Below are 57,671 nucleotides of genomic sequence, written 5' to 3'. Positions count from 1 at the left end.
GAATTTATCTTAGAAAAAGAAAAAGAAATAGTTGAAGAATATGGGGAATTAAATCTCTTTGAATTTTTGACAATAATGGCGATAATTTACTTTGAAAGAGAAAAAGTTGATTTGGCAGTTTTGGAAGTTGGCATGGGAGGTCGTGCCGACTCCACAAATATCTTCACAAGTCGTGAAAAATTAATTTCTATTATCACATCTATTTCCATGGATCACATGGAATATCTTGGCAATACAATAGAAGAAATTGCAGATGCCAAGGCAGGCATTATCCAAGAAGATGGTCTTGTCGTGACTACAAATAAAGATGAAAAAATCCTTAAAGTTATAAATAAGGAAACAGTAGAAAAATCTGCAGAAATTTTTTACACTAAGGATCTTGAAAGTGAAATTATAAAATCTGACTTAAAGGGAATTGATTTTAGAGTAAAATTAGATGGAAAAGAAGAAAAATTTCATCTCACACAAATTGGTGATTACCAAGCTGAAAATGCCCTTGGAGCAATTTATGCCCTTTATATTTTAAATAAGAGGGGTATTTTAAAAATTTCTATTGATGAAATAAGAGATAGGATAAAAAATTCAACATGGGCTGGCAGAATGGAAATTGTGTCAAGAGATCCACTTATTATACTAGATGGAGCTCACAATTTTGATGGAATAAAAAAATTAGTAGAGTCCATTGATAACTTTAAGTTCAAAAAACTTTACCTAATCATGTCCATTTTATCAGACAAAGAACACAAGAAGATGCTAGAAGAAATTTCATCTTTCACTGACGAAGTCGTCTTTGTAAATTTGGACTACAAGAGGGGAACAAGCCCTGAAGAATTAAAAAAAGAGGCAGCTTCTTATGGACTTAGGGCCCAAGTGATGAAGCTGGAAGATGCCATAGACCACTACAAGGAAAAATACGATGATGGCGATTTGATTTTAATAACTGGTTCCCTTTATTTTGTAAGTGAAGCGAGGGCAAAGATTTTAAATTACGAGTACAGCATATAAACATTTTAAAATTTAGATAACTTGTAAGAAATTTGGAATAAAGTCTTAAAAATAATTTTATATAATGATTGCGGTGATAATATGAAAAAGATTAGATTCGCAGTCATTATTTTTTTAATAATTTTTCTTGCAAGGGGATTTTCCATCCACAGAAATAGAATTTCAAGTGAGATAAGTTTAAAAGACAGTGAAAATTTTACAAGAGGGGAGGATTTGTCAGACAAAATAAAAATAATAAAGGAAAAGGCAAAAAAAGATGAGGGCTATGAATTTGTCTACGAAAATATTGACAAGCTCCCAGACAAAATGATAAAGCTTGCCGCAAAAAGGGAAGAGGCCCTGGGTTTTATACTTGGATACATAAAAGATGATAAAAGTCTTGCTAAAAAGAGTGAAAGTTTTGCTGTAAATAATCCAGTGAAATTTTATCTACAATTTGATCCTCGTTGGGGTTACGAAAAATATGCAGGCGGACTAATTGGCACGGGAGGTTGCATGCCAACGACTCTCTCCATGGCTTTAAGCGGCTACGGGATAAATAGGAGTCCAAAAGAAATTGCAAAGTTTGCAGAAAAAAATGGCTATGTTGAAGGGGGCATGAGTTCATGGAATCTCATAGAAGATTATTTAATAAAAGAGGGTTTAGGAGTTCGCGGAATCATGAAAAGTGAAATGATGAGTGAACTTGAAAAGGGAAATCTTGTAATTTTATCTTTCAAACCAGGAATTTTTACAGATACAGGACACATAGCTTTGGCATGCGGGCTTGATAATGAGGGGAGAATTATTTTAAACGACCCAAACTCTGTTTATAATTCAAAAAACAGGTGGCAGTACGATAAAATAAAAAAAGAAATAAAAGCAGCTTGGGCAGTTGAAAAGATAAATGACATATAGTAATAGTTAATATCCTATTAGGAAGACTTCATACACAGAATTTTTCACATATTTAAAAACTACACACAAACTCGCATCCACAAAAAACTTCACAAAATCAAAAAAAGACCATGGATTTTTTCCATGGTCTTTTAAAATTCAAGTTAAATTATTTTGCTTCTTTAGCAGTTTCTTTAACTTCTTCTTTTGCTTCTTTAGCGTCTTTTTTGATTTCTTTTTTGCCTTCTTCAGCTTTTTCTTCTATTTTAGCGTCAGCTTTGAAACCAATTTTTTCTCCAGCTTCAACTAGAGCTTTAAGTTCGTTTTCGAATTGTTCAGCAGTAGCTTTTTCATCATTTAGAAGTGATTTTGCAGCTGCAACTGCGTTTTCGTAGTTAGTTTTAACTTCGTCAGTAGCTTTTTTGTATTCTTCAGAAGCACGAACTTCTTTTTCTTTAGCTAATTCTTTGTTGATAGCTTCTTTTACTTCGTCAACTTTAGGAGCAACTTTTTCTTCTTTAGTTTCTTCTTTGTTAACAACAGAAGTTAAAAGAACAGTATCAGTAGCTTTGTCATATCCAACTCCAAATTCAAGAGCTTCGCCAAGATCTCTTAACTTGTAGTAGTTAAGGTCATCAATCTTGTAAGCAGTAGCAGTAAGAGTTTTATCTCCAACTAGAACTTTGTCATTTGTAAGCATACCCTTAGATGTAGCTTTAACTTCTTTTTGGTCAGATTCTACAACTTTGTAGTCTTCTGCCTTAGTTAGAGTAACAACGCCATCTTTGTAGTTAACGCCGAATTTAGCTTCTGAATCTTTAAGAACTGCAGCTAAATCTCTAAGTTTGAAATAGTTGTAACCATCAATATTGTATCCGTAGATAACAACATCTTTGCCGTCAAGTTTAACTTTTTGTTTAGTAGCTTTAACGTCAATAGTTTTTACTTCTTTTTTAACTTCTTTAACTTCTTCTTTAACTTCTTTAGCGTCTTTCTTAACTTCTTCAGCTTTTTCTTTAGCTTCTTCTTTAACTTCAGTCATTTTTTCTGCAGCTTTTTCTTCAACTTTTTTGCCAGTTTCTTTAGTTTCTTCTAGCTTTTTGTTGCCTTCTTCAACAACTTTTTCCATCTTAGTTGGTTCTTTAACGTCTTTAACAGCTTCAGTAACTTCAGCGAAAACTGGGCTTGCAGTAGATAAAAGCATAACTCCTGCTAGTGATAATGATGTTAATTTTTTGTTCATATTTTTTATCCTCCTAAAATATAAGTTAACTTTATTATACAGATTTTCTTCAATAAATCAATTAAAAGGCTAAAATGAGTTACTTAATTTGGCATTCTTAATATTTCTGTAACATTAATAATTAGAATAAGAGTAAACAAAACCGCCACTTGCATCAATTGCTATGAGGCTAGATTTTGTGTAAAAGTTGTAAGTTCCAGCTTCTGGTGTGACTTGTTGATTTGCACCTAGTTCTTTTTCCTTTAAAAATCTTTTCTTATCCCCAACTATGTCCATAAATTCACGAGCCACTTTCTTTGACTCCTCTTCACTTAAATGTTTTTCCAAGAAAGGATACTTTTCGTTAGGAAAGTAGTCAAATTTATAAAATCTTAAATTATTATTTTTATCAAAAGAAAATCTCATAGATAAATTTTTCTTTTCATAATCCTTTAAGTACAATTCATAAACTTTTCCATCTTCCACTTCTTCAACCTTCATCACACCATCTTTTAGATATCCAGCAAGATCAGTTACCTTCCTTATCTTATTAATAGTTTGAAGATCCTTTGCATCCTTAATTAAATCTACATCACGAGTGGAGTCAATTTCATAACCATTGTCGATTGCACAGTAAAACTCTTTTTCATTCCATTCTAATTTTGCATCCATGGCATTGGCAAGAGCCCTTGCTGGCACATAAGTTGTATCATCCATGATGAAAGATGGCGAGTCAATTGTGAAGACCATATCGTCAATCCTATACTCATTAGAATCAACATAAAAGATAATTTTCTTATCTTGGTTTAAAATTTCAACCTTACGCTCATCAGCATTCCAATTGACATCAGCACCTAGATTTTCAGAAACTAGGCGAAGAGGAATGTGAATCCTATCATTTTTAAGGACAAATTCCTTTTCAAAGACAATATTATTAATGACAAGAGTCATCTTTTTCCCGCCATTGGCATAAACGCTAGTAAATAAAAATAAAAAAGATAAAACAAATAAAAGCTTCTTTTTCATAATATCACTCCTTTAATTCATTATACCATTAATAAAAGATTTAAAATTTACAAAAAGATTAAGAATTTAGGCAAAATAAAAAGTCCCCATGGTGGAACTTTTAAGATTTTATTATGAATTTGTTGCCGCAAGATTTGCAAGTGACTCTAATTTTGCCCTTGCCCCTTGGGACTTTCATCTCAAACTTACAAGATGGACATTTGATATACTTGTAAGTTTTTCTTTTTTCATAAGTATTTTTTGATTTCGAAAATTTTCTTTTCAGTGGCTCAACTGTGTCCAAAAATTTTCTATTTTCCTTGTATCTTGCATTGACATCACGAGAAAGGATCCTGTAATAGGAATAAATTATAAGCACTAGTGCAACTGTTGGCAGGGAAGCATTTTTCACAAAGAGATTTATAATTAAAATCACAAGTGCCAGGGATAGGATAAATTTGCCCAATTGATCTTGTCCATATCTGCCAACCATAAATTGTCTCATTTTTTCTTTAAAGTTCAAAAAAATCAACTCTTTCTAAAATTATTCTTTCTAAATATTATAGTATAGGAAGATATAAAAAGAAATAGGAGCAAATAATAGTAGCAGCTAAAATTTATAAAAATTTTGTAAAGAAATCCCATAAATTCTTTCTTTATATAAAAAATAAATAAAATTTGTAAAAAAATATAAAAAATTCTGGATTTTTTAAAAACCACCTGCTATAATAAAGAAGCACCAGAAAAGAGAAGGATAAATCTTCTCTAAATAAAAAGTAAAAAAACTTTAAAAAAAGTGTTGACAAAATATTAAAAGGTGCGTATAATATATTTTGTTGTTAAAACTTCATGCGGGAATGGCGGAATTGGCAGACGCGCTAGACTTAGGATCTAGTTCCAACGGAGTGGGGGTTCAAGTCCTCTTTCCCGCACCAGTATTAAGCCCACAAGATAACTTGTGGGTTTTTTCATGCCTATTTTTATAAAAATCATAAAAAAAATCTCTTGCATTTATTTTACAAGAGATTTACAGAATTATTTATTTAAATTTTCAATATCGTATTGGTATAGGTCCTCATAATAATAAGAATTTTGAATACCACGCATATAGACTTGTCTGCTTTCAATATCACTTGTTAAAGCTGATTTCAACAAATGATTTATCTCCAGTGAGTTGACGGGAGATCTTTCCATAGCACTTAGATATTGAAATTTATCCACTTTAGACCAGTCTACACAGAGTTTTAAATTTTTCTTTAAAATTAAATCTAGCCATATTCTTGTTGCACGGCCGTTTCCTTCTCTAAAAGGGTGGGCGACATTCATTTCTACATACTTTTCGATAATTTCATCAAAATTATTCTCGGGCATTTTTTCTATTATTTTTAAATTTTCTCTCAAAAATAAAATTGGAGCGAATCTAAAATTCCCCTTAGAAATATTTACTTTTCTTATCTCCCCAGCAAAATCAAATATATCTTGGAACAAATATCTGTGAATATCTTGCAAGCCTTTTAGACTTCCCACTTCAAATTCATTTATTAACTTCTTGTCCCAGAGTTCAATTGAACGCATTTTTGATAGTAACTCTTCATCTTTCATTTAATAACCCCTTTGCAAATCCTATTCATTAGATTAATTTTACATACAATTAAGTGAAAAAACAAATAAGACTTACAAATTTATAAATTAAAATATTTACAAATACTTTACATTTAAAAAATCTCACATAAAAACATAAACTTTAGAGTATAATAGTTGAAGGAGGAATTATGAAAAAAGCATTTAAAATAATTTTTGGACTATTATTAGTTTTATTAATTTTCATATATATAATGGGACTTTATTTTTTCAAAGACAGATTTATGCCGAGAACTTTTGTCAATGGCAGAGATTTTGGTCTCACAAAGATTTCTGAATTTGAAAAAAATTACGAGGACCTATCAAGGAACTTTGAACTTGAAATAATATCAAAGGACAAAAATCTAAATGATAAAATTACAGCAAAAGAAATAAATTACATAGACTCCATTGGTTCAAGTTTTGTAGAACAAACTCCTTTCTATTGGCCAGTGGCTTCTCTTATAAATAAAAATTATGCAGTTGACTTTGACCTTCACTATGATGAAAAAGCTTTAGATGAAAAAATTGCAAATCTAAAAGCAGTTAGGGGAGAGTCTACACCTTCTCAAGATGCCAAAGTCGTCTTTGACAAAGATGAATTTAAAATAGAAGATGAAGTTTATGGAAATATTATAAAAAGAGATGAACTAAAAAATGCAATCTTAAATCACTTTGCTGATAAAAAAGAGAAATTGGACCTTGAAAATGAAAATCTATATATGGAACCAAAGATAAAGGCAGATTCAGATTACATTAAAAAACAACTTGCTTCTTATGAGGAATTATTTACTAAGAGAATTACCTTTGACTTTGACGATAGAAAAGAAGAAGTTACAGGTCAGGGCATAATAGCTATGTATTCCAAGTCAGAGGATGGGAGTCTTATCCTTGACGAAGAAAAGGTTGCCCACTTCGTGGAAAAACTTGCTGCAAAATATGACACTTATAGAACATCGAGGATTTTTTATGCAACTGGTGTGGGAACAGTAAAAGTTGACGGTGGAATTTACGGCTGGCTAACAGACAGACCAAAGACGAGAGAAGTTGTTGTTGCTGCCCTAGAAAAAAATGAGCCAGTGACAGTAAAAGCAGTTTACAGACAAGATGCAGTTTCAAGAAAAATTGACGACATTGGAAAAACTTATATAGAAGTTGACTTGGCAAGACAAAAACTTTGGTATTACAACAATGGAATCATTGAACTACAAACAAATGTAGTTACAGGAAATCCAAATCTTGGCAATGGAACTCCAACAGGGACCGACAGAATTTGGTCACGAGAAAGAGATAGATACCTAACTGGCGAAACATATCGTTCAAAAGTTTCCTATTGGGCACCAATAAACTGGTCTGGCATAGGACTTCATGACGCATCATGGAGATCATCCTTTGGAGGAAATATTTATAGATCTTCTGGATCTCATGGCTGCATAAATATTCCACCAGCAGTTATGAAAAATCTTTATCCAAAAACATTTACAGGTATGCCAGTTATAGTTTATAACTCTGCAGCCCAAAAAGTTCAAGATCCAGGTCCAGAAAATACAGTGGGACAAAGACCACAATAAAAATAAAGAAAAAATTTTTCTAAAATAATGAACTAGGCAATTTTGTCTAACTCATCGTTAACTTATAAAAAGAACACCTTTAGCTACAATCGTAGGTTAAAGGGAGTGTATAAAATAATCAAAAAAATCGGTTATGCGTTAAAAATTTTCAACTGTTTGAGCTCGCGAAGCGAGTGAGTTTTGAAAATTTAGCATGATCGATTTTTTTGTACTTTCAGCGCGTGGAGTTCAAAGGGGTGGTTTAAGGAGGGGAAAAAGGGGCCTCGCAATGCCCCTTAATCCCCTCCTTAAAAATATATTAGAAATAAAATCTTTAAAATTAAAATAAAGTTAATAAAGAAAAAATTGTATTTATAATTCTAAAGCGAAGCTTTAATCAATTTAATACAAATTAAGTGCACATAAATCTTGCAAAAATTTTCACAAATGTTATAATTAAATTAAGAAATAAATAATAATTTTAAATCTTCAGGGAAGGGTGCAAATCCCAACCGGCGGTAAAGTCCGCGAGCGAAAGCTGAATTGGTGCAATTCCAATACCGACAGTAAAGTCTGGATGAGAGAATGATTTAAACTTTCATGCCCCGAAGGTTCGGGGTTTTTTTATGCCCCAACAGGAGGTAAAATGAACAAAGTAAATTCAAGTTCTATGATAAGAACAAAAGACATGACAAAAGTAGGAATGCTATCAGTAATTGCATTTATATTGATGTACTTTCAATTGCCAATTACCTTTGTAGCACCACCCTTTATGAAGCTAGACATCTCAGACTTGCCAGTCCTCATGGGGGCTTTCACAATGGGACCAGTCTTTGGAATAATAATAGCTGCCTTAAAAAATATAATGCACATAATATTTAAAGGAACAATGACAGCAGGAATAGGAGAACTATCCAACTTCCTAATCTCAAGTACCTTTGCCTTTGTGTCAGCATATTTTTATAGAAAACACAGGACATATAAAGGAGCCATATTATCATTAACACTGGGAGTTCTTGCTATGACTTGTTTAGCAATGCTATCAAACTATTTCGTAGTTTTCCCACTTTACGCAAAAGTAATGCCAATGGACGCAATAATAGAAATGGGATCAGCTATCACACCAAGAATCACAGGACTATTTTCCATGATGATTTATTCAGTCCTTCCTTTTAACCTAATAAAAGGATTCACAACATCAGCAGTGATGATGCTAGTTTACAAAAAAATTAGTCCAATCTTTAAAGATTAAAGATAAAATTATAAAAGCAAGCTGTCAAGAGGCAGCTTGTTTTTTTGTCTCCATAAAAAATTTGAAAATAACATTTAAACTTTAATTTAATGTGATAAAATACTAGTAATAAATTTAAAGGAGGCAGATTATGAAAAAATTTGTAGTAGTATTATTAGCTCTTTTAACCTTAACAAGTCCAATGACAGCCCTAGCTAACAGCAATGAAGGCAAAGAAGAGAACAAAGCTAAAATATCAAAATTAGAATCAGACGAAAGGTTTGCTGAGACATCAGGAGAAAAAGTTAGATTTGACGGAAAAGACATAAAAATAAATTCCTACCTAATAAACAGGTCTAACTATGTAAGAATTAGAGATGCAGCAGCTCTTCTAAAAGATACACCATCAAAATTTATGGTATCTTACGACAATAAAACTCAAAAGGTAATCATAACAAAGGGTGAAAATCAAAAAGAAGACTTTACTTATGTTGAAAAAACGGAAGAAGAAAAAATAGCAAAAACAAATAAACAAAAAATAGTTGACAGCAAAGGAAATGACATAGAACTCAATGGATATTTCATAGATGGATACAACTATTTTCGCCTAAGAGACCTAGCAAAAATCTTAGACTTTGGAGTAGCTTATGACTTCAAAACAGGAACAGTTTTATTAGATTCCAAAGATGCAAACATAAAAGACATATATGAAGAAGGCTACTTTACAGCGCCTATAAACAAAATCAAAACAAAAACAGGAGAAGAAGACATAAGATTTTTAATCTATGGATTTGAAGAATGTCCTTACTGCCAAAAATTAAAAGCATATTTAGATAACAAAGGCATCAAGTATATATCAAGAGATATTAGAGATAGCGAAGAAAAAAAAGATGAAATATTTGAAAAATATTATTCTGATAGAACAGAGTATAATGATAGAGTTTATTATCCAACTCATATAATAACTCTTGAAAAAGACGGAAAAAGCATAAGCAAATGCGTTGTTGGTTTTGATAAAGAAGAATATGACGAAATATTTAAACAAATAGAAGAAAACACTTACTTTGTAGAAAATAAATAAAAATCAAAAACAAGCTGTCACAAGGCAGCTTGTTTTTTTCTATCTATATTAATATAATTTATTCAAAAGAAATTTACATAAGAGAGGTAAAAAATGAAAATATTATGTGCAGGACCTACATCAATTGACCAAAGAGTAATGGAAGTCATGGGAGAGTCACACACAAACCCAGACATTGATCCAGAGTATGAAAAAAGACACAGACAAGTAGAAAAGAAAATTTCAAAACTATTAAAAACAGATGCCACTTCCTTTATCATGCTTGGCGAAGGCATAATTGGATTAGAAGCAGCAATTATAAACCTAGTAGAAGAAAACGACAGAGTCCTAGTCCTAAATAACGGCGTTTTTGGAGCAGGCTTTGCCGACTATGTAAAATTTTATGGTGGAGAACCTTACATATATGAAGATGACTTTAGAAGAGGATTTGATATAGAAAAATTAAAAAAATTCCTAGAAAAAGATCACGACTTCAAAGTTGCAACTATGGTTCACTGCGAAACACCATCAGGCATAACAAATGACGTAAAAACTATTTGCAATCTCCTAAATTCCTATGGAATCCTAACAGTTGTGGATACAGTATCGGGAATGGGTGGAGAGGAATTTGACTTTGACGAATTCAAAGTTGACATAGCCCTTGGCGGAAGTCAAAAATGCATTTCAGCACCAGCAGGACTAACACTAGTCACAATATCAGAAAGAGCAAAAAAAGCCATAAAAGAAAGAAAAAAACCAGTTCCTTCATATTACATGAATTTCACAAACTACTACGAATACTCTGACGGCTTTGCCTTTCCATACACAATGAATGAAAACTTGACTTATGCCCTTGACTTGGCATTAGACATTTTGATGGAAAAAGATTCCCTTGCCCTTCACCAAAAATACGCAGAAGTAACAAGAGAAATATTTGAAAAAGCAGGATTTGAACTTTATGCCAAAGACTCAAGATCAAATACCCTAACAGCAGTCATGGTTCCAGAAGGATTTATAGCAGAAGACATCCTATCAGCACTTAGAAAAAGGGGAATCCTTATATCAAAGGGAGCAGGAGAAATATTTGAAAAAGTATTTAGAATAGGACACATGGGCAACAACATATCCTATGAAAACTTTTTAGAATTATATGAAAAGTTGGATGAAGTCTTTGAAGAACTTGGGATAAAGACGGAAGTTTCTTTAAAAGAAGAATTTGTAGAACTAATGAAGTGATAAAATTGCTTTTGAAAAGCAAAAAATTTTTAACTGACTTATCAAAAGTTGTGAAAAAGACTTATTGACCAAGATGAAATAAATGTAACAAATTGGGGCAAATTTATATAACGCTTAAGAGAAATAAAATCTTTCTTAGAAGATAAGTTTTAAGGTGGAAAAAATGTTAGAGGAATGGATAAAGTTATTTGAAAAAAAATGTAAAATTGAAGATCTAAAATCTGACTTAAGCAAAACATTCATTGAATTATCGATAAATGACTTAGATATTAACGATCAAGAAAAATTATTATTAACTAAATATGTTGATGGCGAAATAAATTTAGAAGAGTATAAGTTAATTCGTGATAGTGTTATTTTGGATTTGCTCAAAGTGGATAGAAAGAAACTTGAAGAAGATGAAGTTAAGATTAAAGTAAAAGAAGCTTTGGTTTCTTACTTTTTGTTATATTATTTTTATAAAGAAGAAAATAATTTGTATAAATATATTCTTTATAATACTAATTATAAGTATTTCAATTCATTAGTGTTAAAAATTATTGAGCTATTAATTAATAGTAAAGTTGAAAAAACACGATTTAGAGCAGAAATAGAATTTGAAAGCGGAAATAGTTATTCCGGAAGGTCAGGAAGGTTAGTAAGTCATATTACCCACGAAACAAATATTAAGGGTGATGTTGACATCGAATATTCCAAAATCGGCTCAATTGAAAATATATGTTTTGGGATATTAAGAGAGAATGATAATTTTTATGAATTGAATGTAAAAGATATTAGAGTTAGTAATAGATCAGACCAAATTTATGTAGAAGCTACAATTGAAGAAAATTACAACAGTAATATTGTATGGGAAGCTATTGAAGATGAAGCGTACATAGAAGTAGAAATACAATACTTTACAACTATATTTTCATGGGAAGAATACCTTATTGAATCATTAAAACTATATAATCAAAATAATTATAAACTAGCTTTTTTACAATCTATGTTTTCCTTAGATTCTTTCATTGAATCAAGTATATTTCAATTAAAACACATAATGATTAATCAAATAACAGATTGGATTTTTAATAATAGTGTAAAAGAAGAGGTCAAAGATTTAGTTAAATTTCTTGTTTCAGTAGACTTTTCTCGCGGACAGATGATAAATAAAGAAATCATTGACTCAGCTTATTTTATAAAGAAAATAAGTAATGATACAAGAAATCTTGTGAATGAAAAATTTGTTGATTTAATGAATATTAATTATTATCTACATTCAAAGAAAATTAAAAATTTATTTAGTGAGGAAGAAAATAAATTTTTAATTGAACGAAAAAAAAGATTAAATTACATGATGGATATAAGAAATGATTTATCTCATGGGGATGTTATTGAAGAAAATATTGATTTTGAACTTTTGTACAAAGAAATACTTTCGATTTTTATATATATAATAATGGAGTTTAAAAACAAAAATAATCAGAAGCTAATTAATTCCTTTAATTAAGTATTTTAGAACACCGATTGAAAGCTGGTAAGAATATCGTTTTTTTATACTCAAAATTTTTGGTTTAAGTTGGTAAAAATAAGGTTTTTCTCTATAAAGAAATAAATAGTAAAGGTAATTGGCTATTGGAGTAAAACTTCAGTCGCTATTTTAATTAAAATTTATTAAATAAGGATAAAAAATTAATGGATAGATAAATAAAAAATATGAGTGCAAATTTAGTAAAAGATATGAATTTTCTGTGTTTGAAAAAAAAGAAGATCTAGTTGATGTGAGATTTTTCAATTGTTTCACTTGTAATAGGAGAAGTTATAGGTGCAGGATATTATTTTAAAGTAGTTAGAGATAAAGATGAAAAAGAGATATTAAATACAGTACTATAAACTACTTTAAAAATCGATCCTTAACAATAGAATAAACATGGTAAAATTAAGTATAATATTTGCTTGAGAGGAGGGATACTTTGAACTTAAAAGACTATCTTGGAGAAACAAATCTATATGACAAAAAAGAAAAATTAGAAACAAATAAACCTAAGTCTTGGTTAAAATCTGTTTCAGCTTTTGCCAACGGTCGAGGTGGGAAGCTAATATTTGGAGTAAAAGAAGATAACACAATCCTTGGACTTAGTGAATATCAAGAGACTTCTGAAAGTATTTCAGAAATCATAAAATCTAAAATGGATCCTAACCCCGAAATTGATATGGAGATACAAGAGATAGATGAGAAAATAATTTTAATTCTAACAATCTTTGCAGGTAAAAATACTCCTTATTTTGTAGTAGATGGTGGTTCTAGAACAGCCTACAAGAGAGTAGGAAATCAAAGTGTCCCTGCAGGTCGAATTGATCTTTTTAATTTGTCTTTAAAGGGAGAACATATAAGTTATGACTCACTAGAATCAAAGAAAAGATTAGAAAATGTAACTTTTAAAGAACTTAGCATAGAATATAAAAATAGAACAGAAAAAGAATTTGAAGAAAAAGATTTAAAATCTTTTGGGCTTGTAAATGATGAGGGCAACCTAACCATAGCAGGAGCACTCTTTGCAGACGATTATCAAGTTTATCAGTCAAGAGTATTTTGTACTAGATGGAATGGTCTAACTAAAGCGAATGGAAGAATAGATGCCTTAGATGATGCTGAATTTGAAGGTAATATAATTTATCTTTTAAAAGCAAGTTTGGACTTTGTAAAAAGAAACACCAAAAAGATGTGGAAAAAAGGTCCAGTCTATAGAATAGAATATCCAGAATATCCAGAAAGAGCAGTTCAAGAGGCTTTAGTAAATGCACTAATTCACAGGGATTATTCAGTATTTGGAAGTGAAGTTCATGTAGATATCTATGATGACAGATTAGAAATATATTCTCCTGGAGGTATGTATGACGGAACTTTCGTGCAGGATCTCAATCCATTAAATGTATCTTCCACAAGAAGAAATCCAATCATAGCAGATGTATTTGCAAGAATGGATTTAATGGAAAGACGTGGATCAGGACTTAGAAAAATCATAGAAGCCTATAAAGCAGAAGAAAATTATAAAGAAGAATTAAAGCCAGGGTTTAAGTCAACAGAATCTTCTTTTATTACAATTCTGAAGAATTTAAATTATGACATCCAAAATGAAGGTGAAAGTGACACCCAAAATGTCGGTCAAAATGTCGGTCAAAATGTCGGTCAAAATGTCGGTCAAAAATTAAAACCAAATGATAGACGTGAAAAAATTATTGATATAATAAAGGGCAATCCTAAAATTACGGCTTATGATTTATCTAAACAATTTGGTGTAACCGATAGAACTATTGAAAGAGATTTAAAAGTTCTCACAGATGAAAAAACAATAAAGTATGTCGGTAGTGCTAAGGATGGGTATTGGGAAGTTAATCAATAAGGTGTTTTTTCTAAAAACTGAGTGGTTTTTATAATTTTTTATAAAGATATTATCTATATAGTTTTTTGTAAAGCCTGAGGCTTTAAAATTTTTTATCCGGAGGAGGTTAGGACCTTTCGATTGGTCCTTCCCCCTCCGGACCACCCCCAAAACCTTCAACGACCTGGCAGGGGCCTTGGCAAACAACCCCGAGCGGCAGACAGCCTAAAATTCAAAACTCGTTAAGCTTACATTTTTAAGATTAAAAAAATTATCAATCAATTAAGATTACGCCTTAATTACTTATAAACTCAATCGCTTAACTCAAACAGTTGAATTTTTTAACGGATGTCTTGCCTTACGGTGTTACATAAGATTACTAATTGGTTTTACCTCTACATGTTTTCAAACTTATGTAGAGTTATTTAGAAAAACTTAATAACTTATAAAAATTTTTACATCAAAAGAAGCTTAGTTGAATAAAACTAAGCTTTTTCTTTTTATAGTCTTGTATTTAATTGTGAGTTTGGCAAGTGTGTTCCAGCTTATTGAGATTTTATGAGGATGTAGATTTGGTAAATATCTAGCAAGTTTATAAGGCAGTAAGCAAAAAGTTCGAAGGCGTAAAAAAAATTTTGCTGTTTGAGCGAATGAAATGAGCGAGTTCAAAATTTTAGCCGTAGAGCTTTTTGCGTATTAAAGGGACGGGCCCCTGCCAGGGCGAGGGGATAGGAGGGAGGTTTAAGGAGGGGGAAAGGGGCCTCGCCTGCCCCTTGCTCCCCCTCCTTATAGAGTTTTAAAGCCTTAGGCTTTAGAAATAGATTCATAAAGACAGGGTCTTTTCAAATAAATTTCACGATGTCCCTAAGCCCCTCCAATAAGGTTCATAAAAGTGTCAGCTTTTAAAATAATTTTAAAACAATTTTAACAACAATTTTATCGATAAATATACCTATCTTTTTATCCTTGTGTTATAATGACAATGAGGTGATTATATGAACTTTATTAAACAAATTTCTAATAGAACTGTATCTATATCTGATTTTAACAGAGGTCTTGCAGGTAGAATTTTTGATGATGTTAAGTCAAATGGATCAAAAGTTGTATTAAAAAATAATACACCTGAGTGCGTTCTTCTTTCACCAGAGGAGTATTCAAGACTAATGGATGAAGTTGAGGATGCAAGGGACTTAATGCTTGCTAAGTCAAGACTTGAATCCATGAATGAAATTGAAGTTATTTCAAAAGAAGATATTGAAAAAGCATTTAAGATGAACTTCGATGACATTGAACCTCTTAGTGAAGATGAGTTTGAATGATGTACAAGCTATCTTTTATTAAGCAGGCAGCAGAAGATTACGAAGCCTTAGATGGTTCACAAAGAAAAATTGTAGATAAAGCAATAAAAAGAATATTAATAAATCCATTACCCAATACAGAAGGAGGATATGGGAAGCCACTAGGAAACCAAAGCAATTCATCATTAGCAGGACTTATGAAAATAAAATTAAAAAGTTCAGGACTTAGAATCGTCTACAAATTAGAAAAACACGAAGATAATGTCTTGATAATTATAATAGGGGCAAGAGCAGACTCCAAAGTCTATAAAGAAGCAGAGAAAAGAATGAAGGATCTATAAGAAATATTAATGCCATGGGCTTTACAAAGCAATTAAAAAGCTTTAGCTTTTACAAATTTTATAAAAATTTTATAAAAAAATTATATAAATTCCCAAAAATTTCATCTTTCACCCATTTCTTAAATTCTTCCTTCTTTTCTTTATAAAAGAAAAGAAAAACTTTTTCCACCCTTACCCCAAAAATACAATTGCAAAATTGTAACCACTTTGTTATAATTCTAAATACGGTCCAAAAGACCTATTTATATTAGCACAGGAAAGTGCCAGTAGATGCCAATTACAGACAAAAATCTTAATATTTCATGATAATTTCATGGATGAAATTTATGTAATGTAATTGTAATTTTACAAAGCAAATTTCTAGTGTATAATATAAGCACAAGAGGAACATGACAACTAAATAAAACCAAAAGGCGATATTTATTTGTCGACCTCTTAGCCGAGATAGTTCAGTCTTGGCGACAAAAGTTTGAGACTTTTGTAGAATCTACAAAATTTTTAAGGAGGTCGAAAGACAAATGAACAAGAAAATTATTTCTCTAGTACTAGCACTAGTTATGGTACTAGGAACATTCTCAAGTGTCTTCGCCGAAACAGCTAAAAAAGCTGAAGCTAAAAAAGCTGAAGCTGGAGAAAAAGTTGAAAAAGTAGTTGGAAAAGATAACAAAATCCAATACGTAATCGACAAAAAGCTTGTTGAAGGCTATGAAGACGGAAACTACGGACTTGATAAAAACATCAAGAGATCCGAAATTACAAGATTACTTGTACTAGCTAATGGTAACGAAGAATTAGCTAAACAATTACAAGGATCAATGAAAATCTACTCTGACGTAGATACTAAGCACTGGGCAAACGGAGTTATCACAGTAGGTACAACTGTACCATCTGATGCTAACGGAATTGCTATGCTAGCAGGATATCCTGATGGATCATTCAAGCCAGAAAACGATGTAACTTACGCTGAATTAGCTAAAATGCTAGTAGTTCTTGTTAAAGAAGATCTTACTGCAGACATGGTTAAAAACGCTAAATGGGCATCTTCTTGGATGACTTGGGCAGCTGAACTTGGAATTCTTAACGACGTAACTGTTGCAGATTCTAACAAAGCAGCTAACAGAGCAGACGCATTCACTATGGTTTACAATGCTCTTTACAGAATGAAAGAATTCAAGAGAGTACCAGCTAACGAAACAAGAGGTATTGTTTCTAACTTAACAAACTCTAAACTTACTCTTAACCAAGATAGCGAAAAAGAATACACTATCACTGGTGAAACAGTAATCGTTGATGGTATCAACGCTAGAAAACAAATCGTTAAAGTTAACAGCCTTAACAACCTTGACCTTTACAAAGGATCTCTAGTAAGAATTCTTACTAACGACAAGAACGAAGTAACTCACATTATCGAACTTGGTAACCCAGAAGCTCTTGCAAGAACTGACAAAGAAGATCAACTTCTTGACACTGACAACCACATCTGGGAAGGTGTTGCTGATGCTACAGTAGAAACAAACTACTACAAGAACATTGAATCTCTAAAAGATCTTGACCAAAAGAAAGTTAACGGAGCTTATGCTACTGTAACTCTTAACGGTTCTAAGACTAAAGCTGATAACATTGTATTCCACAATGCTAACAAATCAGTTATCGCTGACCTAAAAGTTAACGACAAAACTGAAATCTATGTTGCTAACCCATACAACAACATTATGAAAGAAGTTAAAGACATTAATGAAGCACTTTCATTAATCGGTTTCCACCACTATGGAGACACTTTCAAGATTCCTAATGTTTACGCTGGATTCGACACAGATTCTCACAAATCAGCTGTAAAATCTTTCAATTCTGAAAGAAATACTGCAAAAGTTATCGTATTTAACGTAGTATCTAAAGATAATGATGGAGACAGATACAGAGTAATTAACTCTTCTTCTTCTAAATTCTCTACTACACTAGAAGATACTGATGGAAAACTTTACGACAGAGACAACGTTCTTAACAAAGCTAACTTCCCACTAAACTATGGTGATTTACTTGACGTTATCGAAACTCGTGGAGACGTTATCGACAGACTTCTTGACCACAGCGATGAAAAAGCATTCCCTGTAGTTAAAGTTGCACAAATCTTTGACAACAATGAAATCAGAGTAGAAGACAGATTCGGAAACGAAACTCTTCTTTATGTAGGCGATGCAGACATCTTTAACGCTAAACAATACAAAGATTTAGCTAAGGGTGACTACCTACAATTCACTGCTAACAACAAAGATGCAAGAGATATCGAAATTGTATCAATTCTTGAAGATACTAAGGACACAAGAGACCTATTTGATAAATCAGGTTCTGTTCTAAACGTTGTTCAAGGTATCCAAGCTAACACTGTTGTTGGTAAAGTTACAAAAGTTAACAACGATGCTTACCCATACACTGTAGAAGTTAAGATTGAAGAAGCTAACTGGGATGCAGGACTTGCTAAGACTACAAAAGTATTTGAAGTAAGTAAAGAATGGGCAGACGCTCTTAAAGTTGGACAAGAAGTTAAATTTAACGTTAACTTCAGAGACAACGAAAGAAACGACTGGGCATTTGACTTTGTTCTAAACGATGGAAAAGATACTTCAGTTAAAGATGAAACAACTATTGAAGAATATTTAGAAAACAAATTCTTAACTGCTATTGAAAAATTAACACCAGCAAACAAAGTAACTGTTGAAAACTTTGAAGAAGTAGCTAAAGAACTTAAAGCTATTGATGATCAATTAGACGCTCAAAAACAATTTAAAGTATTAAGCGAAAATAAAAATCACGCTGACAAACTTCAAGCAGTTAGAGATGCTGTAAAAGAAGCTAAAGCTGAAAAAGAAGCAGCAGACGCAGCAGCTAAAGCAGCTGAAGAAGACGCAAAAAAAAACTAATTAAAGATCTAGCAGATGAAGTAGAACCTTCAATTGACAGTATTAATGTAGATCCTTTTGCAGAAAAATCTTATGATCCTGAAACTAAAACTTTAGTAATTACTATTAAAGATGGTGAAAAAGAATTTACAGCTATTAAAGGAACAGGAGCTATGGTTGCTCTAGAAAAACTAGCAACTGCTAAAAACCTTACTGCTTTTGAAATTGCAGGTAATAAAGTTCCAGTAAAAGACATGACTACTGATCAACTAAAGGCTGCTATTACAACTATAGCTTATTCAACAATAAAAGCTGAAGATGGATCAGTAAACACTCTTTCTGATTTCGTAGGAAACAAACTAGAAGTTAAAGTTTACCTTGAAAAAGATGGTGTAACAGCTGAAGACACTTACACAGTTGAATTTAAATAATTAACTTTATTTAATTAAGCTTTAAAGATAAAACCTGAGAGGAAACTCTCGGGTTTTTCTTTTTACATAATTTTATTTATAAGCCTGATCTAAAGATATAAAAAGTAAAAGGGCAAAAATAAAAGGCTAGCAAAAATTGCTAGCTTTATTTTTTTACTCTCTTTTCTATATAATTTTTTAAGTCCTTTTTATCCATGACTCCACTTGCGACATTTAAACCGATTTTTTTGGACTTCCAGTGCGTGGGGTGAATGGGGTGGTCTGGAGGGGCATACCCATAGGGCACAAGCACACCCATAGGGCACAAGCACCCATAGGGCACAAGCACCCATAGGGCACAAGCGGGGCATTAAGACGCCCACTCGTGCCCAAATGGGTATATGCCCCTCCAGATAAAAAACTTCAACCCTCAACCTTATTCTCAACAAACTTCCTTAACTCTTCCTTACTCATCTCTCCACTTGCCACTTTTAACCCAATCTCTATAATATCTTCATTAGATAAATTATGTTTAATTTCATTTATTTTTAGTAAATACAAAAGTACCATAACACCAATTCTCTTATTGCCATCTACAAAGCAATGATTTTCTATAAGGGAATAAGTTACTTGTATAATTTTGTCTAAGTGTGATGGATATAGTTCTTCTCCATCATAAGTTTGAAATACATTTTCAACTGAAGATTTAAGCAAATTTATTTCTCTGATTCCATAGGATCCACCAAAACGAGAAATTAATTTTTCTTAAAGCATTATAACTTCTTGAAGGCTTACATATTTCATTTTGCCAATTCCTTAAATGCTATATCGTACTTATCCATAATTTCATCAGAAATTTTTTCTAAACTCTTTGTATTTCCTTTTTCCTTTTTATTTAAAGATAAATCCAAAGGTAAAGCCTGATTTCTAATAGACTGTTTGATAAACATATTTATAGCGGCAGAAATATTAAGACCAAGTTCAGAAACCAAAGCATTAAAAGATTCCTTGTCATCATTATCCACACTTACAGTTAAATTAATTTTGTTCATAAAATCAGCTCCTTTAAGGTAATTATAAGTATATTACACATAAATTACAATGGTTTAACCAAGATAAATATTTAGATTATTGTATTTTAAAATTTTTATAGCTTCCTAATTATTTGTAAATTTTTAACTTTATATGACTTCATAAGTAAATCTAACTTCGAACTTAAATAGTGAGCTAATCTTGTGTAAGAAATAAGCAAAAAACTTTTATGTAATATCAGTTCCTTTAGGTAATTATTTGCAAGTTTGGCAAGTGTGCTCCAGCTCGTTGAAGTTTAATAAGGTAGTTGTGCTTGCTAATATCCAGTAAACTTATAAGGCAGTAAGCAAAAAGGATGGAGACGTCAAAAAAATTTCACTGTTTGAGCGAAGCGAGTTGACATGATCTAACCCAATTTGCATAGCAAATTGATGGTAGATCAGTTCGCAAATTGGAGTTTGCGACAATTTGTGGTCTTCTATTTTTAGCCGTAGAGCTTTTTGCTTACTGCATTATTAGTTTATGGTTTATTGGCAAACTTTACGACCGTATAAAATTTCAACGAGCTGGGGCATCATTGCAAAACTTACAATTAAATATAGAATAAAAAACAATAAGCTTAATTCTTTTATGATTAAGCTTATTTTATTGTACCCTTTAGCATGAATAAACCACCAGCTATGCTGGTGGTAGGAAAAAAGCTTTAGCTTCAAGCAAAAAACCTCCCCGTGATAAACTATATATGTTACTGGCAGTAGCATAAATAGAAAAGGGAGGTATCCTGAATGGATAAGAACAGTCTATCATATACAGCTTGGAATTGTAAATATCATATAGTGTTTGCTCCAAAGTACAGGAGACAAGTAATATATGGAAGATTAAAACAAGATATAGGAAAAATATTAAGGGATCTATGTGATAGAAAAGGAATAAATATAATAGAAGCAGAATGTTGTCCAGACCATATTCACATGTTGCTGGAGATTCCACCAAAATATAGCATATCCCAAATAATGGGTATTTAAAAGGGAAAAGTAGTCTAATAATATTTGATAGGCATGCGAATTTAAAATACAAATATGGGAATAGACACTTTTGGTGTAGAGGATATTACGTAGACACAGCAGGGAAGAATGCGAAAAAGATACAAGAATATATAAAAAATCAATTAAAAGAAGATTACATGGCAGATCAAATAAGCATTAAAGAATTTGTAGACCCGTTTACGGGTGAGTAAGTGAACAAAAGCAAAAAATGAACTGACCCCTAAAAGTTGGACTTGAAAACCAACTAAGGGAGGTCAGTTTTTTAATGGCAAAATACAAAACAAAATTTAAAATAAAAGTAGTAAAAGAATATCTATAAGGAAATATTGGCTACAAAGGATTAGCAAAAAAATACTCTATCCCAGATCATTCTACTATTAGAACTTGGGTTAATGCTTATGAATCTCAAGGCTATGAAGGACTGAAACCAGAAAAGATAGAAGAACCTTAAAAATATGCCAAATAAAGATAAAAATTAAAAAAATAGGATATTTAAGTCCAATAGAATACAGAGAAAAGAATGCAGCATAAAAAATACCAGAGAAAATATAAATTCTCTCTGGTATTTGGTCCAACTTAATGGGGTCACCTCATCGACGGGTGGTTATGATTATAAGGGTATTTATATTTTTGTAATTAATACTAATTATTTGCGGAGTTTTTTTAATAATTCTATTTCTTTTTTGTGACCTTCTAAGTCTTGTGGTGTTTCTAGATAAAAGGGAAGGTCTTTTAATTTTTCATGATTTATAATTTTTTCTATTGCATGAAGTCCAATTTTACCTTGACCAATAACTTCGTGCCTATCCTTGTGAGCGCCTTTTTCATTTTTGCTGTCGTTTAAGTGAATTGCATAAAGTTTATCAAGACTTATAAATTCGTCAAATTCTTCAAGGACACCTTCTAAGTCATTTACTATGTCGTAACCTGCTTCATGGACGTGACAAGTGTCGAGGCACACTCCAACTTTTTCTTTTAAGTTAACTTTTTCTATTATTTTGCCAATTTCTTCAAATCTTGATCCAACTTCTGTTCCCTTGCCAGCCATAGTTTCTAAAAGGACAATAGTATCTTGTTCTTCTCTTAAAACTAAATTCAGTTTTTGAGAAATAATTTCTATGGCAGTCTGTTTTCCAAGACCTGTGTGAGAACCGGGATGGAGATTGTAGTAAGTGTTTTTAAAATATTTTAGTCTTTCAAGGTCTTCTGCAAGCACTAAATTTGCAAATTCTCTCACACTTTCTGTTGAAGAACAAGGATTTAAGGTGTAAGGGGCGTGTGCTAAAAGTGGTCCAAATTTATTTTCTCTTGCTATATTCATCAAGTCTTTTATGTCTTTTTCATCTAACTTTTTTATCTTGGAACCTCTCGGATTACGTGAAAAAAATTGAAATGTTGTGGCAGAAATTTTAAGGGCATCTTTTCCCATACTTGCATAGCCCTTTGATGTATAAAGATGGGGACCTATTTTAAACATATTACCTCCTTATAAAACTTTTTATAATAAGTTTAGTGGAACTTATTCTCACTGGGATCGTGGAATTTTACGACTTTTGCTGGCACACCAACAGCAGTTGAGTTGGCAGGGATGTCTGTTAGTACAAGAGCACCTGCTCCTATCTTTGCCCCTTCACCAATAAAAACTGGACCAAGAACTGTTGCACCAGTTCCAATTATTACATTGTTTCCAACTGTGGGATGTCTTTTCTTTTCTTTTTCATTTCCAGTTCCACCAAGTGTTATGTTGTGGTACATGTGACAGTTGTCCCCAATTTCGGCAGTTTCTCCAATGACCACAGCCATGCCGTGGTCAATAAAGAGATTTTTGCCAATTTTTGCACCAGGATGAATTTCTATACCAGTTTTTTTCCTGGCTCTTTGAGAAATCCACCTGGCAAGACTTGTGTGATTTTTTTCGTAAAAGTAGTGAGCAATTCTGTGACTAATCATACAAGATACAATGGGATACATGAAAATTGCTTCAAATAAACTTTTACAGGCAGGGTCTTTTTTTAATATAAATTCCCCGTATTCTTTTAGTCTTTTAAAAAAATTATTCATTTTTAAATAATTCAGTGGACATATATCTTTCTGCTGTGTCAGGTGCAACTGTTACAATATTTCCACCAATTTCCTCTTGCATTTTAAGTGCACCCAAAACATTTGCTCCAGCAGATATACCAACAAGGAGTCCTTCTTCTCTTGAAAGTCTTTTAGCCATTTCGATAGCTTCATCTGATTTTACTCTTATAGTTTTGTCGAGAATTTTTGTGTCTAAAACTTTTGGAATAAAGTTTGCACCAATTCCTTGGATCTTGTGTCCGCCAGCTTCTCCTCTTGTAAGAAGTGGTGATTCGTCTGGTTCAAGTCCCCAAATTTTTATTTTTTCATCTTGATTTTTTAAATATCTTCCAACACCAGATACAGTTCCACCAGTTCCAATTCCTGCAATAAATCCAGAGATGTCTTTAAGATTTTCATAGATTTCTGGACCAGTTGTTTCTTCGTGAGCAAGGGCATTGTACTTATTTTCAAATTGGTTTGGCATGAAGTAATTTCCTGTAGCTACAAGTTCTTTTGCTTTATCCACAGCAGCTTGCATTCCGCCTTCACCAGTTAAAATTAAGTTTGCACCAAAGGCTTCGATTAAATTTCTTCTTTCAACTGACATAGAAGAAGGCATTACAATATTAACTTTATAACCTAGGGCACGACCAATCATGGCAATAGCAATACCAGTGTTGCCACTTGTAGGTTCAACTATTTCCATACCTTCTTTTAAAGATCCGTCTTTTATTGCTCCCTTGATCATGTAAAGGGCAGCTCTATCTTTAATAGATCCTGCTGGATTAGATTTTTCTACTTTTACGAAAATTTTTCCATTTCCAATATTTTCTAATTGCACTAATTTTGATTTTCCAACTGTTTCTAATAATTTTGTCATTTTTTTTCCTCCTGAGTAATTCTAAATAAATAGATATTAAAAAAAGAGTATATGAAATCATATACTCTTAAATCTTTCTTAATATTTTATAAAAGTTTTAAAATATTGATTCACATTCAAATAAGTCCTATAAAATTTTTTATAGAACAACAACAGAATGCTTGGCTTGTGAAATTTTTAAAGTTATTTAAGTTTTTCATTTTTATCGCCTCATCAATATGTTTCGACTATACTATTATTTTTTTGTTTTGTCAAGGAAGAGTAAAAATTTACTTTTTTAAAAAGTAAAGCAAAGTTTTTGATATTAAATTATGTTTAGGTTTTTCTAAAGATTGAGGCTTTAAAGCATATTTATGGAGGGGATTTAGGGAGTTTCGAATCGCCCTTATCCCCTCCATACCTCCCCTGAACACCCAAAACGACCTGGCAGGGGCCCGACCCAGTAATACGCAAAAAGCTCTCCGGCTAAAATTTTGAACTCGCTTCGCTCAAACAGCAAAATTTTTTAACGCCTTCAAACTTTTTGCTTACTGCCTTATAAACTTGCTGGATATTTGCCAAGTCTATATCTTCATAAGACTTCAATGAGCTGGAGCACACTTGCCAAGCTCATAATGAAAAACAATAGTATTTAAGGATAAAAGCTTTTTATTTTTTATTATGTAGTGAGCTAATCTAGTGTATAAAATAAGCAAAAAAATCGGTTATGCGTTAAAAATTTTCAACTGTTTGAATTCGCGAAGCGAATGAGTTTTGAAAATTTAGCATAACCGATTTTTTTGGACTCAACGTACGTGGGGTGAAGGGGGTAGTTTGGAGGGGCATACCCATAGGGCACAAGCGGGGCCTCACGATGCCCACTCGTGCCCAAATGGGTATAAGCCCCTCCAATAATAAAAGAAAAATTTAATACTAAAAAGTATCTTATTAAATAAAAAATATATTTTTGATATTCTAAATCTAATTTTTAAATTAATTATGAAATATTCTTGAATATGAGTGTGAATCTTAGTTATAATGTAAGAAGTAAATAAAAAGAGGTGTTTTATGAAAGTTTCAGTTATCCTGGCAGCAGGAGAGGGAACGAGAATGAAGTCCAAAAAACCAAAGGTACTTCATGAAATTCTTGGAAGACCCATGCTTTTTTATGTTCTAAATTCTTGCAAGCATTCTCAAGTGGAGAAAAATCTTGTGGTTGTGGGACACAACAAGGAAAAAGTGCGTGAGTCCTTTAAAGAAGAAAAAGATGTAGAGTTTATTGAGCAACCAATTGGCGATAATGTACCCTATGGTACTGGATATGCTGTTATGAATGCTCTTGATAAAATAGAAGATGAAGATACAGTTATAATTTTAAATGGAGATACTCCAATTATTTCTAGCTCAACTATTTCTTGCTTTTTGAAATATCACGAAGAGAGAAATAATGATATAACAGTTTTATCTGCTGATATGAAGGATCCTACAAATTATGGACGAATTGTAAGAGATGAAAATGCAAATGTAGTTGCAATAGTAGAAGAAAAGGACGCCAGCGAAAAACAAAAGTTAATTCGTGAAATTAATTCTGGTATTTTTGCTTTCAAGGGTTCTTCACTAAAGTCAGCTCTTTCAAAAATTGATACAGACAATGCAGCAAATGAAATGTATATAACTGATACTCTTGGTATTTTAGTTAAGGAAGGCAAAAAAGTTGATTCCTTTAAACTGAGAGATACTAGAGAAATTCTAGGTGTTAATTCAAGATATGAATTATCTGTTGCAGCAGAAATTTTGCAAAAGAAAATAAATAAAGAGTATATGATAAATGGTGTTGGGATAATTGATCCTAAGTCCACTTATATTGAATATGGCGCAAAAATAGATAGAGATGTCATGATTTATCCTGGCACTCGCATTGACAGAAATTCTGTAATAAAAGAAGGCGCAGAAATTTATTCTTCCACAATTAAAAATTCAACAATTGGAGAAGATGTAATTATTAGGTCATCTGAAATTGAAGATTCTTCAATAGGAAAAGGCACTACTGTTGGACCTTATGCCCACCTTAGACCAAATTCTAATGTTGGGGAAAATTGTAAAATTGGAAATTTTGTTGAAGTTAAAAATTCCAATGTGGGAAATGGTTCCAAGATGAGTCATCTTGCTTATATTGGTGATGCTGATGTTGGAAGTGGTGTCAATATTGGTTGTGGAGTAGTTTTTGTAAACTACAATGGAAGAGAAAAATTTAGATCAAAAGTTGGGGATAATGCCTTTATTGGTTCTAATTCTAATTTAGTTGCTCCAATTGAAGTAGAAGATGAGGCTTATATTGCCGCAGGTTCTACTATTACTAAAAATGTTTTGAAGGGTCAACTTTCTCTTGAGAGAGCACCTCAAAAAAATATAGATGGATGGGTTAAGAGAAAAGGATTTGTCAAATAGGAGGACAGCGTAAAATGAGTACAGTAAACGGAGATATTGTAGTATTTACAGGAAATTCTAATTTAAGTCTTGTAAACAAAATTTGTGAAAACTTGGGAATCGAAAAGGGCGCTTGTACAGTGTCTACATTTTCTGATGGTGAAATTTCAATTGATATTGGAGTTTCTGTAAGAGGTAAGGATGTTTTTGTTATCCAATCTACTTCTTCACCAGTTAATGACAATTTAATGGAACTTTTAATTTTAATTGATGCATTAAAGAGAGCATCAGCTGGTAGAATTAATGCAGTTATACCTTATTATGGATATGCAAGACAAGATAGAAAGACTAAGGCAAGAGAACCTATTACTTCAAAACTTGTTGCTGATCTTTTAACTAAGGCTGGAGCAGATAGAGTTGTTGCAATGGATCTTCACGCAGGACAAATTCAAGGTTACTTTGACATTCCAGTTGACCACCTTACTGCAGTTCCATATCTTGCAAGATATTTTAAAGATATTGTAAATAAAGATGATTTTGTTGTTGTTTCTCCAGACTTAGGTGGAGTTACAAGAACAAGAAAATTTGCCAACGAATTAAATCTTCCTATTGCCATAATAGAAAAAAGAAGACCAAAGGCAAATGTATCTGAAGTAATGAATATTATTGGTGATGTTGACAGCAAGTCAGTAATCCTTGTTGACGATATTGCTGATACAGCTGGAACAATTACAAAAGCAGCTGATGCTTTAAAGGCAAGGGGAGCAAAATATGTTTATGGTGCTGCAACTCACGGAGTTTTATCAGGACCAGCTATTGAAAGATTAGAAAAATCATCTCTTGAAAAATTTGTAATCACTGATACAATTGAACTTCCAGAAGAAAAGAAAATAGATAAAATTGATATTGTGTCTGTTGCTCCAATTTTTGCATCAGCAATTAGAAGGATCAACACATCAACATCAGTAAGTGAAATGTTTGAATAAGGTGATTTAGTGTATATAATTGCAGGACTTGGAAATCCCGGTAAAAAGTATGAAGATACTAGACACAATGTGGGATTTAAGACAATTGATGTCCTTGCGGATAAACTAAATATAAAAGTTAATAAGATAAAATTTAAGGGGCTTGTAGGTGAAGGGAGAATAGCTGGAGAGAAAGTTATTCTCCTAAAGCCCCATACTTTTATGAATAATTCCGGAGAATCAATTGTAGAAATTTTAAATTTTTATAAATTAAAAGCAGAAGATTTAATGGTAGTAGTAGATGACATAGACATTGAGTTTGCACAGCTAAAGATAAAGAAAAATGGTTCAGCTGGAACTCACAATGGGCTAAAGTCAATTGTAAATTTAACAGGAAGTAAAGATTTTGCCAGGTTTAAAGTTGGTGTTGGAAAGAAACACCCAAATGAAGATTTGGCAAGTTTTGTGCTGTCCAGTTTTCCTTCAAAGGATAAAAAACATATTGAAGATGCCATAGATGCTTGTGCCGAAGCCATAATAGAGGCAGTTGATTCAGGTATCGACAAGTCTATGAATTCTTATAACAACAACATTTATTGAGGTGAAAATTGAATTTTTTAATCAATAGTGTAAAAAATCTAAAATCTTTTAAAGAATTAGATAATTCAATAAAAAATTCAAAGAACACTGCAGTCTTTGGTTCAGAGGAGGCAGTGCTCTCTCTTTTTGCGCCTGCATTTTGTGATGAAGGTAAAAAAGTTTGCCTAATTTCACAAAATAGGATGACTGCAAGAAAAGCTTATGAAGATATAGAAAGTATTTCTGATGAAAACTGTGTCTATTATCCAGAAAAAGATGTATTTTTCTATGATAGGGATTCAAAATCAAAAGAAAATACAAAAAAAAGACTTGAAGCTATGGCAGAAATCTCAAGTGGTAGGGCAAATATTGTTGTGACAACTTTAAATGCTCTCACAGCAAAAATATCTAAGCCAAAAATTTTTTCAAACTACAAGATAAGTATAAAAGAAGGAGAAGTTTTATCTCTTGAAGATCTGCCAAATAAATTTTTAGACATGGGTTACGAAAGATTTCCAAGTGTTGAAGGACTTGGTCAATTTTCTATTAGAGGTTCAATAATTGATATTGGAACACAAGATGCAAATTACAGAATAGAACTCTTTGATGATGAAGTAGATTCTATTAGGTCTTTTGAAATAGAAAGTCAAAGATCAATTGAAAAATTGGAAGAAATTTTAATTTATCCCATAGAAGATTTAATTTTAAAGAGTGGGGACAAGGAAAAAATTGCAGAGAGAATAAAAAAGGATATTTCCAAGACAAAATTAGTTGGCAAGGAAAAGGATAGACTCAATGAAAAATTCCTTAGATACGTGGATAGACTTGAAAATGACGAAAGTATTTTAAATAAAGATTTAATCCTTCCTTATATTGATGAGGATGAGATTGGATCTTTCTTAGACTATTTAGATGATTTTTTATTTTTAATTGAAGAACCTACTAGAATAGTTGAAAGAGAAGATGAGCTTGAACTTGCAAATGGGGAAAAATTCTCTATCTTAATAGAAAATGGAGAAGTTACAAAAGCACACGAAAATACTTTTTATAATTATAAGGACATAGTCGACAGGCTAAATGAAAGAAGTTTAATAACTTTTAATGCTCTTTTAAAACCGCCTAAGATGTTTAATCCACAGGATATTGTGAACATCAAGGTAAAAAGTGTCACAAATTATATGTCCAAGATAAAGTTATTTAAAGAAGATTTAGATTTTTATGGAAAAAATAATTTTAAGGTAATTCTTCTTGGTGCAACAGAAAAAAGAGCAAAGAGATTATTTGATCACTTAGTGGAACTTGGATATTCTCCATACTTGGCAAAAAATACTAAAAATGAAAAAATTTCTTCAAATATTGTAGTTACAAGTGGAGCTTTAAATGATGGTATTGAATTTTCTGATTCAAAGACAGTTTTTATAAATTATTCTGAGATATATGGTTCTTTTTCTAAAAAGAAGAAAAAGAAAAAAACTTCTAAAAAGAAATCTTTGAATTTTGAAGATTTAAAAATTGGCGATTATGTAGTTCACGAGGCCCACGGAGTTGGGAAGTATGTGGGAACAACAAGACTTGAAGTTTCTGGAATTCAAAAGGACTATATTGTAATAGAATATGGTGGAGAAGACAAATTATTTCTTCCTATTGAAGCTTTGGATTCAATTTACAAGTATGTTCAAGAAGGCAAGAGAGCTCCAAAGGTAAATAAATTAAATTCTCTTGACTGGAAAAAGAAAAAGGCGCGAGCAAAGAAATCTATTGATGATATGGCAGATGAGCTGATAAAACTTTATGCAACTCGTGAAAATACAAAGGGTTTTGCCTTTAGCGAGGATACTCAGTATCAAAGGGAATTTGAAGATGCTTTTATCTATGAGGAAACAAGTGGTCAGTTAAAATCTGCTGAAGAAATAAAAGAGGATATGGAAAAAGCATCTCCAATGGATAGACTTTTATGTGCCGATGTTGGTTATGGAAAGACAGAAGTTGCTCTTCGTGCTGCCTTTAAGGCAATACTTGATGGAAAACAAGTTGCAATTTTAGTTCCAACAACAATTTTGGCACAACAACACTACAACACCATAAAAGAAAGATTTAAAAATTTCCCAGTTGGAGTTGGACTTTTATCTAGATTTAGAAGTAAAAAAGACCAAAAAATGGATCTTGAAGGTTTGAAAGATGGAAATATAGACATAATTGTTGGAACTCATAGACTGCTTTCAAAAGACGTAAAATTTAAGGACTTGGGACTTTTAATTATAGACGAGGAGCAAAGATTTGGAGTTCGCCACAAAGAAAAGTTAAGGATGTTAAAGGAAAATGTAGATACATTAACTCTAACAGCAACGCCAATTCCAAGAACTTTACAAATGTCAATGATTGGAATAAGAGATATGTCAGTAATTGACGAGCCTCCTGAAGAAAGATTTCCAGTTGAAACTTATGTCTTGGAATACAACAATCTCATGGTTAGAGAAGCAATCCTAAAAGAAATTGAGAGAGGTGGTCAAGTTTATTTCTTATACAACAAGGTTTCGAATATGGAAAATAAACTTTTGGAACTTAGAAAACTTGTGCCAGAAGCAAGTTTTTCAATGGCAAATGGACAGATGTCTGAAAAAGCTCTAGAAGACACCATGATTGAATTTATAGAGGGAAACATAGATGTCCTAGTTTGTTCAACAATTATTGAAACTGGAATGGATGTGCCTAATGCCAACACAATGATAATAACAGATTCAAATAGGCTTGGTCTTTCACAACTTTATCAGCTTCGTGGAAGGATAGGAAGGTCTTCAAGAATTGCCTATGCTTATTTCACTTATGATAGGTCAACGTCAATTTCTGAAGTTGCTCAAAAAAGACTACAAGCTATAAAAGAATTCACAGAGTTTGGTTCAGGTCACAAAATTGCAGAAAGAGATCTTGAAATAAGAGGGTCAGGTTCTATACTTGGTTCAAGACAGTCAGGTCACATTGAAAAAATTGGTTATGATTTGTACATGAAATATCTAAAAGATGCTGTCATGAAACTAAAGGGAATAGAAGTTGAAGAAGAAATTGATACGACAATTGATTTAAAATTAGATTCATTTATTCCAAAGGATTATATAGGAGATGACAAGACAAGACTTGAAATTTATAAAAAGATTTCTGTAATTTCAAGCGAAGAAGATTATTCTGATCTTGTAGAAGAATTAATTGACAGATTCTCAGATTTTCCTGATGAAGTTTCTAATCTAATGGACATTGCCCTTTTAAAGAACAAGGCGCAAAAGGCAAAAGTGTCATCTATTGTTGAGAGAAAGGGAGAATACAGAATTAAAGTTCTGGGAGAAGTTTCTCTTAATGCCATAATGGAATTAAATAATGAATTTGAAAATATTTCTTATTCCATGGGAGAAGACAATGAAATTGTTCTTACAAAGTTAAAATATCCTCTAGATGAGTTGAAAAAACTAGTTACTATTTTGTATTTACACAAAAAGGACACAAAAACTTCCAAAAAGTAGTGTATAATGGAATTATTATATGAGAAAAATAAATTAGAATAAGGAGAGAATTATGAAATTTAAAAAATTTGGTAAATTAGCAGTAGCTATTGCCCTAGCTGGGACATTAGTTGCTTGTAATGGAAAAAAAGAAGGAGTAGCTGCAACAGTTGGTGGAGTTGAAATACCAATGGAAGATTATTATAAATCTTATGCAGCAAGAGTAAATCAACTTACTTCAATGTATGGTGAAGAAGTTCTTAAAAATCAAGAAGACGGCAAAAAAACAACTGAAGAACTTCTAAGAGAACAAGCAATAAATGATTTGACAACAACTGAAGCTTTAAAACAAGATGCAGAAAAATCTAAAATCACAGTTACTGATGAAGAAGTAAATAAAAAGATTGAAGAAATTCAAATGCAACTTGGTGGAGAAGAAAACTTCAACAAATTCTTAAAAGAAAATGGTCTCCCAAAAGAATATGTAACTGAAAATATGAAAAATCAAATGCTTGTTGGAAAATATACTCAAGAAAAATTAAAAGATCTTGAACCAACAGAAGAAGAAGTTAAAAAGCATTACGAAGACAATAAAGATAGCTACTACAAGGCTAAAGCATCTCACATTTTAGTATCTGATTTAAAAGAAGCTAATGTATTGAGAAAGAAAGCTTTAAAGGGCGAAGATTTTGGTAAACTTGCAAAAGAAAATTCTAAAGATACAGGAAGTGCACAAAATGGTGGTTCTCTTGGAGAATTTACATCTGGTCAAATGGTAGAAGCTTTTGATCAAGAAGTTGCTAAGATGAAGGCAGGAGACATTTCTGAACCAGTTAACACACAATTTGGATATCACGTAATTAAACTTGATGAAAAAACTCCTCTAGAATTTGATGCAGTAAAAGATCAAATTAAGGCTGAACTACAACAAGAAAAATTCAAAGACTATCTTGACAAAGTTAAGAAAGATGCAAAAATAAAAACTTACGTTGACACTTCAAAAGATGTTGAACTTCCAGAAGAATACCAAAATTTTGGTAAAGTAGAAAAAGAAGGTCAAGAAGTTAAAGAATCAAATACTAAGGCTGCAGAAAATAACAAAAATGCAAAAAAAGCTAATGCAGATAAAAATACAAAAGTAGAAGATAAAAAAGAAACAAAATAATTTAAAGTAGATTTTAAGCCTGTGATAGAAGAGTTAAGGGCAAAATAATTTAGTTCCTTCTCTTAGCTCACAGGTTTATATTTTTGTAATTTAAGATTTAAGTAAAATAAATTTCCTATATTAGATAAATATCTAATTAAATAAACAAATTATAGTAAATTCTGGTATAATAAAGTAAACTTATTGGTAATGGGGTGAAGAAATGAGTTTTTCATCTGAGGTTAAGGATGAAGTTGCAAAGATAAAAGTTTCTGATTATAAATTAATTTTGTCTGAACTTGCAGGAATCACACCCATGTGTGGGATTTTAAATTTTAAAAATAATAAAATTTCCATGGAGTACATTACTGAAAATGCTCCCGTGGCGAGAAGAATTTTTACATTTTTAAGAAGATATTTTGGATTTGATGTTGAAGTAAAAAATGTAAAGTCCACGCAACTTAAAAAAAATATATTTATTATCTATATATCTCAAGATGAGTCTTGCAGGTTACTACTTGATGAGTTAAAATATATAAAGGGTGCAAGCGTATTTATGATAAATTATGCACCTACTTTACTCATAAAAAGTAAGAATGAGAAAAAGGCCTACATACGTGGTGCCTTTATGGGTTCAGGTTCTATTACAGATCCACAAAAAGGATATCATTTGGAATTTGTTTCTGAAAACGAATCCAATGCAAATTTTTTGATGGAGACAATTAATGAATTTGGTCTCAATTCCAAGCTTATTATGAGAAAGGAAAAATACATAGTTTACATTAAAGATTCAGAACAAATTTCTGATTTTCTATCTCTTATTGGTGCCTATAACTCTGTTTTGAAGTACGAAAATATAAGAGTTATAAAAGATATGAGAAATAATGTAAATAGAATTGTAAATTGTGAGACGGCTAACTTAAATAAAACAGTTAAGTCATCTTACGATCAAGTGGAAGATATTAAGCTCATCGATAGGGAGATAGGGATAGAAAACTTGGATGATGATTTGAAATCTATTGCTAGGATTAGACTAGAAAATAGGTCTATGAGTTTAAATGATATTGCAAACTCCCTAGATCCAAAGGTTTCAAAATCCACTGTTAATTATAGATTTAAAAAACTTAGGAAAATTGCTAACAAGTTGAGGGGTGTATGAAATGATAAGTAAAAAAGTTGTGCTTAATAATGCTGACGGACTACATGCTAGAGCCGCTGCACTTTTTGTAAGAGAAGCTAATAAATTTGCTTCTGATATAAATCTTGAAGCTCACGATGACAAGGTAAATGGTAAATCTATTATTGGTATAATGTCACTGGGAGCTTTTATAGGCGAAGAAATTTCCATTGAAGCTGATGGGGTAGATGAAGAAGAAGCTGTGGAAAGACTTGCCAAATTAGTTGAAAAAGAATTTATTAATCTATAATTTAAATAAAATATTATTTCTTGGAGTTTTGCTTAGTCAAAACTCTTTTTTCATGTCCTTTTATTTGTCCATGGGCTTTGATAAAATATATTAAAGATTAGTAATAGAATTTTGTTTTTTAAAATATAGAGTTAAAAACTTTTTATAAATTAAGGATGATTGTATGAATAATTTTGTCCACCTACATTTGCACAGTGAATATTCTCTTTTAGATGGATCTACAAGAATAAATCTTTTGCCACAAAGAGTTAAAGAACTTGGAATGGAGGCTGTCGCTCTTACAGACCATGGAAATATGTATGGGGCCATTGCTTTTTATAAGGCTTGCAAGGACAGTGGAATAAAACCAATACTTGGCTGTGAGGTTTATATTTCTGAAAAGGATATGTCAATAAAGGACAAGTCTAATAAGAGATACCACCTCATTCTCTTGGCAGAAAATAATGAGGGCTTTAAAAATATTATGAAAATAGTTTCCATTGGATATGTGGATGGTTATTATTATAAGCCAAGAGTCGATAAGGATGTTTTGAGAAAATATTCAAAGGGTGTAATTGCAACTTCTGCCTGTCTTGGAGGCGAGGTTCAAAATTTAATTTTAAATAGAGATATTGAAGCTGCAAAGGCTGCTGCTCTTGAATACAAAGAAATTTTTGGAGAAGATAATTTTTATTTGGAACTTCAGGATCACGGTATGCCTGAACAAGCTAGAGTTAATCGCGAATTAGTTTTACTCTCAGAGGAATTATCCATAGATCTTACTGCTTCAAATGATGTGCACTATTTAAATAAGGAAGACGCAAAAAGTCACGACGTACTTCTCTCAATCCAAACAGGCAAGACTGTAAATGATGAATCTAGGATGAAATTCCCATCTGATGAATTTTATTTAAAATCGCCAGATGAAATGGCAGCTCTTTTCCCAGAAAATAAAGAAGCTTTAGAAAATACAGTAAAAATTGCCAAAAGATGTAATGTGGAAATAAATTTTCATAATCTTCATTTGCCAGAATTCACTGTTCCAGAAGGATATACTCACGAAGAATACCTAAAAAAACTTGCCATAGATGGAATGTATAGCCGCTATGAAAATGTAAGTGATGAAATAAAAAATAGATTTGAATTTGAATTTAACACCATAAAAAATATGGGTTATGTTGATTATTTTTTAATAGTATGGGATTTTATAAGATATGCAAGAAAACATGAGATTCAAGTTGGACCTGGAAGAGGCTCTGCTGCTGGATCTTTATTTTCCTATTGTCTGGGCATAACTGATGTTGATCCTCTTGAATTTGATCTTCTTTTTGAAAGATTTTTAAATCCAGAGAGAGTTTCTATGCCCGATATTGATATAGATTTTTGCTATGAAAGACGTGAAGAAGTAATAGAATATGTAAATAGAAAATATGGAGATTCACACGTTGCACAAATTGTTACCTTTGGAACTATGGCTGCTCGAAATGCCATAAGAGATGTGGGGCGTGCTCTTGATATGTCCTATGCAAAAGTTGATTATATTGCAAAACAAGTGCCACAAGCTTTAAATATGACTCTTGAAAAAGCTCTAGAAGTTTCTGAAACTTTTAGGGGGATTTATGAAAGTGAAGAGGACTCAAAACTTTTAATTGACATGGCTCTAAAGCTTGAAGGACTTCCAAGACACACTTCAACTCACGCTGCTGGAGTCGTTATTTCTAAGGACGAACTTACAGAATATGTTCCCCTTACTAGGAATGATAAAATTATTGCCACTCAATTTAATATGATTGAACTTGAAGAGTTGGGCCTACTTAAAATGGATTTCTTGGGACTTAGAACTCTTACAGTTATAAGAGATGCCATAAATTTAATCAAAGAAAATCAAGGCAAAACTATAAATTTTTACAATTTTAATTACGACGATAAAGACGTTTTAAAGATGTTTGCAAGATCAGAAACTCTTGGAGTTTTTCAATTTGAATCTTCTGGCATGAGGGCCTTTTTAAAGGAATTAAAGCCAGATGAATTTTCAGATCTTGTTGCAGCCAACGCCCTCTTTAGACCGGGACCAATGAAGCAAATTCCAAAATTTGTAGCTTCAAAACACGACAAAAGTAAAATTTCTTACATTCATCCAAAACTTGAACCAATACTTAAATCTACTTATGGCTGTATAGTCTACCAAGAACAAGTTATGCAAATTGTTCAACAAATTGGTGGTTATTCTCTTGGCAGGGCAGATATAGTAAGACGTGCCATATCAAAGAAAAAAATGAAGGTAATGGAAGAAGAAAGGCAAAATTTTATTTATGGCAATGCAGCTGAAGGAGTTTGTGGAGCTATTGCAAATGGAGTTGACGAAAAGTCTGCCAATGAAATTTATGATTTGATAATAGATTTTGCAGATTATGCCTTTAACAAATCCCACTCTGTTGCCTATTCAGTAGTTGCTTATAGGACAGCTTGGTTAAAATATTATTATCCAAGAGAATTTATGGCAGCACAGATCTCTACTTATACAAATGACATTAAGCAAGTTAGCCTTTATATTGAGGAGATAAAAAGACTTGGAATAGAAATTTTGCCACCTAATATTAATTATTCTTTTAAAAACTTTACTGTTGAAGATAAAAAAATAAGATTTGGTTTAAAGGCAGTTAAAAATGTTGGGGACAATTTAATTGATGTAATTGTTAAGGGAAGAGAAAAGGGAACCTATAAATCTTTAAAAGATTTTGTTGATAGGATTAACGCCATTGATAAGTCTGCTCTAAATAAAAGAGCTGTGGAATCCTTAATAAGATGTGGTGCTATGGATGATTTTAGGGGAAATAGAGCTCAATACTTGGCAATTTATGAAGGAATTTTATCATCGTCATCTAATACTGCAAAAAATAATGTGATGGGACAATTTTCTCTTTTTGAAGATCAAGACCTTCAAGAAGATTTGCCAAGGCTACGTGATTTCCCACAAAAAGATAAATTAGACATGGAAAAAGAAGTTATAGGAATGTATATATCTGGACACCCTCTTGATCCTTATAGAGAAGCAATTGAAAAAAATTCAAGCATTAATACAAATCAAATTTTTGAAAAATATAGGGAAAATCTTTTGAGAAGGTCTAGGGTTAGAGTTGCAGGAATTTTAAAATCCAAGAAGACAATGATAACAAAGACAAATAAAATGATGGCATTTGCAGCCTTAGAAGATTTATTTGGCACAATTGAACTTGTTATTTTTCCAAATGTTTATTCCAGATATAAGGACTTAATTGAAGATGAAAATATAGTTATAGTAGAAGGCCACTTCCAAGAGTCTGAAGTTGAAGAACCTAAAATTTTAGTGGATACAATTTCAAGATTGAAGATGCCAACAAAAAATAAATTATATATTTCAGTTAATTCCATGAAAAGTGAAAATGTAAATAAGATAAAGAGAATTTTAAGGGACTATGAAGGCAACACTCCTGTTGTATTTTTTGAAGAGGAAACTAGGAGAGCCTTTGGCACAGAATCAAATCTTTGGATTGACGACAAGTCCTTTGATGAAATTCAAAATGAATTAATAGAATTTACAAAAACAAGAGAAAAAATTATTTTAAAGTAGGTGGATATGAGAATTGCAATTTTAACAAGTGGCGGAGATGCTCCTGGCATGAATGCCACAATAAGAGCAGTTACAAGAACTTGCATCTTTGAAGGGATAGAGGTTTATGGAATAAGCGGTGGCTATGAAGGACTTATTGATGCAAAATTTGAAAAATTAGAAGTTTCATCTGTCGCAGATATTATCCAAAGAGGAGGAACAATTTTATCAACTTCAAGATCAGATAGATTTATGACAGAAGAGGGACTTGAAAAGGCAATAAATTCTCTAAAAATTTTTGAAATTGATGCACTAATTGTCCTTGGAGGAGATGGAAGCCTAAGGGGTGCAAAAAAATTAAAGGATTGTGGAATAAATGTAATTGGAATCCCTTGCTCCATAGATAATGATCTTGCCTATACAGATTTTACTATAGGATTTATGACAGCTGTTGAAACTGTCACAGAAGCTATAAGTCATATAAGAGATACAACTGAAGCTCATGGTCGTGCAAATGTTGTGGAAGTAATGGGTCGTGAGTGCGGCGATATTGCTCTTTATGCAGGAGTTTCTTCTGGTGCAGAGTCAATAATTGTTCCAGAAATCAAAACAAATATAAATGAAATTGCAGAAAAGGCAATTATGGGAAAAAATCGTGGCAAAAGACATCACATAATTATCATGGCTGAAGGTTGTGGGTCTGCCTTTGAATTTGCCAATGACTTTCAAGAACTGACGGGCATTGACACAAAGGTTACAGTTCTCGGTTATATTCAAAGGGGAGGAGCTCCAGCTATCTTTGATAGAATTTTGGCATCTCAACTTGGATATCTTGCAGTAAAAGAAGCTAAGAAGGGAAATTCTTTAGCTCTTGGATTTAAAGATGGAAGGGCAATGGCCATGACTTTTGATGAAATTTTTGAAGTGAAAAAAGTTTTTAGACAAGATTTATTAGATATTCTAAAAACTGTTTCTATATGAGGTGAATTATGAAAAATACAAAAATGGTAGCGACAATAGGACCTGCAAGTGAGAGTGAAGAAGTTTTAAGGGCTCTTTTCGAAGAAGGAGTAAATGTTGCCAGATTAAATTTTTCTCATGGAAGTCATGAAGAACACAAGATAAAAATTGACAGAATTAAAAAATTAAGGCGTGAAATGGATTTTCCCATTGGAATTATGCTTGACACCAAGGGCCCAGAAATAAGACTTGGAGATATTGAAGGGGAAGTTCTCTTAGAAATTGGTCAGAAGTTTATTTTGACAAGCAAAGATTTAATTGGCAACAAGCAAATTGCCAGTGTTTCCTATAAAGATTTATACAAGGATTTAAAAATTGGGGACAAAATTTTAATTGACGATGGACTTGTGGAACTTCTTGTCAAATCTATTGAAGGAGAAGAAATAATAACAGAAGTGAAAAATTCTGGCACAATTTCATCTCACAAGGGAGTTAATGTACCTGGAGTTGATATAAAACTTCCAGCCCTAACAGAAAGAGATATTGAAGATATTAAATTTGGAATAAAAGAAGATGTGGACTTTATAGCTGCCTCTTTTATAAGATCAAGAGAAGATGTTTTAGCTATAAGAAAAGTTCTTGAAGAAGAAAAAGATTACACGACTAAAATTATTTCCAAAATTGAATCTCAAAAGGCTGTTGAATTAATTGACGAAATAATAGAAGTTTCTGATGGAATAATGGTGGCAAGAGGAGATCTTGGAGTTGAGATAGAAACAGAAGCTGTTCCAATAATTCAAAAGAAAATTATAAAAAAATGTAATATTGCTGGCAAGACTGTAATTACAGCTACACAAATGTTAGACTCCATGATAAGAAATCCAAGACCAACTAGAGCAGAGACAAATGACGTTGCCAATGCAGTCCTTGATGGAACAAGTGCAGTTATGTTGTCTGGAGAAACTGCAAGTGGGAAATATCCTTTAAAATCAGTAGTGACTATGAGAAAAATTTGTGAATACACAGAATCAACAGTGGACCACAATGAAATTTTGGAAAATAGAATTAAAGATGTGGAAAATTCCATGACCAATTCTATTGGAAGATCTGCCTGTGTAATCGCAAGAGATTTAGGTGCAAATGCAATTATAACTGCCACAACTTCAGGCAACACTTCAAGGGCAATTGCAAAATTTAGACCTGAAACTCCAATTATTGCTTCAACTCCCTTTGAAAAAATTAAAAATCAACTGAGCTTGGTTTGGGGAGTAAGACCAGTTAAAGTTTTAAATTTTAAAGACACAGATAATTTAATTGATGCATCTATGGAAGTTGCTGTTAAAAAGGGATTTTTAAAATCAGGAGATCTAGTTGTTTTAACAGCAGGAGTTCCAACTGGCATTGCTGGTTCTACAAATCTTCTCAAAATAGAAAATGTTTCAGAAATTCTTGGAAGAGGAACTGCCATTGGCAAGAAAAAGAAAAAAGCGAGAGCAGTAGTTGCAAATACTTTTGAAGAGTTAAAAGAAAACTTTAAGAGCAAGGACATAATTATCTGCAAGGGAACAGATGGAAGGATGATTCCTTACATGGAAAAATCTTCAGGATTTGTAACAGAAGAGGCAGGTTTTACATCAAATGGAGCTGTGGCTGCTATATCTTTAAATAAAACTGCCATAGTTGGAGTAAAGAACATTACAGAGCTAATAAAAACTGGCGATATAATAACTATTGATGGAACAGATGGGACAGTTAGAAGATAAAATTATTATTGTGGAAAAATTATATGTAATAAAAAAGACCTCAAAAAGTATTTTTTACTAAAGAGGTCTTTATTTTTGTGTAATTAATTTTTTTATATTTTCTTCTCTTTCCTTGAGATTTGAATTTAAATCAATTAGTTTTAGCTTGAATTTTTTTGATTCTTCTAATAATTTGTGATTTGCAATTCTCTCGGATTCGTTTATTTCAGAAAAATAAGCATTTATATTTTTGTCAATTGTTAGATATATTTTGTCTAATTTCTCAAATATCTTTAAGAGATGATTTAAAGTTAGAATTAAATCCAAAATAAATAAGAATGAGAAGAAAATAAGTAGGTAGTCTACAATTTTATCACTTGCAAGTGATAAGAAAAATATAAGTATTGGTGTTAATTTCTTTACTATAAAAATATTTGCAAGACCGAAAATCAAAAGTCCATATAGGCAAACCCTGCTCTTGATTTGGAAGGGATAGTTGCTGTAATCCCACCATCTCTTGTTAAAAAACTTTTCCAAAAGATATCCAATTATATATTCAATTAAGCAAGATAAAAAAGCCGAATACAGAAAAATTGTAAGATTTGATTCAAAATTTTTTAAAAAAGCAAAGGAAAGGCTAGCTCCAATTCCATAAATAGGACAGGCAGGGCCAAGTAAAAAACCTCTGTTATGAATTTTGTTAAGCTCAATAGCAGAGCAAGGGAAAGTCTCCCAGCACCAACCTATAAAAGAATAAATAAAAAATATTAAATAAAATTCTTGATTTCTCATAGGCGAACCAATCCAATTTTTACAGGTATAACCCTTAGAGTTTCAACGAGGGATACGTACTTGTCAGAGTAAGTCACAATCCAAGATTCCAAATATTTTGGAGGTAGCGGTGTTAGGGGAAACATGTGCTTTACAATTATATCTCTCTCTATTTTATTAAGGCCTAGTTCTGATTTTGCATTTAGATATGCCTTCATGGGATGGGTAAAGCCGTGAATCATTCTTTCTCTTTTTCCGTCGTGCCAATCATAGAGGAAGTAATCATGAAGAAGAGCTCCCCTTATCATAGAGTTCATGTCCACATCAAGATTGTATTTTTCTGCTAACTCAATTGACTTTTTTGCCACAGAAATTTGGTGGGAATAGACAGTGGTGTCGCCGTGTTGTATAAAGTTTTTGGTTTCTAAAAATCTAGTGTTTTTCTTTAAGAAGTTCACTATTTCTTCTAATCTTTGTTTATTATCCATTTTTTTCCTCCCAAGACATATTTTAAACTAAAAAAGTAAAAAAAATTCAAAATTTTTATTAAATTTTTGAGTAAAAAATAGGATCTTTGTAATTTTTTATTATTTTTGGCAAAAAATAAAAGCCATATTTCTATGACTTTTATATTCTACTAAAATTTTGTTTCCATGTAAATTCTATTTTTTCCTTCAGCTAAAATATCTTTTACTTCTTTGACTTTTAAATTGTCCTTGTCGAAAATGAGGACAGAAGTAATTTTGTCAATATCTCTATCAAGAAGATTGTATCTCTTTTTAATTAGTTCAATTTCATCCTTATCTTTACTTGTAAATTCGTAAGCTGTGTCATCTTTTCTCTTTAAGATTGTAGGATTTGTTTTAACTGCATTTAAAAATTCTGATACAGATTCTGGACTTAGGGAAGATTTTATCTTTTCTAGTGGAAGATTATCTATTTCTTCTTCAGAAATGGTTTTTTTAGTCCTAGTATTTTCTAGTTTAACTTTTGTATTTAAATCTTCCTTTTTCCATGGATTATTTTTAAGAGAAGATATTAAATCAGAATATTTTTCATTAGTAATTTTTAAATTTTCTTTTTCTCTTTTAATTTCTTCTGGCTCGGATATCTTTTCTTCTTTAATTTCTTCAGTCTTAAATTTTTCTTCTTTTACTTCTTCAGCCTTAACTTGATTTTCTTCTTTAAGATTTTTAGTTTTAGTTTCAGAATTTTCTTTTGAAGCTTGAGCATCTTCCTTAACTTTATCGGCTTCATGAGAAACTTTTACATCAATATCTTGATTATAGAGTCTAGTTTCTTTTTTACTTTCATCAGCCTTAGTTTTTTCTTCTTTTACTTCTTGAGATTTTGTTATCTTTTCTTCTTTTATTTTTTCAGTTTTAACTTGATTTTCTTTTTTAAGATTTTTTCCTAAGTCTTCAGAATTTTCTTTTGAAGCTTGAGCATCTTCCTTAACTTTTTCTTCTTTTACTTCTTGAGATTTTGTTATCTTTTCTTCTTTTACTTCTTTAGCCTTAACTTGATTTTCTTTTTTAAGATCTTTAGTTTTAGTTTCAGAATTTTCTTTTGAAGCTTGAGCATCTTCTTTAACTTTATCGGCTTCGTGAGAAACTTTTACATCAATATCTTGATTTTCAATTTTAGTTTCTTTTTTACTTTCATCAGCCTTAGCTTTTTCTTCTTTTACTTCTTGAGCCTTAACTTCAGATTTTATTTCATTAGATTTTTTCTTTTCACGTCTTTTCTTACCACGATCTTTTTTTCTTGAAGCATCATAAACTTCCTTCTTATTTTTTCTTTCTAAATCTTCATTATTAGAAAGTCCATTGGAATTATCACTTGTCTTATGTAGATTTTCCCTTTTAGAATTATTAGCTTCATTGACTTTTTCAATTGATTTTTTACCTTCAGGAATTCTCTTATTTTGTGATTTTTTCCAATAAATAAAGCAAACGATTACAACAATGGCAAGAACAAAAATTACGCCACCCATAATAACACCTCCAATTTATTTATATTATACCACTTAAATAGTAAATAACTACTTTAATTAAATAAATTCTAAAAAATTTTAAAAAAAGACTCAAATTTGAAATAGAAGCTATCAATTTTTTATTTACAATTGATTGGCATTTCAAATTTGAGTCTTTTAAATTAATTTTCTAAACTTTTAACTTTTTTATTTTCTAATTTTTCTCTAACAATATTAACAACATCGCGAACTTCGCGAACTCCTAATTTGTAAAGGAAAAATACATAAACTGTTGCTGCAATAAATACTACTATCATTAAAAATAATAGTCTTAATAGAGTTTGAAGTCCTCCTGATGTCAAAGACATTATAAGCTTTTCGTAAGGGAAGTAGGAAAGTGCCACGAGGCCCATTGCTATTGAAGCCATAAATGTTTTAATCAAGGCTTTGATGTAGGATTTTGTTCCAAGATTTCCAATTTTTCTTTTCAGCAAGATAAAGGAAATAAAAACTGCAATTGTTGTTGCAATGGAAACTGATGCTGCAAGTCCATTAGTGCCATAATGTCTTGCAACCAAGAGATTAAGACCAACATTTATTGCTACATTTGTTATTCCAACATAAAAAGGTGTCTTTGTATCCTCGATAGAATAGTAAATTCTATTTAAAACATTGATAACAGAAATTGAAATTAAGGATAAAGAATAACATCTAAGTGTTGATGTTGCTGCAATACCATCTGCTGCAGTAAAATATCCACGGACAAAAGCAATTTCTATTATTGGTCTTGCAAGTATTATTAGTCCCACAGTTGCTGGAACTGTTATAAATAAAACAGTTTTTATTGATGCATTCATAACTTTTTTACCAAGTTTCATGTCGCCTGATCCCAAAGTTCTTGTGAGGATAGGGAAAACTATGGCAGTTATTGCTGTTATGAAAATCCCAATTATCATGGTATTCATTTTGTTTGAATAATATAAAATTGAGGCTGCACCTTCGCCCATTCCCGATGCAAGGTTTCTATTAACAATTGTGTTTATGTCATTAACTGATACAGAAACGAAAACTGGAAGGGCAAGGACTATTGCTTCTCTAACATACTCGTCTTTGAAATCTGCGACCAATTTTGGTCTGTAACCGATTTTCATTGCGTTTGGAAGCAAAAATAAAAATTGTGCAAGTATTCCAAGGACTGATGCAATTGTTAGTCCCATTATGCCAACGTGATGGGAGAAAATTGCAAGATAAATTATATAAGTTAAGTTAAGTGGAATGGCAATGGCACCTGTTGCGGCAAATTTGCCACCGTGTTGAAGGTAGCCTTCCATTACACCGACCCAAGATGAAAATAAAACCACTGGCATTCCAACTTGGATTAATTTTACTACAATGACGTAAGTTTCTGGATCAGCTTGTGATGCAGTTAAAAGTGCAATTTGATTTGGAAAAAGAATTCCAAGAATTATTAGGACAAAGGAAACAAGAGATGTAACCATCAATAAATTATTTGTGAAATAATTTTTTCTACTTGGTCCATGTTCACTTTCTGCCTTTTGAGCAGAAGGTATATAAGTTGTGGCTATTGCTTGTGTTACAAAACCTGCAATCATTGCTGTCGCAGCTTGTGCAAGAGAAAAGGCATCCATTTCAGTGCCGGCACCAAAGACATAGGCTGTCAGTGATTCTCTAAAAAAGCCGAAAATTTTTCCTATTAAAAGAAAGCTTGTGATGGCAAGAGTTGACTTTGCAATTCTTGAACCTGTGCTGCTTTCGCTACTTTTATTTTCCAATTTAAAATCTCCTTTATAAGTCTTATCAAATTATAATTTGTTTGAAATTTTATGTCAAGTAAGCTTGATTTCTAGTATTCCAAAGAATTTAGTTTTTGTGTTATTATGTATAGTGCAATAGAAAAAATAAGATTAAAGGGAGGAAATATGAAAAATAAAAATTTAATAAAAAAAGTTTTGCCCTATTTTTATAAATATAGATTTACTCTTTTTTTAGATTTATTGTGTGCAGGACTTACAACTGCAAGTGAAATGATCTTGCCACTGATATTAAGAGCTTTGACAAATAGGGGTATGGAAGACATTCTTTCCATCACTTTTGATTTTATCCTAAAATTATCACTTATATATGTAGGAATAAAAATTGTGGAAGTAATTGCTCAATATTTTATGACAAGTATTGGACACATTATGGGTGCCAAAATAGAAACTGATATGAGAAAGGACTTGTATTCCCATCTTCAAAGTCTATCAGATACTTTTTACAATGAAACCAAGGTTGGAGTTATTATGTCAAGAATCACCAACGATTTATTTGATATAACAGAATTTGCCCATCACTGTCCAGAAGAATATTTTATTGGAGCCATTAAGATAATTATTTCACTTATTATTCTCCTAAACTTCAATGTAAAAATGACTCTTCTTATTTATATTATGATTCCACTTATGATATATTTTTCTGGTCATTTTAGAAATAAAATGAGAAAAGCTCAAAAAGATCAAAGAGTTCACGTAGGAAATTTAAACTTTAGTATAGAAGACTCTCTTCTAGGTATAAGAGTTGTAAAATCTTTTGCTAAAGAAGATTTGGAAAATGAAAAATTCAATAAAGAAAACAACAAATTTTTGGGCATTAAAAAGAGATATTACAAGTCTATGGCTGGATTTAACACGGTAAACAGGATTTTTGACGGGCTAATGTATCTCATTTTAATAATTTCTGGTGGATATTTCTTAATGAAGGGAGAAATTGGTCCAGAAGATTTGATTGTCTATGTAATGTATGTCCAATCTCTTATTGCCACTGTTAGAAGAATTATTGAGTTTACTGAACAATTCCAAAAGGGAATGACAGGTATAGAAAGATTTACAGAAATTATGGCAATAGAATCTGACATAAAAGATAATAGTGACGCTCTTGAAATAAAAAGTTTAAGAGGTGAAATTTCCTTTGATCATGTAGACTTTTCTTATGGAAAGGGAGAAGAAAAAGTCCTAAATGATTTTTCAGTTAGAATTTCTCCAGGTCAAAAACTTGCCATAGTTGGACCTAGTGGTGCAGGTAAGACAACTATTTGCAACTTGATACCTAGATTTTATGATGTGGATAAGGGATCAGTAAAAGTAGATGGATTTGATGTTCGTGATGTAAAAATAAAATCTCTTAGAGAAAATATTGGAATAGTCCAACAAGATGTTTATTTATTTTCTGGATCTGTTAGAGATAATATTGCCTATGGAAAAGAAGGCGCTAGTGATAGAGAAGTTGTAAAAGCTGCAAAACTTGCTGGTGCTTATGAATTTATAAAAAACTTGCCAGATGGATTTGACACCTATGTTGGTGAAAGGGGAGTTAAACTTTCTGGAGGACAAAAACAAAGAATTTCTATAGCTAGAGTTTTCTTAAAAAATCCTCCAATCTTAATTTTGGATGAAGCAACTTCAGCTCTTGACAATAAAAGTGAAGTTGTTGTTCAAGATTCTATAGAAAAATTATCAAAGGGAAGGACAACACTTACTATTGCCCATAGACTTACTACTGTTCAAAATGCAGATTTAATCCTTGTGATGACAAAAGATGGCATAGTGGAAAGAGGTTCTCATAAAGATCTGATGGATAAAAAAGGCTATTATTACAATCTATACACCAAGGGTGGCAGGTTAGAATAATATAGTTTAGGGTATCATCTTATTAAGTTATTAATTTAGCAAGAGGTGAATTATGAAAAACTATATAGAAATGATTAAAAAGAGAAGGTCTTATTACAACTTGTCAGAAGATGTAGACCTTTCCAACGAAGAAATAAAATATCTTGTGGAAGATGTAATGAATGTAACTCCTTCCCACATGAATTCTCAAACGACAAGAATTGTTTTATTATTCGATGAAAAATCTAAGGAATTTTGGAATAAGGTAAATGAAACTTTTGACAACAAAATTAAAGAAGAAAAGTTTCACGGTTTTTATCACGCCAAGGGAACTGCCCTATTTTTCATTGATACTGATGAAATAAAAAAACAAGAAAAAGATATTCCATCCTATAAAGAATATTTTGAAACTTGGGGTCATCATTCAGCTGCTATGCTTGAATTAAATCTATGGCAAGCCCTTCGTGATGAAAATATTGGAGCAAGCAATCAACACTACAATCCAGTTATAGATTCTTGGGTAAAAGAAGATTATAATCTTCCTGCTTCTTGGGAACTTATTGCAGAAATGCCCTTTGGCAAAATTGAAGAAGAACCAGAAGCAAAAGAAAAGAAGCCAATTGAAGAAATTTTAAAGGTTTTTGAATAAATTATAATTTTAGGTAGGCATTTTGCCTACTTTTTTTATGAAATTTCAATTACCTTGTAATAAATAACTTATATGTCTATAATTAACTTGTCAGGGGAGCGCATGCTGAGATTAGGTTTATCCTTAAACCCTTTGAACCGGGACAGGTAATGCTGTCTAGGGAAAGCTGCCTCTATTTGTGGAGGCTTTTTTTATTGTATTTTTTAACAAGGAGGTTAATATGAAAATTTCAATAGCAATACAAATTTTACCTACTACAAAAGAAGGAACATCAGAATCTATTGTTGAAGTAGTAGATAAGGTTATAGAATATATCCAAAGTGAAAATGTAACTTATGTGGTTACTCCCTTTGAAACAGTTATAGAACTCGATGACTTTGACAAGGCCTTTGAAATTTTAAAAAACTGTGTAAAATTATCAGGAGAAATTTCAGAACAAGTAGCTTGTTATTCTAAGACTTTTTATTCTGAGAAAGGGATTTTGACAATTGAAGAAAAAACAGGCAAGTATCAAGGATAATATCTCAGCAGCTTCTTTGATAATAGTCATTTTAGTTATTTGGCATTTTGTAACTACTAGGGGGATTGTGGGGCCTTATTTATTGCCAGAACCCCTTGATGTAATTAAAGCTTTTGTTACAGATTTTCCAACAATTTTATCTCACTTAGGCACTACACTTACAGAAGCTTTTTTAGGTTTATTTGTTGGAGTTAGCCTTGGTTTTATTGCAGCACTCTTAATGGATTTATCAGATACTATTTATTCTGCTATTTATCCAATTTTAGTTCTGACACAAACAGTTCCAACAGTTGCAATTGCGCCACTACTTGTTCTCTGGATGGGCTATGGCATAGCACCAAAGATTACACTTATTGTAATTGTCACATTTTTTCCAGTTGCTGTTTCTCTTCTTGAGGCATTTAAAGAGGTGGATAGGGACAAAATAAAATTATTAAAGGCAATGGGTGCAAATAAGTATGAAATTTATAAATACATCAAACTGCCAGAAAGTCTGGGGAATTTTTTCTCTGCTTTTAAAATAGCAGTTTCTTATTCTGTTGTAGGAGCAGTAATAGCTGAATGGCTTGGAGGTTACAAGGGACTAGGGGTCTATATGATAAGAGTCCAAAAAAACTATTCCTTTGACAAAATGTTTGCAGTTATATTTTTAATTTCGGCAATTTCTCTTTTATTGATGAAATTAGTTGGATTTTTACAAAAAAAGATGATGCCGTGGATGGAGGAAAAATGAAAAATTTAAAAAAATTATTAGTTTTAATTTTAGCAGGTCTTATGCTAACAGCTTGTGGCAAGGCTGAAAATAAAAAAGCTGAAGAAAAGAAAGACGTCCCAACAGAAAAAGTTAGCTTCTTACTTGATTGGGATCCAAATGTAAATCACGCAGGACTTTATGTTGCCATGGACAAGGGATTTTTTGCAGATGAAGGAATAGAAGTTGAAGTAAATCAACCGCCAGCAAATGGTGCTGAAGCTCTTGTTGCATCAGGAAAGGCTGATTTTGGAGTATCTTTTCAAGATACAATTGCTCCAGCTTTTGCAAGTGAAAAGCCACTTCCAGTTACAGCTGTTGCTGCAATAATAAATCACAACACTTCAGGCATTTTCTCTGCAAAAGACAAAAATATTGAAAAAGCTAAAGATATGGAAAATCACAATCACTCAACTTGGGGACTTCCCATTGAACAGGCAATTTTAAAACAAGTTGTAGAAGATGATGGTGGAGATTTCTCCAAGGTAAACTTAGTTCCTGGCGATGTAACCAATAATATTGCAGCAATCCAAGGAAAGGATATTGACACAGTTTGGATTTTCTACCCAGTAGATGGCGTAAGAGCTGAAATGGAAAATGTTCCAATTAATTATTTTGCTTTTAAAGATATAAACCCAATTTTTGATTATTACACACCAATTCTAATTGCCAATAATGATTTCTTAAAAAATAAAGAAGATGTAGCAAAAAGATTTATGCGTGCTTTCTCTAAAGGCTATGAATATGCAGCAGAAAATCCTAAAGAAGCAGCAGAAATTCTTGTAAAGTTAAATCCAGAACTTGATAAAGATTACACAATCAAGGCTATGGAATATATTGCTGACAAATACCAAGATGATGCAAATTACTTTGGCGAAATTGATGCAGAAAGATGGAATAATTTCTACGCTTGGTTGTGGAAAAATAAATTAATTGATAGAGAAATTCCAAAGGACTTTGGTTTCACTAATGATTTTGTAAATCCTGAAAAATTAAAATGAGTGGCAAATCAGAAATTTTAAGAGTCGAAAATGTCAACAAGTCTTTTGGAGATAAACTTGTTTTAAAAGATATCAATATAAGATTAAATAAGGGAGAGTTAGTTTCTCTTGTTGGAGTTTCTGGAAGTGGAAAGACAACTTTATTTAATATAATTGCTGGTCTATTAAAAGCTGACTCTGGCAAAGTTTATTTAAAGGGAGAGGACATAACTGCTAAAGCAGGAAAAGTTTCTTATATGCTTCAAAAGGATCTTCTTCTTCCTTATATGACAATAATAGATAATGTTTCACTTCCTCTAATTTTGCGTGGAGAAAAGAAAAAAGTTGCTCGTGAAAAAGTTCGTGGACTTTTTAAAGGTTTTGGTCTTAGTGGATATGAAGAAAAATATCCAGCTCAGCTTTCTGGTGGAATGGCTCAGCGTGCAGCTCTTCTTAGGACTTATGTTTTTTCAAAAGAAGTTGCATTACTGGATGAACCTTTTTCTGCCCTAGATGCAATAACTAAGGCGTCAATCCACAAGTGGTACAAAAGTATTATTAGTGAAATTGGAATTTCCACAATTTTTATAAGTCATGATATAGAAGAAGCGATAAAGCTATCAGATAGAATTTATATTTTGGGCAAAAATCCAGGAAGCATAGTTGATGAAATTGAAGTACAAGAAAATTTTGATGAGAATTTTTTTGAAGATAAAAAATTTATTGAGTATAAAAAACACATTATCAAGATACTAGATGAAATCGTGTAAAAGAGGCTTTAAGCCTCTTTTTTTATGGGATTTTTACAAAAAAGTACTTAACTTTTAGAAAAGACAATGTTTGCATAATTGTCTTTTTTAGATTATAATTTAAATACGTTATTGCAATAGTTTATTTAGAAAAAGGAGGAAATAGATGCAATACTTTGTAGATTTAAACAGTGACATCGGTGAATCATTTGGTGCCTATAAGATGGGAATGGACCAAGAGATTGTAAAATATGTTACTAGTATTAACTGCGCTTGTGGCTACCACGCTGGAGATCCACTAATCATGGATGCAACATGCAAGGCAGCTGCTGATAATGGTGTTGAAATTGGCGCTCACCCAGGATACCCAGATTTAATGGGATTTGGTAGAAGAAAAATGGCAGTAAAGCCTGAAGAAGCAAGAGCATATATGCTTTATCAAGTTGGAGCTCTTAGTGCCTTTGCCAAAGCTCATGGAAAAAAACTTCAACATATGAAACTTCACGGTGCATTTTACAACACAGCTTGTAATGACGAAGAGCTTGCAAACGCAATCTTAGATGCAGTTGAAGAATTCGACAAGGACTTAATTTTAATGGTTCTAAGTGGTTCATACATAGCTAAAGAAGGTAAGAGAAGAGGACTCAGAGTTGCTCAAGAAGTTTTCGCTGATAGGGGATACAACGAAGACGGAACTTTAGTAAATAGATCTCTACCAGGAGCTTTTGTAAAAGATCCAAAGGAAGCAATTCCTAGAGTGGTAAAAATGATAAAAGAAAACAAAGTTGTAACTGCAAATGGTAAGGAAATCGATATAGTTGCAGATTCAATTTGTGTTCACGGAGATAATCCAGAAGCTCTAGAATTTGTTAAAAATATTCGCGAAGGTTTAAAGGCTGAAGGTATTGAAATAAAACCTTTAATTAGTTTCTTATAATATTAGGAGGACAAAATGAGTAAAAATAAAACTAATATGTCCGTTCTTTTAGGTGCGGCATTCCTGATGGCAACTTCTGCCGTAGGACCAGGATTTATGACTCAAACTGCTACATTTACTACAAATATTGGAGCAGACTTTGCAGCAGTAATTTTAATTTCAATTATATTCTCTTATATAGCACAACTTAATGTTTGGAGAGTTATAGCAGTTTCTAAGATGAGAGGTCAAGACATTGCCAACAATGTATTGCCAGGACTTGGTTATGTAATTGCCTTTCTTGTAGCCCTAGGTGGCTTGGCATTTAACATAGGTAACGTTGGTGGAGCTGGACTTGGACTTAATGTTATCTTTGGCATTGACGTAAAAATTGGAGCAGCAATTGGTGGTGTTATCGGTATTATTTTATTCTCATCAAAATCTGCATCTTCAATTATGGATAGAGTAACTCAAGTGCTTGGAGCACTTATGATTATTTTAATTGCCTTTGTAGCAATTAAAACACAACCTCCTGTTGGAGAAGCTCTTAAAGCTTCAGTTAACCCTGTTGGTGGATTTAATAGCATTGTTTCTCCAACTCTTACACTAATTGGTGGAACTGTTGGTGGTTATATTATATTCTCAGGTGGACACAGACTTATTGATGCTGGAATCACTGGAGAAGAAAATCTTTCAGAAGTAAATAAATCAGCATCACTAGGTATTGGTGTTGCTTTTATAGTAAGAGTTTTATTATTCCTTGCTATTCTTGGTGTTACTAAGATGACAAACGCTCAAATTGATCCTGATAATATTGCAGCATCTTCTTTCTTAGCTGCTTCAGGTGTTGTTGGTTATAAGATATTTGGTTTTGTATTTGCAGCAGCAGCCTTCACTTCTGTAGTAGGTGCAGCTTATACATCAGTATCTTTCCTAAAGACTTTATTTAAATTTGTAGCTGACCACGAAAACATGGTTACAATTGCCTTTATCGTACTATCTACAATTATGTTTATCTTTATTGGACAACCTCAAACACTACTAGTAGTAGTTGGAACACTTAACGGATTTATCCTTCCAATTACACTTGCAGTAATTCTACTTGCTTCTAAGAACAAGAAAATCGTTGGCGATTATGTACACTCAAATGTACTATATATTCTAGGATGGATCGTAGTAGCAGTAACTGCTTTCATGGGAATTCAAACTGTAATAGCAAACGTTGGAAAACTATTTGGTTAAGTAAAGAGATGACGTTAGGAGCAAAAAATGTATGATAAAATAAAATTTCTAACTGCTGGTGATTCTGCCATAGTTATGGAATTTGGCGACACAATTGAAAAAGAAATTAACGCCAGAATTGCAGCAGTTGTAGAAAATTTAAAAAACAAAAAAATTGACGGAATCCTAGACATTTTACCAACTTATAGGTCTATCTTAATTAACTATGACCCTGTAAAAATTTCCTATGGTGAAATGATGGATATCCTAAAGGGACTTAGCAAGGCTGATTCAAATAAACAAAGTGATGAAGTTAGACTAATTGAAATCCCTACACTTTATGGTGGAGAATATGGTCCAGATATTGATTTTGTTGCTAAAAATGCAAAATTATCAGAAGAAGAAGTTATAAAAATTCACTCTGGAACAGATTATTTAGTTTACATGATGGGCTTTATTCCAGGATTTACTTATCTTGGTGGACTTGACGAAAGAATTGCAACTCCAAGATTAAAAAGTCCTAGACTTAAAATTGATCCAGGTTCTGTAGGTATAGCCGGCTCTCAAACTGGTATGTATCCACTAGAATCTCCTGGAGGATGGCAACTAATAGGAAGAACTCCACTTAAACTTTTTGATGATACTAAGGAACCACCTGTATTTATACAAGCTGGTGACTATATTAGATATGTCCCAATTGACCAAAAGGAATATGACAGAATTAAAAAAGAAGTGGAAAATGACACATTTAAAGTTTCAATTAAGAAAGTAAAGAGAGGTGATCTTCATGAGTAGTATCGATGTAATGAATGGTGGGATTCTCACAACAATTCAAGATTCTGGTAGATATGGCTATCAAGAATTAGGTATTCCTACATCAGGTGTCATGGATGATTACAACTTTAGACTTGCAAATATATTAGTTGGAAATAATCTTGATGAAGCTGTTCTTGAAATGACATATTTTGGACCAACTTTAAAGTTTAACGAAGATATGACACTTGCAATAACAGGTTCAGATATGAATCCAAAGATAAATGGCACACCAGCTCCAATGTTTGAAACCATTAAGGTTAAGGCTGGAGACACCCTACAATTTGGAAAAGTAAATGAAGGTGTAAGGGGATATATTGCTTTTGGTGGATCTATTGATGTTCCACTAGTAAATGGATCTAAGTCAACTCACATAAAGACAAAGATGGGTGGAATTAGTGGTAGAGCTTTAAAGGCAAAAGATACCCTTGATATTAAAAAGTCCAAAGAAAAAACAATGAGAAGAATACCAGAAAAGTATCTTCCTAAGTTTAATCACTGTAATGTTTTAAGAGTTGTTCTTGGACCTCAAGATGACTACTTTACAGAAAAGGGAATCCACGATCTATGTAGATCAGGTGGTTACCAAGTGACTAAAGATTTTGACAGAATGGGAATTAGACTTAAAGGAACTGCAATAGAACACAAAGAAACTGCAGATATTATTTCTGATGGTACTAACTTTGGCTCAATTCAAGTTCCAGCTAATGGTCAACCAATTATTCTTGTTGCAGATAGACAAACTACTGGAGGTTATACAAAAATTGCAAATGTAATAACTCCAGACCTTCCAAAGCTTGCACAAGTGTCTTTCTTGGATAAGATTCTTTTCCAAGAAGTTACAATAGAAGAGGCTCAAAAATTAACTTTAGATTACAGGAATAAATTTGAAACAATAAAGAAGGAGTCTGTAATATGAAATTAAGTGAACTAGGAAAAATGCATCCCAAAGAAGTTAGAGAACTCATTAGAAAGGGAGAAGTTGACCTTCCAACTTCAGGTATGAGTGAAGGATATTTACAAGCAAATCTTGCAATTCTTCCAAAAAAATATGCCTATGACTTCTTACTTTTTGCACAAAGAAATCCAAAACCATGTCCAATTCTTGAAGTTTTAGACGAAGGAAGTCCTTTAACAAAAATTATGGCTGATGGAGCTGATATTAGGACTGATGTGCCAAGATATAGGATTTATAAAAATGGTGAATTTGTAGAAGAAGTTAAGGACCTAAAAGATGTATGGCAAGATGACTTTGTTACTTTTGTCATAGGATGTTCTTTCTCTTTTGAAAAGGCAATGCTTGAAGCAGATGTCCCAGTAAGACACATTGAAGACGAGCACAATGTTCCAATGTATATAACAAACATAGAAACAGAACCAGCTGGAATTTTTCATGGAAATACAGTTGTATCAATGCGACCAATTCCATATAAGGATATTGTAAGGGCGACAACTGTTACTGCAAGATTCCCAGCAACACATGGTGCTCCAATTCATATTGGTGACCCATCAGTTATTGGAATAAAAGATATAGACAAACCAGATTTTGGCGAAAGAAGTGAAATTAAAGATGGAGAAGTGCCAGTATTTTGGGCTTGTGGAGTAACACCTCAAGCTGTTGCTATGGCGTCTAAACCAGAAATTATGATTACTCACGCACCTGGTCACATGCTTATCTTAGATAAAAAAGATTCTTACGTTTCTGTATTTTAATAAAAATTTATTTATCTGCCAGGGAAACTTGGCAGATTTTTTATGGAATTTTTTGAAAAAAAATAATTTTGTTATATAATTAGATAAAGTAATAAACAGGGAGCGATTTTTATGAAAAAATTATTTAAAATATCTCTTATTTTCCTAATCACAATTTTATTTTTATCAGCTTGTGGCAATAGATCTCTCTACTCTATGAAGACAGATTTATCTGATGAAGGGGGGCTAAATAAATTAGTTGGAAGCATTGACTGGAGACCTTATAAGCTTGAAGATTATAAGGTAAGAAATAAGAATCTAGAAATTAAAGTAAGTGGAGAGCCTGACATAAGCAAAGATGAGTCCTTCAAGACAGGATTTATAAATGGAGTAGTCCTACTCATCTTAACTGATGCCGAAGAAGTTAGGTATTCAGGAGAAGACTTATACTTTCGTTTCATTGACAAGGACCTTGCCAATGAAGCTTTGAAAATCAAGTATGGGAAAGAAGTAGATGATTATAAGAAGAGCCAAGAAGACTTTGACAACTTAATTGAAAGACTAAAAAATGAAAAATTTGAAGGAGGTGCTGCTTCTTTTGAGATGATGGAATGAAGTTTCACATAAAATAGTTTATTTTTAATTCTCAATTTGTGATATTATAAAATTATAGATTATGAGTTGAGGATGATTTGTTTGGAAAATAATTATATATTTTTAATTTTAAACCTAATAAACTTTATTTTGTACGGCATAGACAAGTACAAGGCAAAGCACGACTTGTGGAGAATAAGTGAAAAAACTCTCTTGACCCTTTCAATCATGGCAGGATTTGGTGGACTTATTGGAATGAAAATTTTTCATCACAAAACTCGTGAGAAGAAATTTTACCTTGCCAACATTATTGGCATATTTGTTACAATTTATTTTATAAAAAATTAAGGATGCTGATTTACTCGGCATCCTATTTTAATTCATCTATTTCAGCTAGAATATCTCTTCCATCTAACATTTTTAAAATATTTTTTATGTCCAAAATTATAACTTTTTCCTTTTTCAATTTTTCCTTAGTTTCCTTTTTCAAGAAAGAAGTGTTGATAAATAAAACTGGAATTATATTTTCATATAAATTTGAAAACTTATTTAACAATTTTTTAACTTCTTCTTCAGGCAAAACTTCTATATCTTTATATTTTTTAATTTCAAGAGCATATCTCTTTTTGCCCTTCTTTACATAAAAGTCAAAGAAAATATCTTCTCTTTCATTTCTAAAACGCTCTAGGGTGTATCCTGTTCTTTGTAGGGCAATTTGGGCAAGACTCTCTGTTGTAACTTCTTCATCTAAACTAGAAAGACCCTTCAATAAATTTTTTGGAAATATTTTAAATATACCCGTACAAATATTTTTGCCATGGGCTCCAAATTTGTAATCAAATCCCACTAACATTCCATCAACTATATTAAAAGTTCCATGTGCTAGTGAATTTCTTATATGACGCAAAAGAGAGTCGGTCTTTGATTCATTATCTTGTTTCGTAAGGATAATTTTTTGTGAATGAGGACAGATTTTTTTGTCATAAAATTTTACTATTTCATCGTCAATGGAATTTAAAAAAGCCACATCCTTATTTTCTAGAGCCATATAATTTTTTATTATTCCAAAGACAAAATTTTCAAAAGAAAGAGAAGAGGTTAGTTCATTTTCTTGTGACTGAGTTGAATTTATATTTGGTACATACCAAAGTAAGTATTCAAGATTTTTTGTCATTTCTTCTGTCAATTTTATGGGTTTATTTTCATGATAAATTGAATAGGAAACTTTGTTTTTACAATTTTCAAATTCAAATCCAGGGATTTTTAATTTGCCAGACAATTTATAACTCCTTTCAAAGTTCTTCTAAGAAAAGTATAGCACATAATCATAATTTTTATATAAAGTAAAATTTAAATTGACATTCTTGCAAAAATACTTTTAAATTAATATAAATATTATTATTTTGGAGGAAATATGGAAAATATTGAAAAAAATTTTGAAAATATAGATAAGAAAAAGAAATTTGTACCATCAATTGAAACTGAACTTAGAAGAAGACAAGTTTCTGTGCCTGAAGTAACTTATAGGGCCAGTGGAATAAATTTCATGGGAAAGAGAATAAAATCTCTTATGTTTACCAATGACATTCCCATAATTGTGAACAATAATGCTCAGGCAATTATGTCAGTTTATCCCTTTACGCCACAATTAAAAATTGTTTCTGCTATAATGGAAGTTGCATCAGTTCCAGTATTTGTTGGAATAGGTGGAGGAACTACTTCAGGACTTAGAGCTGTAAATATTGGTCTTCAAGCTGAGTTAATGGGAGCTAGTGGTGTTGTAGTTAATGCACCTATGACAAATGAAAACATAAGACAAATATCAGAAGTTTTGGATATTGCCGTTATTGCCACTGTTATTACAAAATATGATGACATAAAGGGAAAAGTTGACGCAGGGGCAAGAGTTTTAAATATTGCAGGTGGCAAAAATACTGCAGAACTAGTAAAATATACAA

At 32.0% G+C, this 57,671-nt stretch carries 51 protein-coding genes, 1 tRNA gene, 1 pseudogene and 1 riboswitch (2 of these 54 cut by a window edge); of the genes and pseudogenes, 39 read left to right on the top strand and 14 right to left on the bottom strand.

The window, feature by feature from the left end; all coding sequences use genetic code 11:
- Positions 1 to 1,005, top strand: the 3' portion of a protein-coding gene (locus BN3657_RS01610) for a bifunctional folylpolyglutamate synthase/dihydrofolate synthase (protein WP_062551500.1). Its footprint begins 294 nt before the window's first position; 1,005 of the gene's 1,299 nt are visible here — the last part of the coding sequence; its start codon lies beyond the left edge, outside the window; its stop codon occupies positions 1,003 to 1,005.
- An 81-nt stretch (positions 1,006 to 1,086) separates the two neighbouring features.
- On the top strand, positions 1,087 to 1,902 hold the full coding sequence (locus BN3657_RS01605) for a C39 family peptidase (RefSeq protein WP_062551499.1): 816 nt from the start codon (positions 1,087 to 1,089) through the stop codon (positions 1,900 to 1,902).
- 148 nt (positions 1,903 to 2,050) lie between these two features.
- Here BN3657_RS01605 and BN3657_RS01600 read toward each other — a convergent pair whose 3' ends face one another.
- The 3 genes from BN3657_RS01600 to BN3657_RS01590 all read right to left on the bottom strand — a co-directional run bounded on the left by BN3657_RS01600 (position 2,051) and on the right by BN3657_RS01590 (position 4,613).
- Complete coding sequence (locus tag BN3657_RS01600) at positions 2,051 to 3,124, bottom strand: hypothetical protein (protein WP_062551498.1); 1,074 nt, start codon at positions 3,122 to 3,124, stop codon at positions 2,051 to 2,053.
- Between the two features lie 114 nt (positions 3,125 to 3,238).
- Positions 3,239 to 4,129, bottom strand: coding sequence for a copper amine oxidase N-terminal domain-containing protein (locus tag BN3657_RS01595; protein WP_062551497.1), 891 nt, complete (start codon positions 4,127 to 4,129; stop codon positions 3,239 to 3,241).
- Positions 4,130 to 4,229: 100 nt separating this feature from the next.
- Positions 4,230 to 4,613 (bottom strand): hypothetical protein, encoded by a 384-nt coding sequence (locus BN3657_RS01590; protein WP_040542621.1) that lies wholly within the window; start codon positions 4,611 to 4,613, stop codon positions 4,230 to 4,232.
- Positions 4,614 to 4,959: 346 nt separating this feature from the next.
- Between BN3657_RS01590 and BN3657_RS01585 the strand changes: the two genes are divergently transcribed.
- Positions 4,960 to 5,043 (top strand) — tRNA-Leu (locus BN3657_RS01585).
- 100 nt (positions 5,044 to 5,143) lie between these two features.
- On the opposite strand, the gene fic is transcribed toward BN3657_RS01585, so the two are convergent.
- Positions 5,144 to 5,710: a protein adenylyltransferase Fic gene (fic, locus tag BN3657_RS01580; RefSeq protein WP_062551496.1), complete on the bottom strand. Its 567-nt coding sequence runs from the start codon at positions 5,708 to 5,710 to the stop codon at positions 5,144 to 5,146.
- 170 nt (positions 5,711 to 5,880) lie between these two features.
- Between fic and BN3657_RS01575 the strand changes: the two genes are divergently transcribed.
- From BN3657_RS01575 to BN3657_RS01530, 11 genes are all read left to right on the top strand, one after another.
- Entirely contained in the window at positions 5,881 to 7,299 is a 1,419-nt protein-coding gene (locus BN3657_RS01575) for a L,D-transpeptidase family protein (RefSeq protein WP_062551495.1), read from the top strand.
- Positions 7,300 to 7,492: 193 nt separating this feature from the next.
- Entirely contained in the window at positions 7,493 to 7,627 is a 135-nt protein-coding gene (locus BN3657_RS08645; protein ID WP_268258893.1) for a hypothetical protein, read from the top strand.
- A 132-nt stretch (positions 7,628 to 7,759) separates the two neighbouring features.
- A riboswitch (FMN riboswitch) is annotated at positions 7,760 to 7,872 on the top strand.
- Between the two features lie 52 nt (positions 7,873 to 7,924).
- Complete coding sequence (locus BN3657_RS01570; protein WP_062551494.1) at positions 7,925 to 8,530, top strand: ECF transporter S component; 606 nt, start codon at positions 7,925 to 7,927, stop codon at positions 8,528 to 8,530.
- 130 nt (positions 8,531 to 8,660) lie between these two features.
- Positions 8,661 to 9,590, top strand: coding sequence for a glutaredoxin domain-containing protein (locus tag BN3657_RS01565; RefSeq protein ID WP_062551493.1), 930 nt, complete (start codon positions 8,661 to 8,663; stop codon positions 9,588 to 9,590).
- 93 nt (positions 9,591 to 9,683) lie between these two features.
- The gene (locus tag BN3657_RS01560; protein ID WP_062551492.1) at positions 9,684 to 10,805 is read left to right on the top strand and encodes a pyridoxal-phosphate-dependent aminotransferase family protein; all 1,122 of its coding nucleotides are present in this window, start codon (positions 9,684 to 9,686) and stop codon (positions 10,803 to 10,805) included.
- Between the two features lie 163 nt (positions 10,806 to 10,968).
- Entirely contained in the window at positions 10,969 to 12,294 is a 1,326-nt protein-coding gene (locus tag BN3657_RS01555) for a hypothetical protein (RefSeq protein ID WP_062551491.1), read from the top strand.
- Between the two features lie 463 nt (positions 12,295 to 12,757).
- The gene (locus BN3657_RS01550) at positions 12,758 to 14,188 is read left to right on the top strand and encodes an AlbA family DNA-binding domain-containing protein (protein ID WP_062551490.1); all 1,431 of its coding nucleotides are present in this window, start codon (positions 12,758 to 12,760) and stop codon (positions 14,186 to 14,188) included.
- Positions 14,189 to 15,162: 974 nt separating this feature from the next.
- Positions 15,163 to 15,486, top strand: a complete 324-nt coding sequence (locus BN3657_RS01545; protein WP_062551489.1) for a type II toxin-antitoxin system Phd/YefM family antitoxin — start codon at positions 15,163 to 15,165, stop codon at positions 15,484 to 15,486.
- Positions 15,483 to 15,806, top strand: a complete 324-nt coding sequence (locus BN3657_RS01540) for a type II toxin-antitoxin system RelE family toxin (RefSeq protein WP_062551488.1) — start codon at positions 15,483 to 15,485, stop codon at positions 15,804 to 15,806. The genes BN3657_RS01545 and BN3657_RS01540 overlap by 4 nt, the downstream gene beginning before the upstream one ends.
- Positions 15,807 to 16,324: 518 nt before the next feature.
- Positions 16,325 to 18,724: an S-layer homology domain-containing protein gene (locus BN3657_RS01535; RefSeq protein ID WP_230204168.1), complete on the top strand. Its 2,400-nt coding sequence runs from the start codon at positions 16,325 to 16,327 to the stop codon at positions 18,722 to 18,724.
- A gap of 152 nt (positions 18,725 to 18,876) precedes the next feature.
- Positions 18,877 to 19,134: a hypothetical protein gene (locus BN3657_RS01530; protein ID WP_062551487.1), complete on the top strand. Its 258-nt coding sequence runs from the start codon at positions 18,877 to 18,879 to the stop codon at positions 19,132 to 19,134.
- A 402-nt stretch (positions 19,135 to 19,536) separates the two neighbouring features.
- On the opposite strand, the gene BN3657_RS01525 is transcribed toward BN3657_RS01530, so the two are convergent.
- Complete coding sequence (locus tag BN3657_RS01525; RefSeq protein ID WP_082676811.1) at positions 19,537 to 19,869, bottom strand: type II toxin-antitoxin system death-on-curing family toxin; 333 nt, start codon at positions 19,867 to 19,869, stop codon at positions 19,537 to 19,539.
- 44 nt (positions 19,870 to 19,913) lie between these two features.
- Entirely contained in the window at positions 19,914 to 20,165 is a 252-nt protein-coding gene (locus BN3657_RS01520; protein ID WP_062551485.1) for a type II toxin-antitoxin system RelB/DinJ family antitoxin, read from the bottom strand.
- A 765-nt stretch (positions 20,166 to 20,930) separates the two neighbouring features.
- On the opposite strand from BN3657_RS01520, the pseudogene tnpA reads away from it, so the two are divergent.
- Positions 20,931 to 21,382 (top strand): annotated as a pseudogene (gene tnpA / locus BN3657_RS01510) (IS200/IS605 family transposase).
- 455 nt (positions 21,383 to 21,837) lie between these two features.
- Here tnpA and BN3657_RS01505 read toward each other — a convergent pair.
- Genes BN3657_RS01505 through cysK form a run of 3 tightly spaced genes read right to left on the bottom strand, consistent with a single transcriptional unit; the run spans position 21,838 to position 24,135 of the window.
- Positions 21,838 to 22,668, bottom strand: a complete 831-nt coding sequence (locus BN3657_RS01505) for a deoxyribonuclease IV (RefSeq protein WP_062551483.1) — start codon at positions 22,666 to 22,668, stop codon at positions 21,838 to 21,840.
- Between the two features lie 32 nt (positions 22,669 to 22,700).
- On the bottom strand, positions 22,701 to 23,252 hold the full coding sequence (epsC, locus tag BN3657_RS01500; RefSeq protein WP_062551482.1) for a serine O-acetyltransferase EpsC: 552 nt from the start codon (positions 23,250 to 23,252) through the stop codon (positions 22,701 to 22,703).
- Positions 23,245 to 24,135 (bottom strand): cysteine synthase A, encoded by an 891-nt coding sequence (gene cysK / locus BN3657_RS01495; RefSeq protein WP_062551481.1) that lies wholly within the window; start codon positions 24,133 to 24,135, stop codon positions 23,245 to 23,247. The genes epsC and cysK overlap by 8 nt, the downstream gene beginning before the upstream one ends.
- Positions 24,136 to 25,182: 1,047 nt before the next feature.
- Between cysK and glmU the strand changes: the two genes are divergently transcribed.
- The 10 genes from glmU (at position 25,183) to pyk (ending at position 40,438) form a co-directional block, all read left to right on the top strand.
- Positions 25,183 to 26,562 (top strand): bifunctional UDP-N-acetylglucosamine diphosphorylase/glucosamine-1-phosphate N-acetyltransferase GlmU, encoded by a 1,380-nt coding sequence (glmU, locus tag BN3657_RS01490; protein WP_062551480.1) that lies wholly within the window; start codon positions 25,183 to 25,185, stop codon positions 26,560 to 26,562.
- A 14-nt stretch (positions 26,563 to 26,576) separates the two neighbouring features.
- Positions 26,577 to 27,527: a ribose-phosphate diphosphokinase gene (locus BN3657_RS01485; protein ID WP_062551479.1), complete on the top strand. Its 951-nt coding sequence runs from the start codon at positions 26,577 to 26,579 to the stop codon at positions 27,525 to 27,527.
- A 9-nt stretch (positions 27,528 to 27,536) separates the two neighbouring features.
- Complete coding sequence (gene pth / locus BN3657_RS01480) at positions 27,537 to 28,106, top strand: aminoacyl-tRNA hydrolase (protein ID WP_062551478.1); 570 nt, start codon at positions 27,537 to 27,539, stop codon at positions 28,104 to 28,106.
- An 8-nt stretch (positions 28,107 to 28,114) separates the two neighbouring features.
- On the top strand, positions 28,115 to 31,597 hold the full coding sequence (gene mfd, locus BN3657_RS01475; protein WP_062551477.1) for a transcription-repair coupling factor: 3,483 nt from the start codon (positions 28,115 to 28,117) through the stop codon (positions 31,595 to 31,597).
- Between the two features lie 52 nt (positions 31,598 to 31,649).
- Positions 31,650 to 32,741 carry a peptidylprolyl isomerase gene (locus tag BN3657_RS01470; RefSeq protein ID WP_062551476.1) on the top strand — a complete coding sequence of 364 codons (1,092 nt, stop codon included), beginning with the start codon at positions 31,650 to 31,652 and terminating at the stop codon, positions 32,739 to 32,741.
- A 202-nt stretch (positions 32,742 to 32,943) separates the two neighbouring features.
- Entirely contained in the window at positions 32,944 to 33,879 is a 936-nt protein-coding gene (whiA, locus tag BN3657_RS01465) for a DNA-binding protein WhiA (RefSeq protein ID WP_019138622.1), read from the top strand.
- Position 33,880: 1 nt separating this feature from the next.
- On the top strand, positions 33,881 to 34,147 hold the full coding sequence (locus BN3657_RS01460) for an HPr family phosphocarrier protein (RefSeq protein WP_062551475.1): 267 nt from the start codon (positions 33,881 to 33,883) through the stop codon (positions 34,145 to 34,147).
- Positions 34,148 to 34,310: 163 nt separating this feature from the next.
- Positions 34,311 to 37,736 carry a DNA polymerase III subunit alpha gene (locus BN3657_RS01455; protein ID WP_062551474.1) on the top strand — a complete coding sequence of 1,142 codons (3,426 nt, stop codon included), beginning with the start codon at positions 34,311 to 34,313 and terminating at the stop codon, positions 37,734 to 37,736.
- Between the two features lie 6 nt (positions 37,737 to 37,742).
- Positions 37,743 to 38,696, top strand: coding sequence for an ATP-dependent 6-phosphofructokinase (locus BN3657_RS01450; protein ID WP_062551473.1), 954 nt, complete (start codon positions 37,743 to 37,745; stop codon positions 38,694 to 38,696).
- A gap of 8 nt (positions 38,697 to 38,704) precedes the next feature.
- Positions 38,705 to 40,438: a pyruvate kinase gene (gene pyk / locus BN3657_RS01445; RefSeq protein WP_062551472.1), complete on the top strand. Its 1,734-nt coding sequence runs from the start codon at positions 38,705 to 38,707 to the stop codon at positions 40,436 to 40,438.
- Between the two features lie 69 nt (positions 40,439 to 40,507).
- On the opposite strand, the gene BN3657_RS01440 is transcribed toward pyk, so the two are convergent.
- From BN3657_RS01440 to murJ, 4 genes are all read right to left on the bottom strand, one after another.
- Positions 40,508 to 41,209 (bottom strand): putative ABC transporter permease, encoded by a 702-nt coding sequence (locus BN3657_RS01440; protein ID WP_062551471.1) that lies wholly within the window; start codon positions 41,207 to 41,209, stop codon positions 40,508 to 40,510.
- Positions 41,206 to 41,676: an HD domain-containing protein gene (locus BN3657_RS01435; RefSeq protein ID WP_062551470.1), complete on the bottom strand. Its 471-nt coding sequence runs from the start codon at positions 41,674 to 41,676 to the stop codon at positions 41,206 to 41,208. The genes BN3657_RS01440 and BN3657_RS01435 overlap by 4 nt, the downstream gene beginning before the upstream one ends.
- Positions 41,677 to 41,825: 149 nt before the next feature.
- Positions 41,826 to 43,184 carry a hypothetical protein gene (locus BN3657_RS01430; RefSeq protein ID WP_062551469.1) on the bottom strand — a complete coding sequence of 453 codons (1,359 nt, stop codon included), beginning with the start codon at positions 43,182 to 43,184 and terminating at the stop codon, positions 41,826 to 41,828.
- 161 nt (positions 43,185 to 43,345) lie between these two features.
- Positions 43,346 to 44,956 carry a murein biosynthesis integral membrane protein MurJ gene (gene murJ / locus BN3657_RS01425; protein WP_062551468.1) on the bottom strand — a complete coding sequence of 537 codons (1,611 nt, stop codon included), beginning with the start codon at positions 44,954 to 44,956 and terminating at the stop codon, positions 43,346 to 43,348.
- A 147-nt stretch (positions 44,957 to 45,103) separates the two neighbouring features.
- On the opposite strand from murJ, the gene BN3657_RS01420 reads away from it, so the two are divergent.
- From BN3657_RS01420 to BN3657_RS01360, 13 genes are all read left to right on the top strand, one after another.
- Complete coding sequence (locus BN3657_RS01420; RefSeq protein WP_062551467.1) at positions 45,104 to 46,849, top strand: ABC transporter ATP-binding protein; 1,746 nt, start codon at positions 45,104 to 45,106, stop codon at positions 46,847 to 46,849.
- Between the two features lie 52 nt (positions 46,850 to 46,901).
- On the top strand, positions 46,902 to 47,477 hold the full coding sequence (locus BN3657_RS01415) for a nitroreductase family protein (RefSeq protein ID WP_062551466.1): 576 nt from the start codon (positions 46,902 to 46,904) through the stop codon (positions 47,475 to 47,477).
- A 220-nt stretch (positions 47,478 to 47,697) separates the two neighbouring features.
- Positions 47,698 to 47,997, top strand: coding sequence for a thiamine-binding protein (locus BN3657_RS01410; protein ID WP_019138612.1), 300 nt, complete (start codon positions 47,698 to 47,700; stop codon positions 47,995 to 47,997).
- Positions 47,966 to 48,730, top strand: coding sequence for an ABC transporter permease (locus BN3657_RS01405; RefSeq protein WP_062551465.1), 765 nt, complete (start codon positions 47,966 to 47,968; stop codon positions 48,728 to 48,730). Before BN3657_RS01410 ends, BN3657_RS01405 begins: the two co-directional genes overlap by 32 nt.
- Complete coding sequence (locus BN3657_RS01400) at positions 48,727 to 49,749, top strand: ABC transporter substrate-binding protein (RefSeq protein ID WP_062551464.1); 1,023 nt, start codon at positions 48,727 to 48,729, stop codon at positions 49,747 to 49,749. The genes BN3657_RS01405 and BN3657_RS01400 overlap by 4 nt, the downstream gene beginning before the upstream one ends.
- Positions 49,746 to 50,498: an ABC transporter ATP-binding protein gene (locus tag BN3657_RS01395; protein WP_062551463.1), complete on the top strand. Its 753-nt coding sequence runs from the start codon at positions 49,746 to 49,748 to the stop codon at positions 50,496 to 50,498. Before BN3657_RS01400 ends, BN3657_RS01395 begins: the two co-directional genes overlap by 4 nt.
- 145 nt (positions 50,499 to 50,643) lie before the next feature.
- A complete protein-coding gene (locus tag BN3657_RS01390) occupies positions 50,644 to 51,414 on the top strand; it encodes a LamB/YcsF family protein (RefSeq protein ID WP_019138608.1) in 771 nt (256 codons plus the stop codon).
- A gap of 15 nt (positions 51,415 to 51,429) precedes the next feature.
- Positions 51,430 to 52,635, top strand: a complete 1,206-nt coding sequence (locus tag BN3657_RS01385) for an NRAMP family divalent metal transporter (protein ID WP_062551462.1) — start codon at positions 51,430 to 51,432, stop codon at positions 52,633 to 52,635.
- A 27-nt stretch (positions 52,636 to 52,662) separates the two neighbouring features.
- The gene (gene pxpB, locus BN3657_RS01380) at positions 52,663 to 53,409 is read left to right on the top strand and encodes a 5-oxoprolinase subunit PxpB (protein WP_062551461.1); all 747 of its coding nucleotides are present in this window, start codon (positions 52,663 to 52,665) and stop codon (positions 53,407 to 53,409) included.
- Positions 53,402 to 54,346, top strand: coding sequence for a 5-oxoprolinase subunit C family protein (locus BN3657_RS01375; protein WP_062551460.1), 945 nt, complete (start codon positions 53,402 to 53,404; stop codon positions 54,344 to 54,346). The genes pxpB and BN3657_RS01375 overlap by 8 nt, the downstream gene beginning before the upstream one ends.
- Complete coding sequence (locus tag BN3657_RS01370; RefSeq protein WP_062551459.1) at positions 54,343 to 55,140, top strand: putative hydro-lyase; 798 nt, start codon at positions 54,343 to 54,345, stop codon at positions 55,138 to 55,140. The genes BN3657_RS01375 and BN3657_RS01370 overlap by 4 nt, the downstream gene beginning before the upstream one ends.
- Positions 55,141 to 55,251: 111 nt before the next feature.
- Complete coding sequence (locus BN3657_RS01365; protein ID WP_062551458.1) at positions 55,252 to 55,734, top strand: hypothetical protein; 483 nt, start codon at positions 55,252 to 55,254, stop codon at positions 55,732 to 55,734.
- An 81-nt stretch (positions 55,735 to 55,815) separates the two neighbouring features.
- Positions 55,816 to 56,061, top strand: coding sequence for a DUF1294 domain-containing protein (locus BN3657_RS01360; protein WP_019138602.1), 246 nt, complete (start codon positions 55,816 to 55,818; stop codon positions 56,059 to 56,061).
- 22 nt (positions 56,062 to 56,083) lie between these two features.
- Here the strand turns inward: BN3657_RS01360 and BN3657_RS01355 are convergent, their stop codons facing one another.
- A complete protein-coding gene (locus tag BN3657_RS01355; RefSeq protein WP_062551457.1) occupies positions 56,084 to 56,992 on the bottom strand; it encodes a restriction endonuclease in 909 nt (302 codons plus the stop codon).
- A 135-nt stretch (positions 56,993 to 57,127) separates the two neighbouring features.
- Between BN3657_RS01355 and BN3657_RS01350 the strand changes: the two genes are divergently transcribed.
- Positions 57,128 to 57,671, top strand: the 5' portion of a protein-coding gene (locus tag BN3657_RS01350) for a beta/alpha barrel domain-containing protein (RefSeq protein WP_062551456.1). It continues 179 nt past the right edge of the window; 544 of the gene's 723 nt are visible here — the first part of the coding sequence; its start codon is at positions 57,128 to 57,130; the stop codon falls past the right edge of the window.

Source organism: Peptoniphilus phoceensis, assembly GCF_001517665.2.
Classification (GTDB): Bacteria; Bacillota; Clostridia; order Tissierellales; family Peptoniphilaceae; genus Peptoniphilus_A; species Peptoniphilus_A timonensis.
The sequence above is the reverse complement of the archived record's forward strand: the minus strand, read 5'-3'. Positions and strand labels throughout refer to the sequence as shown.

Coding starts and splice junctions, on each gene's coding strand:
- BN3657_RS01365 (WP_062551458.1), top strand. CDS start 55,252: ATGAAAAAATTATTTAAAATATCTCTTATTTTCCTAATCACAATTTTA.
- BN3657_RS01560 (WP_062551492.1), top strand. CDS start 9,684: ATGAAAATATTATGTGCAGGACCTACATCAATTGACCAAAGAGTAATG.
- BN3657_RS01535 (WP_230204168.1), top strand. CDS start 16,325: ATGAACAAGAAAATTATTTCTCTAGTACTAGCACTAGTTATGGTACTA.
- BN3657_RS01400 (WP_062551464.1), top strand. CDS start 48,727: ATGAAAAATTTAAAAAAATTATTAGTTTTAATTTTAGCAGGTCTTATG.
- epsC (WP_062551482.1), bottom strand. CDS start 23,252: ATGAATAATTTTTTTAAAAGACTAAAAGAATACGGGGAATTTATATTA.
- BN3657_RS01470 (WP_062551476.1), top strand. CDS start 31,650: ATGAAATTTAAAAAATTTGGTAAATTAGCAGTAGCTATTGCCCTAGCT.
- pyk (WP_062551472.1), top strand. CDS start 38,705: ATGAAAAATACAAAAATGGTAGCGACAATAGGACCTGCAAGTGAGAGT.
- BN3657_RS01575 (WP_062551495.1), top strand. CDS start 5,881: ATGAAAAAAGCATTTAAAATAATTTTTGGACTATTATTAGTTTTATTA.
- BN3657_RS01370 (WP_062551459.1), top strand. CDS start 54,343: ATGAAATTAAGTGAACTAGGAAAAATGCATCCCAAAGAAGTTAGAGAA.
- BN3657_RS08645 (WP_268258893.1), top strand. CDS start 7,493: ATGATCGATTTTTTTGTACTTTCAGCGCGTGGAGTTCAAAGGGGTGGT.
- BN3657_RS01375 (WP_062551460.1), top strand. CDS start 53,402: ATGAGTAGTATCGATGTAATGAATGGTGGGATTCTCACAACAATTCAA.
- BN3657_RS01505 (WP_062551483.1), bottom strand. CDS start 22,668: ATGTTTAAAATAGGTCCCCATCTTTATACATCAAAGGGCTATGCAAGT.
- BN3657_RS01415 (WP_062551466.1), top strand. CDS start 46,902: ATGAAAAACTATATAGAAATGATTAAAAAGAGAAGGTCTTATTACAAC.
- BN3657_RS01565 (WP_062551493.1), top strand. CDS start 8,661: ATGAAAAAATTTGTAGTAGTATTATTAGCTCTTTTAACCTTAACAAGT.
- pxpB (WP_062551461.1), top strand. CDS start 52,663: ATGTATGATAAAATAAAATTTCTAACTGCTGGTGATTCTGCCATAGTT.
- BN3657_RS01605 (WP_062551499.1), top strand. CDS start 1,087: ATGAAAAAGATTAGATTCGCAGTCATTATTTTTTTAATAATTTTTCTT.
- BN3657_RS01430 (WP_062551469.1), bottom strand. CDS start 43,184: ATGGGTGGCGTAATTTTTGTTCTTGCCATTGTTGTAATCGTTTGCTTT.
- BN3657_RS01435 (WP_062551470.1), bottom strand. CDS start 41,676: ATGGATAATAAACAAAGATTAGAAGAAATAGTGAACTTCTTAAAGAAA.
- BN3657_RS01540 (WP_062551488.1), top strand. CDS start 15,483: ATGATGTACAAGCTATCTTTTATTAAGCAGGCAGCAGAAGATTACGAA.
- BN3657_RS01440 (WP_062551471.1), bottom strand. CDS start 41,209: ATGAGAAATCAAGAATTTTATTTAATATTTTTTATTTATTCTTTTATA.
- BN3657_RS01390 (WP_019138608.1), top strand. CDS start 50,644: ATGCAATACTTTGTAGATTTAAACAGTGACATCGGTGAATCATTTGGT.
- BN3657_RS01450 (WP_062551473.1), top strand. CDS start 37,743: ATGAGAATTGCAATTTTAACAAGTGGCGGAGATGCTCCTGGCATGAAT.
- BN3657_RS01520 (WP_062551485.1), bottom strand. CDS start 20,165: ATGAACAAAATTAATTTAACTGTAAGTGTGGATAATGATGACAAGGAA.
- whiA (WP_019138622.1), top strand. CDS start 32,944: ATGAGTTTTTCATCTGAGGTTAAGGATGAAGTTGCAAAGATAAAAGTT.
- BN3657_RS01545 (WP_062551489.1), top strand. CDS start 15,163: ATGAACTTTATTAAACAAATTTCTAATAGAACTGTATCTATATCTGAT.
- BN3657_RS01555 (WP_062551491.1), top strand. CDS start 10,969: ATGTTAGAGGAATGGATAAAGTTATTTGAAAAAAAATGTAAAATTGAA.
- BN3657_RS01410 (WP_019138612.1), top strand. CDS start 47,698: ATGAAAATTTCAATAGCAATACAAATTTTACCTACTACAAAAGAAGGA.
- BN3657_RS01590 (WP_040542621.1), bottom strand. CDS start 4,613: ATGAGACAATTTATGGTTGGCAGATATGGACAAGATCAATTGGGCAAA.
- glmU (WP_062551480.1), top strand. CDS start 25,183: ATGAAAGTTTCAGTTATCCTGGCAGCAGGAGAGGGAACGAGAATGAAG.
- BN3657_RS01595 (WP_062551497.1), bottom strand. CDS start 4,129: ATGAAAAAGAAGCTTTTATTTGTTTTATCTTTTTTATTTTTATTTACT.
- BN3657_RS01385 (WP_062551462.1), top strand. CDS start 51,430: ATGAGTAAAAATAAAACTAATATGTCCGTTCTTTTAGGTGCGGCATTC.
- BN3657_RS01570 (WP_062551494.1), top strand. CDS start 7,925: ATGAACAAAGTAAATTCAAGTTCTATGATAAGAACAAAAGACATGACA.
- BN3657_RS01420 (WP_062551467.1), top strand. CDS start 45,104: ATGAAAAATAAAAATTTAATAAAAAAAGTTTTGCCCTATTTTTATAAA.
- BN3657_RS01460 (WP_062551475.1), top strand. CDS start 33,881: ATGATAAGTAAAAAAGTTGTGCTTAATAATGCTGACGGACTACATGCT.
- BN3657_RS01395 (WP_062551463.1), top strand. CDS start 49,746: ATGAGTGGCAAATCAGAAATTTTAAGAGTCGAAAATGTCAACAAGTCT.
- BN3657_RS01600 (WP_062551498.1), bottom strand. CDS start 3,124: ATGAACAAAAAATTAACATCATTATCACTAGCAGGAGTTATGCTTTTA.
- cysK (WP_062551481.1), bottom strand. CDS start 24,135: ATGACAAAATTATTAGAAACAGTTGGAAAATCAAAATTAGTGCAATTA.
- BN3657_RS01455 (WP_062551474.1), top strand. CDS start 34,311: ATGAATAATTTTGTCCACCTACATTTGCACAGTGAATATTCTCTTTTA.
- fic (WP_062551496.1), bottom strand. CDS start 5,710: ATGAAAGATGAAGAGTTACTATCAAAAATGCGTTCAATTGAACTCTGG.
- BN3657_RS01530 (WP_062551487.1), top strand. CDS start 18,877: ATGGTTGCTCTAGAAAAACTAGCAACTGCTAAAAACCTTACTGCTTTT.
- BN3657_RS01485 (WP_062551479.1), top strand. CDS start 26,577: ATGAGTACAGTAAACGGAGATATTGTAGTATTTACAGGAAATTCTAAT.